At 55.3% G+C, this 55,774-nt stretch carries 58 protein-coding genes (1 of these 58 cut by a window edge); 26 read left to right on the top strand and 32 right to left on the bottom strand.

Annotation, left to right across the window (positions count from 1 at the left end):
- A protein-coding gene (locus FAP39_RS00280; RefSeq protein ID WP_138014673.1) for a polyprenyl synthetase family protein crosses the window boundary here: on the top strand, positions 1 to 515 show its 3' portion. The gene continues 487 nt to the left of window position 1, outside the view; the window shows 515 of its 1,002 coding nt (coding positions 488-1,002); its start codon lies off the left edge, out of view; it ends in the stop codon at positions 513 to 515.
- 36 nt (positions 516 to 551) lie between these two features.
- On the opposite strand, the gene FAP39_RS00275 is transcribed toward FAP39_RS00280, so the two are convergent.
- The 3 genes from FAP39_RS00275 to FAP39_RS00265 form a co-directional block, all read right to left on the bottom strand.
- Positions 552 to 1,376: a 4-(cytidine 5'-diphospho)-2-C-methyl-D-erythritol kinase gene (locus FAP39_RS00275; RefSeq protein WP_138014362.1), complete on the bottom strand. Its 825-nt coding sequence runs from the start codon at positions 1,374 to 1,376 to the stop codon at positions 552 to 554.
- Positions 1,366 to 3,075 carry a tetratricopeptide repeat protein gene (locus tag FAP39_RS00270; RefSeq protein WP_246058888.1) on the bottom strand — a complete coding sequence of 570 codons (1,710 nt, stop codon included), beginning with the start codon at positions 3,073 to 3,075 and terminating at the stop codon, positions 1,366 to 1,368. Before FAP39_RS00270 ends, FAP39_RS00275 begins: the two co-directional genes overlap by 11 nt.
- Before the next feature lie 113 nt (positions 3,076 to 3,188).
- Positions 3,189 to 4,838, bottom strand: coding sequence for an electron transfer flavoprotein-ubiquinone oxidoreductase (locus tag FAP39_RS00265; protein ID WP_138014361.1), 1,650 nt, complete (start codon positions 4,836 to 4,838; stop codon positions 3,189 to 3,191).
- Between the two features lie 252 nt (positions 4,839 to 5,090).
- Between FAP39_RS00265 and greA the strand changes: the two genes are divergently transcribed.
- Positions 5,091 to 5,561: a transcription elongation factor GreA gene (gene greA / locus FAP39_RS00260; protein ID WP_138014360.1), complete on the top strand. Its 471-nt coding sequence runs from the start codon at positions 5,091 to 5,093 to the stop codon at positions 5,559 to 5,561.
- 24 nt (positions 5,562 to 5,585) lie between these two features.
- Positions 5,586 to 6,599 (top strand): hypothetical protein, encoded by a 1,014-nt coding sequence (locus FAP39_RS00255; RefSeq protein ID WP_138014359.1) that lies wholly within the window; start codon positions 5,586 to 5,588, stop codon positions 6,597 to 6,599.
- 9 nt (positions 6,600 to 6,608) lie between these two features.
- On the opposite strand, the gene FAP39_RS00250 is transcribed toward FAP39_RS00255, so the two are convergent.
- Genes FAP39_RS00250 through FAP39_RS00235 form a run of 4 tightly spaced genes read right to left on the bottom strand, consistent with a single transcriptional unit; the run spans position 6,609 to position 9,930 of the window.
- On the bottom strand, positions 6,609 to 7,868 hold the full coding sequence (locus FAP39_RS00250) for a molybdenum cofactor synthesis domain-containing protein (protein WP_138014358.1): 1,260 nt from the start codon (positions 7,866 to 7,868) through the stop codon (positions 6,609 to 6,611).
- Complete coding sequence (gene mobB, locus FAP39_RS00245) at positions 7,865 to 8,356, bottom strand: molybdopterin-guanine dinucleotide biosynthesis protein B (RefSeq protein ID WP_138014357.1); 492 nt, start codon at positions 8,354 to 8,356, stop codon at positions 7,865 to 7,867. Before mobB ends, FAP39_RS00250 begins: the two co-directional genes overlap by 4 nt.
- Positions 8,353 to 8,976: a molybdenum cofactor guanylyltransferase MobA gene (gene mobA, locus FAP39_RS00240; RefSeq protein ID WP_138014356.1), complete on the bottom strand. Its 624-nt coding sequence runs from the start codon at positions 8,974 to 8,976 to the stop codon at positions 8,353 to 8,355. The genes mobB and mobA overlap by 4 nt, the downstream gene beginning before the upstream one ends.
- Positions 8,977 to 9,030: 54 nt before the next feature.
- Positions 9,031 to 9,930 carry a formate dehydrogenase accessory sulfurtransferase FdhD gene (locus FAP39_RS00235; protein ID WP_138014355.1) on the bottom strand — a complete coding sequence of 300 codons (900 nt, stop codon included), beginning with the start codon at positions 9,928 to 9,930 and terminating at the stop codon, positions 9,031 to 9,033.
- A gap of 55 nt (positions 9,931 to 9,985) precedes the next feature.
- Between FAP39_RS00235 and FAP39_RS00230 the strand changes: the two genes are divergently transcribed.
- Positions 9,986 to 10,699 (top strand): AzlC family ABC transporter permease, encoded by a 714-nt coding sequence (locus tag FAP39_RS00230; protein ID WP_138014354.1) that lies wholly within the window; start codon positions 9,986 to 9,988, stop codon positions 10,697 to 10,699.
- A complete protein-coding gene (locus FAP39_RS00225) occupies positions 10,696 to 11,022 on the top strand; it encodes an AzlD domain-containing protein (RefSeq protein WP_138014353.1) in 327 nt (108 codons plus the stop codon). The genes FAP39_RS00230 and FAP39_RS00225 overlap by 4 nt, the downstream gene beginning before the upstream one ends.
- A 4-nt stretch (positions 11,023 to 11,026) precedes the next feature.
- Here the strand turns inward: FAP39_RS00225 and FAP39_RS00220 are convergent, their stop codons facing one another.
- The 5 genes from FAP39_RS00220 to FAP39_RS00200 form a co-directional block, all read right to left on the bottom strand.
- Positions 11,027 to 11,680, bottom strand: coding sequence for a hypothetical protein (locus FAP39_RS00220; RefSeq protein ID WP_138014352.1), 654 nt, complete (start codon positions 11,678 to 11,680; stop codon positions 11,027 to 11,029).
- A gap of 28 nt (positions 11,681 to 11,708) precedes the next feature.
- Positions 11,709 to 11,843, bottom strand: a complete 135-nt coding sequence (locus tag FAP39_RS00215) for an aa3-type cytochrome c oxidase subunit IV (protein ID WP_138014351.1) — start codon at positions 11,841 to 11,843, stop codon at positions 11,709 to 11,711.
- Positions 11,844 to 11,942: 99 nt separating this feature from the next.
- A complete protein-coding gene (locus tag FAP39_RS00210; protein ID WP_138014670.1) occupies positions 11,943 to 12,401 on the bottom strand; it encodes a DUF6173 family protein in 459 nt (152 codons plus the stop codon).
- 8 nt (positions 12,402 to 12,409) lie between these two features.
- The gene (locus FAP39_RS00205) at positions 12,410 to 13,456 is read right to left on the bottom strand and encodes an MBL fold metallo-hydrolase (protein WP_138014350.1); all 1,047 of its coding nucleotides are present in this window, start codon (positions 13,454 to 13,456) and stop codon (positions 12,410 to 12,412) included.
- The gene (locus FAP39_RS00200) at positions 13,453 to 15,171 is read right to left on the bottom strand and encodes an acyl-CoA dehydrogenase (RefSeq protein WP_138014349.1); all 1,719 of its coding nucleotides are present in this window, start codon (positions 15,169 to 15,171) and stop codon (positions 13,453 to 13,455) included. Before FAP39_RS00200 ends, FAP39_RS00205 begins: the two co-directional genes overlap by 4 nt.
- Positions 15,172 to 15,257: 86 nt before the next feature.
- On the opposite strand from FAP39_RS00200, the gene FAP39_RS00195 reads away from it, so the two are divergent.
- Entirely contained in the window at positions 15,258 to 16,235 is a 978-nt protein-coding gene (locus FAP39_RS00195) for an L-threonylcarbamoyladenylate synthase (protein WP_138014348.1), read from the top strand.
- A gap of 10 nt (positions 16,236 to 16,245) precedes the next feature.
- Here the strand turns inward: FAP39_RS00195 and FAP39_RS00190 are convergent, their stop codons facing one another.
- Positions 16,246 to 16,812, bottom strand: coding sequence for a YqgE/AlgH family protein (locus FAP39_RS00190; RefSeq protein ID WP_138014669.1), 567 nt, complete (start codon positions 16,810 to 16,812; stop codon positions 16,246 to 16,248).
- Between the two features lie 163 nt (positions 16,813 to 16,975).
- Here FAP39_RS00190 and FAP39_RS00185 point away from each other — a divergent pair, with 163 nt between their 5' ends.
- Positions 16,976 to 17,812: a protein-disulfide reductase DsbD domain-containing protein gene (locus tag FAP39_RS00185; protein ID WP_246058887.1), complete on the top strand. Its 837-nt coding sequence runs from the start codon at positions 16,976 to 16,978 to the stop codon at positions 17,810 to 17,812.
- Between the two features lie 16 nt (positions 17,813 to 17,828).
- Here the strand turns inward: FAP39_RS00185 and FAP39_RS00180 are convergent, their stop codons facing one another.
- The 4 genes from FAP39_RS00180 to FAP39_RS00165 all read right to left on the bottom strand — a co-directional run bounded on the left by FAP39_RS00180 (position 17,829) and on the right by FAP39_RS00165 (position 24,091).
- The gene (locus FAP39_RS00180; protein WP_425471385.1) at positions 17,829 to 21,215 is read right to left on the bottom strand and encodes an efflux RND transporter permease subunit; all 3,387 of its coding nucleotides are present in this window, start codon (positions 21,213 to 21,215) and stop codon (positions 17,829 to 17,831) included.
- 6 nt (positions 21,216 to 21,221) lie between these two features.
- Positions 21,222 to 22,679 carry an efflux RND transporter periplasmic adaptor subunit gene (locus tag FAP39_RS00175; RefSeq protein WP_138014346.1) on the bottom strand — a complete coding sequence of 486 codons (1,458 nt, stop codon included), beginning with the start codon at positions 22,677 to 22,679 and terminating at the stop codon, positions 21,222 to 21,224.
- A gap of 89 nt (positions 22,680 to 22,768) precedes the next feature.
- A complete protein-coding gene (gene moaB / locus FAP39_RS00170) occupies positions 22,769 to 23,311 on the bottom strand; it encodes a molybdenum cofactor biosynthesis protein B (RefSeq protein WP_138014345.1) in 543 nt (180 codons plus the stop codon).
- Positions 23,312 to 24,091, bottom strand: a complete 780-nt coding sequence (locus FAP39_RS00165; protein ID WP_138014344.1) for a uracil-DNA glycosylase — start codon at positions 24,089 to 24,091, stop codon at positions 23,312 to 23,314.
- A gap of 195 nt (positions 24,092 to 24,286) precedes the next feature.
- On the opposite strand from FAP39_RS00165, the gene FAP39_RS00160 reads away from it, so the two are divergent.
- The 8 genes from FAP39_RS00160 to FAP39_RS00125 all read left to right on the top strand — a co-directional run bounded on the left by FAP39_RS00160 (position 24,287) and on the right by FAP39_RS00125 (position 31,309).
- Positions 24,287 to 25,234 (top strand): aspartate carbamoyltransferase catalytic subunit, encoded by a 948-nt coding sequence (locus FAP39_RS00160; protein ID WP_138014343.1) that lies wholly within the window; start codon positions 24,287 to 24,289, stop codon positions 25,232 to 25,234.
- Between the two features lie 102 nt (positions 25,235 to 25,336).
- Positions 25,337 to 25,900 carry a hypothetical protein gene (locus FAP39_RS00155; RefSeq protein ID WP_138014342.1) on the top strand — a complete coding sequence of 188 codons (564 nt, stop codon included), beginning with the start codon at positions 25,337 to 25,339 and terminating at the stop codon, positions 25,898 to 25,900.
- 64 nt (positions 25,901 to 25,964) lie between these two features.
- The gene (locus FAP39_RS00150) at positions 25,965 to 26,405 is read left to right on the top strand and encodes a hypothetical protein (protein WP_246058898.1); all 441 of its coding nucleotides are present in this window, start codon (positions 25,965 to 25,967) and stop codon (positions 26,403 to 26,405) included.
- Between the two features lie 64 nt (positions 26,406 to 26,469).
- Positions 26,470 to 27,747: a dihydroorotase gene (pyrC, locus tag FAP39_RS00145; RefSeq protein WP_138014341.1), complete on the top strand. Its 1,278-nt coding sequence runs from the start codon at positions 26,470 to 26,472 to the stop codon at positions 27,745 to 27,747.
- Positions 27,747 to 28,352: a glycerol-3-phosphate 1-O-acyltransferase PlsY gene (gene plsY, locus FAP39_RS00140; RefSeq protein WP_138014340.1), complete on the top strand. Its 606-nt coding sequence runs from the start codon at positions 27,747 to 27,749 to the stop codon at positions 28,350 to 28,352. The genes pyrC and plsY overlap by 1 nt, the downstream gene beginning before the upstream one ends.
- Before the next feature lie 5 nt (positions 28,353 to 28,357).
- Positions 28,358 to 29,233 carry a DUF6625 family protein gene (locus FAP39_RS00135; RefSeq protein ID WP_171006746.1) on the top strand — a complete coding sequence of 292 codons (876 nt, stop codon included), beginning with the start codon at positions 28,358 to 28,360 and terminating at the stop codon, positions 29,231 to 29,233.
- A 99-nt stretch (positions 29,234 to 29,332) separates the two neighbouring features.
- Positions 29,333 to 29,872 (top strand): DUF805 domain-containing protein, encoded by a 540-nt coding sequence (locus FAP39_RS00130; protein WP_212743394.1) that lies wholly within the window; start codon positions 29,333 to 29,335, stop codon positions 29,870 to 29,872.
- A 135-nt stretch (positions 29,873 to 30,007) separates the two neighbouring features.
- Entirely contained in the window at positions 30,008 to 31,309 is a 1,302-nt protein-coding gene (locus FAP39_RS00125) for a hypothetical protein (protein ID WP_138014337.1), read from the top strand.
- Positions 31,310 to 31,328: 19 nt separating this feature from the next.
- On the opposite strand, the gene FAP39_RS00120 is transcribed toward FAP39_RS00125, so the two are convergent.
- The 3 genes from FAP39_RS00120 to FAP39_RS00110 all read right to left on the bottom strand — a co-directional run bounded on the left by FAP39_RS00120 (position 31,329) and on the right by FAP39_RS00110 (position 34,096).
- Positions 31,329 to 32,699 carry a glutamate--cysteine ligase gene (locus FAP39_RS00120; protein ID WP_138014336.1) on the bottom strand — a complete coding sequence of 457 codons (1,371 nt, stop codon included), beginning with the start codon at positions 32,697 to 32,699 and terminating at the stop codon, positions 31,329 to 31,331.
- 66 nt (positions 32,700 to 32,765) lie between these two features.
- A complete protein-coding gene (locus FAP39_RS00115) occupies positions 32,766 to 33,275 on the bottom strand; it encodes a hypothetical protein (RefSeq protein ID WP_138014335.1) in 510 nt (169 codons plus the stop codon).
- 95 nt (positions 33,276 to 33,370) lie between these two features.
- On the bottom strand, positions 33,371 to 34,096 hold the full coding sequence (locus tag FAP39_RS00110; RefSeq protein WP_138014334.1) for a 16S rRNA (uracil(1498)-N(3))-methyltransferase: 726 nt from the start codon (positions 34,094 to 34,096) through the stop codon (positions 33,371 to 33,373).
- Positions 34,097 to 34,108: 12 nt separating this feature from the next.
- Between FAP39_RS00110 and ubiA the strand changes: the two genes are divergently transcribed.
- From ubiA to FAP39_RS00095, 3 genes are all read left to right on the top strand, one after another.
- Positions 34,109 to 35,074, top strand: a complete 966-nt coding sequence (gene ubiA / locus FAP39_RS00105) for a 4-hydroxybenzoate octaprenyltransferase (RefSeq protein ID WP_246058886.1) — start codon at positions 34,109 to 34,111, stop codon at positions 35,072 to 35,074.
- Between the two features lie 62 nt (positions 35,075 to 35,136).
- A complete protein-coding gene (locus FAP39_RS00100) occupies positions 35,137 to 37,209 on the top strand; it encodes an OmpA family protein (RefSeq protein WP_138014332.1) in 2,073 nt (690 codons plus the stop codon).
- The gene (locus FAP39_RS00095) at positions 37,196 to 37,519 is read left to right on the top strand and encodes a hypothetical protein (RefSeq protein ID WP_138014331.1); all 324 of its coding nucleotides are present in this window, start codon (positions 37,196 to 37,198) and stop codon (positions 37,517 to 37,519) included. Before FAP39_RS00100 ends, FAP39_RS00095 begins: the two co-directional genes overlap by 14 nt.
- Positions 37,520 to 37,616: 97 nt before the next feature.
- Here the strand turns inward: FAP39_RS00095 and FAP39_RS00090 are convergent, their stop codons facing one another.
- The 3 genes from FAP39_RS00090 to pgsA are packed head-to-tail and all read right to left on the bottom strand — an operon-like array spanning position 37,617 to position 38,975.
- A complete protein-coding gene (locus FAP39_RS00090) occupies positions 37,617 to 38,060 on the bottom strand; it encodes a molybdenum cofactor biosynthesis protein MoaE (RefSeq protein WP_138014330.1) in 444 nt (147 codons plus the stop codon).
- Between the two features lies 1 nt (position 38,061).
- Complete coding sequence (gene moaD, locus FAP39_RS00085) at positions 38,062 to 38,307, bottom strand: molybdopterin converting factor subunit 1 (protein WP_138014666.1); 246 nt, start codon at positions 38,305 to 38,307, stop codon at positions 38,062 to 38,064.
- Positions 38,308 to 38,315: 8 nt separating this feature from the next.
- Entirely contained in the window at positions 38,316 to 38,975 is a 660-nt protein-coding gene (gene pgsA / locus FAP39_RS00080) for a CDP-diacylglycerol--glycerol-3-phosphate 3-phosphatidyltransferase (protein ID WP_138014329.1), read from the bottom strand.
- A gap of 198 nt (positions 38,976 to 39,173) precedes the next feature.
- Between pgsA and FAP39_RS00075 the strand changes: the two genes are divergently transcribed.
- Positions 39,174 to 41,177: a DEAD/DEAH box helicase gene (locus tag FAP39_RS00075; protein WP_138014328.1), complete on the top strand. Its 2,004-nt coding sequence runs from the start codon at positions 39,174 to 39,176 to the stop codon at positions 41,175 to 41,177.
- 116 nt (positions 41,178 to 41,293) lie between these two features.
- On the opposite strand, the gene uvrC is transcribed toward FAP39_RS00075, so the two are convergent.
- From uvrC to FAP39_RS00045, 7 genes are all read right to left on the bottom strand, one after another.
- Positions 41,294 to 43,189 (bottom strand): excinuclease ABC subunit UvrC, encoded by a 1,896-nt coding sequence (uvrC, locus tag FAP39_RS00070; RefSeq protein ID WP_138014327.1) that lies wholly within the window; start codon positions 43,187 to 43,189, stop codon positions 41,294 to 41,296.
- Between the two features lie 282 nt (positions 43,190 to 43,471).
- A complete protein-coding gene (locus FAP39_RS00065) occupies positions 43,472 to 44,263 on the bottom strand; it encodes an SDR family oxidoreductase (RefSeq protein ID WP_138014326.1) in 792 nt (263 codons plus the stop codon).
- Positions 44,264 to 44,276: 13 nt separating this feature from the next.
- The gene (locus tag FAP39_RS00060) at positions 44,277 to 45,227 is read right to left on the bottom strand and encodes a calcium/sodium antiporter (RefSeq protein WP_138014325.1); all 951 of its coding nucleotides are present in this window, start codon (positions 45,225 to 45,227) and stop codon (positions 44,277 to 44,279) included.
- A 3-nt stretch (positions 45,228 to 45,230) separates the two neighbouring features.
- Positions 45,231 to 45,398: a hypothetical protein gene (locus FAP39_RS17445; RefSeq protein WP_171006745.1), complete on the bottom strand. Its 168-nt coding sequence runs from the start codon at positions 45,396 to 45,398 to the stop codon at positions 45,231 to 45,233.
- Position 45,399: 1 nt separating this feature from the next.
- On the bottom strand, positions 45,400 to 46,197 hold the full coding sequence (locus tag FAP39_RS00055) for a S49 family peptidase (RefSeq protein ID WP_138014324.1): 798 nt from the start codon (positions 46,195 to 46,197) through the stop codon (positions 45,400 to 45,402).
- Between the two features lie 163 nt (positions 46,198 to 46,360).
- Positions 46,361 to 47,122 (bottom strand): ABC transporter permease, encoded by a 762-nt coding sequence (locus FAP39_RS00050; RefSeq protein ID WP_138014323.1) that lies wholly within the window; start codon positions 47,120 to 47,122, stop codon positions 46,361 to 46,363.
- Positions 47,119 to 48,048 carry an ABC transporter ATP-binding protein gene (locus FAP39_RS00045; RefSeq protein WP_138014322.1) on the bottom strand — a complete coding sequence of 310 codons (930 nt, stop codon included), beginning with the start codon at positions 48,046 to 48,048 and terminating at the stop codon, positions 47,119 to 47,121. Before FAP39_RS00045 ends, FAP39_RS00050 begins: the two co-directional genes overlap by 4 nt.
- A 544-nt stretch (positions 48,049 to 48,592) precedes the next feature.
- Here FAP39_RS00045 and thiC point away from each other — a divergent pair.
- Genes thiC through thiD form a run of 7 tightly spaced genes read left to right on the top strand, consistent with a single transcriptional unit; the run spans position 48,593 to position 54,611 of the window.
- Positions 48,593 to 50,392 carry a phosphomethylpyrimidine synthase ThiC gene (thiC, locus tag FAP39_RS00040; protein ID WP_138014321.1) on the top strand — a complete coding sequence of 600 codons (1,800 nt, stop codon included), beginning with the start codon at positions 48,593 to 48,595 and terminating at the stop codon, positions 50,390 to 50,392.
- Positions 50,389 to 51,357, top strand: coding sequence for an FAD-dependent oxidoreductase (locus tag FAP39_RS00035; protein WP_138014320.1), 969 nt, complete (start codon positions 50,389 to 50,391; stop codon positions 51,355 to 51,357). The genes thiC and FAP39_RS00035 overlap by 4 nt, the downstream gene beginning before the upstream one ends.
- Entirely contained in the window at positions 51,326 to 51,523 is a 198-nt protein-coding gene (gene thiS / locus FAP39_RS00030; protein ID WP_138014319.1) for a sulfur carrier protein ThiS, read from the top strand. Before FAP39_RS00035 ends, thiS begins: the two co-directional genes overlap by 32 nt.
- A gap of 1 nt (position 51,524) precedes the next feature.
- Positions 51,525 to 52,292, top strand: a complete 768-nt coding sequence (locus tag FAP39_RS00025) for a thiazole synthase (protein WP_138014318.1) — start codon at positions 51,525 to 51,527, stop codon at positions 52,290 to 52,292.
- Entirely contained in the window at positions 52,292 to 52,882 is a 591-nt protein-coding gene (locus FAP39_RS00020; RefSeq protein WP_138014317.1) for a thiamine phosphate synthase, read from the top strand. The genes FAP39_RS00025 and FAP39_RS00020 overlap by 1 nt, the downstream gene beginning before the upstream one ends.
- Entirely contained in the window at positions 52,879 to 53,850 is a 972-nt protein-coding gene (locus FAP39_RS00015; protein WP_342777169.1) for a ThiF family adenylyltransferase, read from the top strand. The genes FAP39_RS00020 and FAP39_RS00015 overlap by 4 nt, the downstream gene beginning before the upstream one ends.
- Complete coding sequence (thiD, locus tag FAP39_RS00010) at positions 53,847 to 54,611, top strand: bifunctional hydroxymethylpyrimidine kinase/phosphomethylpyrimidine kinase (RefSeq protein ID WP_138014316.1); 765 nt, start codon at positions 53,847 to 53,849, stop codon at positions 54,609 to 54,611. Before FAP39_RS00015 ends, thiD begins: the two co-directional genes overlap by 4 nt.
- A gap of 37 nt (positions 54,612 to 54,648) precedes the next feature.
- Here the strand turns inward: thiD and FAP39_RS00005 are convergent, their stop codons facing one another.
- Positions 54,649 to 55,311: a hypothetical protein gene (locus FAP39_RS00005; RefSeq protein WP_138014315.1), complete on the bottom strand. Its 663-nt coding sequence runs from the start codon at positions 55,309 to 55,311 to the stop codon at positions 54,649 to 54,651.
- 122 nt (positions 55,312 to 55,433) lie between these two features.
- The coding region (locus FAP39_RS17440) for a hypothetical protein (RefSeq protein ID WP_212743393.1) at positions 55,434 to 55,774 on the bottom strand (341 nt) is incomplete at its 5' end.

Genomic DNA, 55,774 nt, shown 5'->3' with positions numbered 1-55,774 from the left:
AAGATTTGCGCACGGACGAGTCAATATATCTGCAGGTGGTTCGTGGAAAAACAGCGGCGTTGTTTTCCGCGGCGACGCAGGTTGGGGGCGTGATCGCTCAGGCAGACGAAGACTTCGTACAGGCGCTCTATGACTATGGCGATGCTCTTGGAATTGCATTCCAGATTGTGGACGACTTGTTGGATTACCAAGGCGATAGTGCCGTGACAGGCAAAAATATCGGCGATGATTTCCGCGAGCGCAAGCTGACGCTTCCTGTGATCAAGGCCGTCGCCAAGGCCGATGCTGAAGAGCGCGCATTTTGGGTTCGCACAATTGAGAAGGGCAAACAGGTCGAAGGCGATCTGGACCACGCCCTCAGCCTTTTGCATAAACATGACACGCTCTCGGCCACACGCCAAGATGCGATCGCTTGGGCGGACAAGGCAAAAGACGCCATCGCCCTCCTTCCGGATCATGACATTCGCAAAATGTTGGCTGATTTGGCTGACTATGTTGTGGCCCGCATAAGCTAACCTACAATTGCGTCATCGCAGGTTTACCCTAATCACCTATCGTAGGGTGGTCGGGGTCACCCACCACGCTGGATACGCCTCGGAAATCCGAGCCGCAGCTGATTTGGCCGCGCCAAGGTCGGGATATATCCCAAAGCACGTCGCCCCAGAGCCGGACATGCGCGCCAACAACGCGCCATCAAGCGCCTTTAACACATGACCAATTACCGGCTGAACATGCAATGCAGCGGCCTCAAGATCATTCCTTTGCGTTTCCAACCAAGCAGCGAGATCCTGCAACGCCGCACCTTCTGGCACCGTGTCCATTTTTGGGTTTGATTTGGATGTAAGCGTGCGGAAAACATCAGGCGTCGAGACGCTCACTCTTGGGTTCACCAGCACAGCAGGCAGCGGGGGCAAGCCATCCACAGCCGTCACACGTTCGCCAATGCCACACATCGTTGCAGCGCGCGCCAATAGGCACACCGGCACATCTGCGCCCAACGACAACCCGCGATCGCTCGGAATTCTTGCGCCAGACAAATCCGACAACAGTCGCATTGCCGCCGCCGCGTCAGAGGACCCACCGCCGATACCCGCTGCCGCAGGCAGGTGCTTGTCCAAGGTAAACCTAGCGGACGCATCCATGGTCTGTGCAGCTCGCAGGACAAGATTGCGCGCGTCTGTCGGCACACCCTCAGCCATCGGCCCCTGAACACGTAAGCAAGGTGTGTCTCGGTCTGTACCTAACTCAGCAAACAGTACATCGCCCACATCGGCAAACACCACCAGCGACTCAAGCAGATGATATCCGTCTGGTCTCTGTCCGGTCACATGAAGCGTCAAGTTGACCTTTGCCGGCGCAAAAGCCCTAGCCTTCATCGGCGACCTTCAACGGGTCAGATCCCTCTTCAGAGAGCACTTGGTCCAGTCCGACCTCAAGCTTTCGGCGAATACGGTCTGGTTTTGCCTCTTCCGCTGATTCATCATCGACAAAGGATAACGCACGCTTCCATTGGAACTGCGCCTCAAGGTGACGCCCGACGGCCCAGTATGCATCGCCGAGATGATCATTCACCACCGGATCAACAGCCATCAGTTCTGTTGCACGCTCAAGCTGGTCCACAGCTTCGTCATACCGACCTAAACGGTACAGAACCCATCCAAGGCTATCGACGATATACCCGCTGTCTGGGCGCGCCGCCACGGCACGTTCAATCATCGACAGCGCTTCATCCAGTTTCACCTGTTTTTCAACGAGCGAATAGCCCAAATAATTCAGCACCTGAGGTTGCTCGGGATTCAATTCAAGCGCTTTGCGAAAATCTGCTTCGGACTGTTCCCAATTCCCCAGACGCTCGTGAGAAATGCCGCGTGCATACAAGATAAACCATTGATTGTGATTGGGTTTTTCAAACAACGCAAACGCGCGATCATACGCTTGCACTGCCCCAGCAAAATCATTCTTCTGACGCAATAAATCACCCAGACTTGAATGAACCAAAGGTTGGTCACCATGCGTGCGTGCCAATTGTTCCAGCACTTCAATGGCAGAATCCAGTTTACCAGCTTGGCGCAATGCTTCTGCGCGCCCGAGTTCCGCCGCATGAAACGACGGATGGTCGGCTGGGACACGTTTATATGCAGCCGTCGCAAGATCAAATTGGCCAAGCTGTTCAAGCAATCCGGCACTCAGCAGCAGAGCCTCGAAATGGTCTGGTCGCAGATATTCAGCGACACGTGTGTACAGCAAGGTATAGTCGGGATTTGCTTCCCGCTCGAGAGCACCAGCCAGAGAGTAATAGACCTCTGCCATGCCGTCTTGAGCACCGCGCACATGGGTAAACGCGAGCGTCTCACCCGCCACCAGCTTGGTGTGAATAATTTTCAGATCGGGATCGAGATCCCCCTGAAATACATCATCCATCAACTTGAGCGCTTCGTCGTTTCGATCAAGCTGGCTTAGAATTTCAGCCAGAGCCATCACCGCCCGCCGAGTGAGCTGAATTGCACTGCCGCTTTTGTCAGAGTAGATCGCCTCGGCGCCTTCAAAATCCCCCACAGATGCAAGCGCAAGAGCACGGTGATAGCTCGCAAACCCTGCTAGGCCGGGTTGTTCTGAAACCGCATCAAAGGCCTTTAGCGCATTTGACATGTCTCCATTTCCAATGTGCGCCCACGCCGTCATCAGGCCATCAACAAGCTCGCTCACGCCCTGCCCGCTCTCGATGCTGTCCAACAGGGCTTCATACCGCCCATCTTTGATCAACCCAGCCGCCAGTACCATTCTGGCAAGTTGGCTTTCCAAGCCATCGGTTTCCATCTTGCGCGCAATCGGAATAGCCGTATCGATCTGCCCCAACGACAGATACGCCAAAACAGCGCTTTCCAAAATTTTCGGGTTCGACGGGTCGCGCGTCAAGGCTCGGGTAAAGTACTCTGCGGATGCAGTATAGTCGCTGTTCATACTGGCCTGCCGCGCGGCAAGATACGCACCAGACAGCCCTTCGGCTTGCGCCGGGAGTGTCAGAGTTGTCAGCACGACTGACAACGTCAACTTACGAAGAAAAGAAACGGCCACACGAGGCTCCTCAAAACAATCTCTTGTTCAGGAAGGTAGTGCGCAAAGGTCGGACACGCAATGGGGCGCCCCGAAGGCCGCCCCATAGTTTTAGACAATTTGCAGTGAGCTCATCACATATTTGGATAGTTCGGACCGTCGCCACCCTGTGGTGTCACCCAAGTGATGTTCTGGCTCGGGTCTTTGATGTCGCAGGTTTTGCAATGCACGCAGTTTTGGAAATTGACCACAAAACGCGGATCTTTGCCTTCTTCTTCGACCACCTCATAGACCCCAGCCGGGCAATAGCGCTGCGCAGGTTCTGCATATTTCGGCAGGTTCACATTCACCGGAATACTCGGGTCAGCCAATTGCAGGTGGCAAGGTTGGCTTTCTTCGTGGTTGGTCATTGCAAAGCTGACGTTGGTCAAGCGATCAAAAGACAGCTTGCCATCCGGCTTTGGATAATCGATCGGCTTGAATTTATCCGCCGGTTGCGTCGCATCCGCATCGTTCTTGCCGTGTTTGAGAGTTCCAAACAGCGAAAAGCCCAATGTGTTGCACCACATATCAAAGCCGCCCAATACAGTGGATGCCATCATGCCCCATTTGGACCACATCGGCTTGATGTTGCGCACCTTCTTAAGGTCTTTACCGATGGCGCCTGTGCGTACTTCGACCTCGTACTCAGGCAATTCATCGCCGGAACGCCCATCTTTGATCGCATCAAAGGCAGTTTCTGCCGCCGCGATACCCGACAACATCGCGTTGTGGTTGCCTTTGATTCGCGGAACGTTGACCATCCCAACCGAACACCCAAGCAGTGCTCCGCCCGGGAAGGTCATTTTTGGCATGGATTGATATCCGCCCTCGGAAATGGCACGCGCGCCGTAAGCAACACGTTTCCCACCCTCAAGCAGATCCGCAATCATCGGGTGATGCTTGAACCGTTGGAATTCCATATATGGGAACAGGTATGGGTTCTTATAGTTCAAGTGCACAACAAATCCGACGTACACCTGATTGTTGTCCAGATGGTACACAAACGACCCACCGCCAGCGTTGCTACCCAAAGGCCAGCCCATTGTGTGGGTCACAGTTCCCTCGCGGTGCTTGGCGGGGTCGATCTCCCAAATCTCTTTCATGCCAAGACCGAACTTTTGTGGTTCTTTGCCAGCTTGGAGATCGTATTTGGCGATAATTTCTTTCGCGAGGCTGCCGCGCACACCTTCCGAAATGAACACATATTTGCCGTGCAGCTCCATGCCCGGTTCATAGTTCGCGCCCATCGTACCGTCAGCTTCTTTGCCAAACTCGCCTGCCACGACGCCTTTGACTTCGCCGTTGTCGCCAAAGATCAATTCGGAACATGCCATGCCCGGGAAAATTTCGACGCCCAGTTCTTCAGCCTGTTCGCCCATCCAGCGACAGACGTTCGCCATCGACACGATATAGTTGCCGTGGTTGTTCATCAAAGGCGGCATAGGGAAGTTTGGAATACGGACTTCTCCGCCTTCACCTAGCATATAAAAATTGTCTTCCTTGACTGGCACGTTCAAAGGCGCGCCTTTGTCTTTCCAATCCGGGATCAGCTTGTCCAGACCAGATGGGTCCAGCACAGCGCCTGAAAGGATATGCGCCCCAACTTCGGACCCTTTTTCAAGAACAACGACTTCCAGATCAGCATCAAGTTGCTTCAGTCGAATCGCAGCGGACAATCCAGCAGGACCTGCACCTACGATAACTACGTCATACTCCATGGCTTCGCGTTCGATCTCGGACATCCGGCTTCCTTCCTAAAGTGGCTGGGAAATAAAGTTTCGCAGTTGCTAGCCTAGGTTAAAACAAAACGTCAATCGTAACACGACGGCAAATTGACCAAAAACGTAAGTTCAGCCTGATTTTTGCGGATTAGCGCTTGCATTATGCCTGACCACTTGCTTTTGGAAGGGCGCTCGGGGCACTCTGAGACAAAGATGAAAACAATGACAGACCGCACCCTTTCCGGCGCGGTCTTGGACGATCGGGACAGACCCATGGAAAAGATACCAATGACACGCGCCGGCTTTACGGCGCTCGAAGTAGAATTGAAGCAGCTCAAAACTGTTGAACGTCCGGCCATCATCAGTGCCATCGCCGAAGCGCGTGAGCACGGCGATCTTTCTGAGAATGCGGAATACCATTCAGCTCGGGAAAAGCATTCCTTTATCGAGGGCCGCGTCAAAGAATTGGAAGGCGTGATCTCACTGGCCGAAGTCATTGATCCAACCTCGTTGTCGGGCACCATCAAGTTCGGAGCCACCGTCACATTGGTCGACGAAGACACAGACGAAGAAAAGACCTGGCAGATCGTTGGCGAACACGAAGCAAGCGTGGAACACGGGCTTTTGAACATCAAATCTCCGATTGCCCGTGCCCTGATCGGCAAAGAAGAAGGCGATAGCGTCGAAGTGCGTACGCCCGGCGGGCAAAAGAGCTATGAGGTACTAACCATCGCCTACGTCTAGGGCGCAGATGGAGCAGGACAAGTTATGACCGAGGACAGCGACAGCCGGCCCACCCCACTTGGCATCTACGAGAAACCCGACCGCCCTCAGGTGACCGGGATCGAAATCGTGGCCCTTACGGTCAGCGTCATCTGGCTGGCCGGAACTGCGATGTTCTTTATCGTCTTGGGTCCTGAGACTGGCGAGGTCGACTCGCTCCGCTTTGTCATGACAATGCTTGCGATTTTCTTGCCGGTTGCGATGATCTGGGTCGCCGCGACTGCTGCTCGGTCCTCTCGCGTTATGCGCGAAGAGAGCCAACGACTTCAGGCCGCGATTGATGCCATGCGCCGAACCTATGTGGCCCAGACCCAAGGTCAGCAACCCAAAGGCGCAGAACCTTCTGTGTCCAGAAAACTTGACGAGATCGCAGCGGCCCAGCGCAAGACGGAAACCGCGCTGGCAACTTTTTCGACGTCGCGCGACACAGGCGGTATCCGTAAGGCACCCGTGGTTGAGCCCATCGCCGAAGACGCCGAAGATCAGGGGCTCTTGGCGCTTGGCACCCCAGCCGAGGACTTAACGCCACCGCTGGCGCGTAAAGATTTTATCAGTGCGCTGAATTTCCCAGAAAACGCCGAGGACAAGGCTGGCTTTGCTGCTCTGCGCAAAGCGTTGAAAGATCGACAGGCATCTCAACTGATTCAAGCCGCACAGGATGTGCTGACGCTATTGTCCCAAGACGGCATCTATATGGATGACTTGCGCCCAGATCTGGCGCGTCCTGAAATTTGGCGCGGCTTTGCCAACGGCGAACGTGGTCGCGTGATTGCACAGCTTGGCGGCATTCGGGATCGCTCGTCTTTGGCACTGGCAGCAGGCCGGATGAAGCAAGACCCGATTTTTCGGGATGCCGCGCATCATTTCTTGCGCAGGTTTGACAAGACGTTTGTGGAATTTGAACAAACGGCATCAGACGCTGATATCGCAGATCTCTCTGATACACGCACGGCCCGCGCCTTTATGCTGCTTGGCCGCGTGGCCGGTATTTTTGACTAGGCGCGCAATCTAAATGCCAAAGCTTGCGTAAGGATAATACCTGACCAAGTCCCCATGCGTGACCTCAAGTGCGTGATCGGGTAACTCGACCAGACCCTCGGCCCATGACAGGCCACTAATCCGGCCCGATCCTTCCGACGCGAAAATCTCCACCATGCCATTGCTAATACGGGCCCTCAGATATTCGCGCCGCCCGGCCTTTTTGGTTTTTACAAAGTTCGCCGGAACGTCAAAGCCCTGAGGGTGTTGCCATCCCTGCCCCGCCAAAACCCCCATCGCAGGGCACGCGAACACCAATGTACACACCAAAGCCGCAACAGGATTCCCCGGAAGGCCAAACACAGCGGTATCATTCCACACCCCAAGCGCCAACGGACGCCCCGGTTTGATTGCCAACCGCCAAAGCGACATCGCGTTACGCTCGTTTAACAGGGCAGACAGATGGTCCTCGTCGCCTGCAGAGGCCCCACCAGATGTCAAAATCACATCAGCCTGCCCCGCCGCTTGATCGAGAAACGCCGCAAGCTTGGTGCGATCATCCGGTGCGCGGCCCAAATCGACGGCGTCAAACCCCAAACGCGCGATCAGCGACAACAGCATAGGCCGGTTTGCGTCATATATTTGATCAGCACGCACATCCTGCCCCGGTGAAGCCAGTTCGTCCCCCGTTGACAGGACGGCAACCCGCAATGTTTTGTACACAGCAACATGCGCTATTCCCGTTGCCACACAAAGCGCAACATCGGTCGGGGACAACTTGCGCCCTTTCCGCAAAATGACGTCAGATTTCTTGACGTCTTCACCGGCTTTGCGCGTGTTGGCACCGACCTTTAGCGGCCCATGAAATGCAATCGCCGTGCCATCGCTGGTGACATCTTCTTGCAAAATGACGGTATCCACACCAGCCGGAAGCGTCGCGCCGGTCAACACCCTCACAGCATGTCCTTGCTCAAGCACGCCGTCAAAGGGTGCCCCGGCAGCAGATCTTCCGTTCATCAAAGGCACGACCTGTGGTCCGTCCACAATATCGACAGAGCGCAATCCATACCCATCCACTGCGGTATTTGGCTGTGGCGGGTTGGACCTTTGGGCAACAACATCACTGGCCAAAATCCGATACGCGGCTTGGTCAATCGCCACATTTTCGACGTCACACACCGGATACAGACGCGCACGTAACATCTCGTGTGCATCTTTGACCGAGGTCCAATGCGTTCCTGCAGGCAACGCAAAACAATCATCTTGCAGGGGTGGTGGCGTCAACGTCATAAGCCGACCTCGTTGAGGATAAAATTGGCGATCTGAATTGTGTCATCCAGATCAAACACAGGCCGATCAATATCGATCGGGCAATCGGATGCGATCGCAACAATCGTTTTATCGCCCTCTGCAATCAGAGGATTGTTTGCAACAGCCCGAAAGGCTTCGATCTTGGGGTGTGGTTCACGCTTATAGCCTTCGATCAACACCAGATCGACGGGTGATAGTTTCTGCAGCAACTCTTCGAGCGCAGGTTCCGGTGCTCCACGTTGTTCGCTCATCAGGGCCCACCTGTGCTCTGATACCAACAGAACCTGCGACGCGCCCGCCTCGCGGTGGCGATAGCTATCCCGTCCGGGATGATCGACATCAAAGGAATGGTGCGCGTGCTTAAGCGTCGATACCCGCAAACCACGCGATGTGATCTCAGACACAAGCCGCTCCATCAGGCCGGTTTTGCCTGCATTCTTCCATCCGGTAACACCAAAGATTTTCATCCCGCACCCTTTGCAAATGCACGCGCCTGTTCCAATTCGACCGGCGTGTTCACATTGAAAAACGGATCCAGTCCGAAATTTGGGAACACCGCTGTCGCCGCATTATAGGAATCGGTCCACAGAACCACTTTGCGCAGCCCACCTATTAGGGCCGCGCGCAGGTCGTCGCGCAGTGCAACCGGCCACAACCCAAATGTCGGCTGACGCCAGAGTTTCCCCGTGTCAGGGTCGCGGCTTGCGGCCAAGGCAATGGCTGGATCACGGTCTTGTGCGGCCAGAACAAGCTGTGGCACCAGATCACATGGGAAAAACGGGGTATCTGCCGCTGCCGTCACAATGTGCGCAGCCCCTTGCGATGCGGCCCAATCCAATCCAGCCAACACCCCGGCCAAAGGACCAGGGTAATCGGAAATCGTATCGGGCAAGACAGGCAAGTTCGTATCGGAAAATCGTCCGGCGTCGCCGTTTGCATTGATCGCCACGCTTGCAACTTGCGGCTCTAACCGGTCAATAACATGCCGCAAAATCGATTGGCCATTCAGATCAAGAAGCCCTTTATCTCCGCCACCCATTCGAGACGAGAGACCTCCTGCAAGGATCACTCCAACTGGCTGCTGCATGGATTTGGCTTTCCTAATTGTATCCCCAGACAATAAAAGTCCGGGTCATATTTATTATGCGTCATCGACCGAAGCAGATTTTCGTCTGTGCTTTTTGTCGTCCTCTGGAACGCTGGAAGGATCAACATCACGGGTCACTCTATCATTCCCCGAAAGACACACAAACCTTTGACCGCGCATCCGCCCGATCAGCGTCAAACCAACCTGCTGTGCAATCTCGACACCCCACGCCGTAAAGCCGGATCGCGACGCCAAAACAGGTATACCCATCAGGGCCGTTTTGATCACCATCTCAGACGTCAACCGGCCTGTGGTATACAAAATCTTATCTGAGGCCTCTGTCTTTGTGTCGAACAGCCAGCCGGAAATTTTATCAACGGCATTGTGACGCCCCACGTCCTCCATATACACCAACGGTCGATTTCCCTGACACAGCACCGTTCCGTGAATGGCGCCTGTTTCAAGATACAGCGACGGCGTGCGGTTTATCTTATGCGCCAAGGCATACAAATCAGATGTCAGAACAGGCGTATTGGGCAACGTCACCGCCTCGAGCCCCTCCATCATGTCGCCAAATACCGTCCCCACAGCACACCCTGAGGTGCGCGTTTTCTTTTTCAGTTTTTCTTCGTGGCTGGTTTCCTGGGCGGTGCGCACAACAACCGTATCCAGTTCGTCATCAAAATCGATGCGGGTCACAACATCAGTATCCAGCAGCATCCCTTGATTGCGCAAGAACCCAAGCGCCAGATACTTGGGGTAATCCCCAATGGTCATCGCGGTCACAATTTCTTGCGAATTCAAATAGATCGTAAGCGGTCGTTCTTCGATAACTGATAGGCGCACGGTTTGACCGGTATGATCCACACCGTCGACCACGCGGGCCAAATCAGGCTGGGTTGGATTGGGGGCAATCAGGTAATCCGTGAAATCGGTCGAACTGGACAATTGCATCTCCAAAGATTGAACGCTAGGCCAAGGGTATATTCCAGTAATCTACGGACAAGCCATGGCACCCTCCAGCACTAAATCCGCCTATTGGAAGGGCGTTCGCGACGGCACCCCGTTTATTTTGGTCGTAAGCCCGTTTGCATTGCTGTTTGGTGTTGTCGCAACCGAGGCAGGCCTAAATGTGTTTGAAACCATGGCCTTCACCATCGTTGTCATCGCCGGGGCCGCTCAGTTCACCGCCCTACAATTGATGAGTGAAAACGCTCCGACCATTGTCGTGCTGGCGTCCGCCTTGGCTGTAAACCTGCGAATGGCGATGTATTCGGCGTCTCTGACGCCATACATCGGTGCTGCGCCAATGTGGCAACGCGCCATCGCCGCATATTTCACGGTCGACCAAGCTTATGCGTTGTCGATTATCGAATATGAAAACAAACCGACCCTGACCGTGCCCGAACGCATGGCGTATTTCTTTGGTGTGATCACCCCTGTCTGCCCGAACTGGTATTTCTTTACCTTGGTTGGGGCAATGGTGGGACAATCCATCCCCCCCGCATTTGCACTCGACTTTGCAGTTCCAATCACCTTTCTGGCGATGATCGGCCCAATGCTGCGAACACCGGCGCATATGGCCGCTGCAGCGGTGTCGGTCACCTTTGCAATTGGCTTTGCATGGGTGCCCTATAACCTCGGGCTGATGATTGCAGGCATCGGCGGCATGATCACAGGCGCACAAATTGAGCTGTGGACCGAACGGAGAGCGCAGCGATGATTGACCGTGTCGAATTGTGGATTGTGATCATTGGTCTTGGACTTGGCAGCTTTGGTCTGCGGTTTGTCTTTACCGGTATTATTGGCGACAAGAACCTGCCGCCGTGGGTATTGCGCCACCTGCGATACACTGCGGTTGCGGTGTTGCCCGGATTGGTCGCGCCTTTGATCGTGTGGCCTGCGGCGACGGGCGGCCACATGGATCCGGCACGCACAAGTGCCGCCATTGTGACGCTGGTGCTTGGGTATTTCTTTAAGAATGTGCTGTTGGCGATTTTTGGCGGGGCCGCAACGCTTTACCTCGGCCTATACTTGATCGGCTAGCGACCTAGTTGGCCTTCTTTTTCTCAAGGTTTTTTGCACGCTGCTCGGCCACGAGCTCCTCGTTATACTCCGCAAGAACCTTGGATTTATCGTCTGCGTCATATTCGAACAATTCTTGGCGGGTTGGGCCATATTCCGCGAACGCTTCATAGAGTTTGAGCGGATAAAATGTCGTCGAGATATCTTCAAAACCCGGCAAGCTACCTAGCAAATCTGATGTGCTGCGTGCGCAGTGGGCTTGAGGCACTGCCCCGAACCCGACAGCGCGCTGAAGTGCCAGCTCGGCCACTTCGGGGCTAACGTCCAGCTTTTGAATGATCACGTGATACGTTTGGCGCGCATGGAACCGCGTATAGTAGTCCACCATTTTGGGGGTCATGCCATAAATCACGTCGTCACGTGCGACAATGCCTTCGGCCCGAAAGCTCCCGGCTGGATCCCACGCTACGCGCTGGGACGCATTGATCAGCAAAGACGTGTGGGCACCCTGCCCCGTGTCATTGCTGACCATGGTATAAAGTGTCAGGCTGGGCGTACTTTTGCTTGAATACGCCACACGCCGAATGTCTTCATCAGACGCGTAATCCTTGTTCACCGAACACGCTGCCAAGGCAACCGCAACCATCAGGGCCGCACTCAGGCGCACTGCTCGAATCATTGGAATACCCTCTAACTGGGATGTCGGCTTAGCCGTTTACAATCGCCATAAAGATCAGAATGGCGATTGAGCCACCTGCAACCCATGTCGATGCCTTGATAAAGCCAGCAAAGGTTTTTTCCTGAACATCAATGTCCATTGACCCATGTTTATAATCAGCCATGTCGCGTTTCCTTCGAGTATCGTTTTTTCGCTGAATAAAGGATTTGTGCCAGCCTGTCACCACGTCAATCGCGCACAGGATGGCCAAATTTCCCGAATTTTATGTCGAACTGCCCCCAAGATCAGCCGCAAGGCGGAACCCGATCCGGTTTGGAGCCTCTTGTTCAACCTCCTTAGGCAACGCTCGCAGCATAACATTTAGTTGGCTGACGTGCTGAACCAGCTGTGTTTTGGCCCCGCCCGCGTCTGACCCATAAAAGGTCACAATATCTGGATCAAAGAACCCCATCCCTTCGATACGCAAAACCCCGGCATCGCCACCGGTAAAGCCCATCGCAACTTCGTGTTCGTTGTCCAACTGCTCTTCGAAATTCTGAATATAAAGAATCAGTCTTTCATAGGCCCATTCTGCCGGGCTTTTCTGGCCCACCGGCTTTTTTGCCACGGATGCCGGAATATCATTGCAGGGCTCGACATTCGGGTCTGAATGCACCTCGTGGCGTCGTGGCAAGGCAGCAGCTTCTGCGGCCTCTGCTGACGTTTCGATTGTGTCGCCCATCATCGTTGTCATTCTTTGTTCTGCCAAAGCCATGCCCCATCTTTACGTTTGGTCCGTGTTACAGACCCAACATGATACAGATGGTTCAAGTGAGCAATCGCTTCGACCAAAGCAAGCCCATATGCCGACCCTTCAATTTTACGTTTGAACAGCGGCGGAAAACAATCGCCTGCTGTCTGCGGTGTCGCGAGGTGGTCAACAAGCCGATCCAGAGCACCGTGATGGTTGTCAATCAATTGGCGCATACGGGTTTTCAGCCCCGTAAACGGCAGCTTATGCCCGCCAAGCACCAGATGATCGGGTTTTGCGTATTGGGACAATCGCTCGCAAGCCTCAAGCCAGTCCCCAACCGGATCAGCCTCGGGCTCGGTCGCATACACACCAATATTTGAGCTGATCGAGGGCAATATCTGGTCGCCCGAAATCACGAGATTGTCATCCCGAGACCAAAACGTGGCGTGCTCTGGTGCGTGACCGTTACCAATATGTACATCCCAATCGCGACCACCGATTCGTACGACATCGCCCTCTTTGATGCGGCGAAACCCCAGCGGCAGCGGGTCAACCACATCCGAAAAGTTAAAGGGGCGCTCACTGGCACGCTGGTTAAACACATCTTCATCCATACCTGCAGAACGGTAGAAATTCAGCGTTTCTTGTGTCGGGATGGCTTGCTCGTCGAGCTGAAGCATCCGCCCAAACAGCCAAGCCGTGCGGGTGGTCCAGAGCTCGGCGCCATGCTCGGATTGAAACCACCCTGCCAGTCCGATGTGATCGGGGTGATGGTGCGTGACGATCACACGACTGACGGGTTTTCCGGCCAGCGGCCCAGCAAGCAACGTCGCCCAAACAGCCTTGCTTCGTTTGGACGAGAACCCGGTATCAATGATGGTCCAGCTGTCACCTTCGTCCAATGCGTACACATTCACATGGTCCAACATCATGGGCAAAGGCAGACGCATCCAAAGCACGCCTTTCGCGACCTCAATGGCTTCACCTTCGGCTGGCGGCGTCTCCCAAGGATAGCGAATGCCTTCTGGAACGGGGCTGCTCATACACTCAAATCCTCTTCGCTCAGGGCATAAAGGTCCGCCGCTCCGCGCACCGCATGCGCCAATAGCCCGACATGCTCAGGCAGCATTCTGGTGATATAGAACCGCGCCAGCTTGGTCCGCGGGCCATACATGCCTTCTCCCATGGCGGCGCGCAGGTGGAAATGCGCGCCAAGGACTCGGGCAAACCCTTTCAAGAAAGGCACGGCCCCAGCAAAACGTTCGTTCAAATCCTTTTGGGCAACCAGCCACTCGGTGGTCTCACGCAAGGTTTCTGTGGCTTCCCACACGGGTTCGGCAAGTTCTGGCATCGTGGATCGCGCGATTTCTGCGTTTTCTTCAATTTCATCCAAAAGCCGATATGCAGCTTCACCGCCATCCATCAATTTTCGGGCCACTAAATCCATGGCCTGAATGCCATTTGTACCTTCATAGATCGCGGTCACACGCACATCGCGGGAATACTGCGCAGCGCCGGTTTCTTCGATGAAACCCATACCCCCATGGACTTGCACACCCATTTCGCTCACGGCGATGCCGGTATCCGTTCCAAACGCCTTGGCGATTGGCGTCAGATAGGCCGCACGCGCCTTGGCTTCGGTATCATCTGTCGCAGTGCTCATATCGATTGCAACTGCACAAGACAGGGCAATCGCGCGCGCAGCAAAAATTTCGGCCTTCATTGTGGCCAACATCCGACGCACATCTGCATGGTCGACAATAGAACCGGTGCCATCGCCCACGGGCGTACGCCCCTGTTTGCGATCTTGGGCATAGGCCAGCGCATACTGATACGCGCCTTCTGCAGCGCCAATGCCCTGACATCCGACCCCAAGACGCGCATTGTTCATCATGGTGAACATGGCCCGCATCCCGTCATGAGGTTCTCCGATAAGCCATCCTTTGGCGCCGTCAAATTCCATCACAGCGGTCGGGCTGCCATGCAGGCCCATTTTGTGCTCAAGGCTCACCACCCGAAGGCTGTTCGCCACGCCGGGGTTGCCTGCGTCATCCGGGATATGACGCGGCACGATAAACAGACTGATGCCTTTGGTGCCAGGTTTACCATCTGGCAAACGTGCCAGAACCAAATGGCACACGTTGTCGGTAAAGTCGTTGTCCCCCCAGCTGATGAAAATCTTCTGGCCGGTGACTGCATATGACCCGTCATCATTGGCTTCAGCCTTGGATCTCAAGGCCCCCACATCTGATCCTGCAGCAGGCTCTGTCAGGTTCATCGTGCCCGACCATTCGCCGGAAATCAGCTTGGGAAGGTACACCGATTTGATGTCGTCCGAGGCATGGTGCTCAAGCGCTTCGATCTGGCCTTGCGTCATCAGCGGATTCAGCTGCAGCGACAGGCAAGCCGCGCTCATCATTTCGTTGACCGCCGTTGTAATGGTATGCGGCAGCCCCATACCCCCAAATTCGGGGTCCGCACCGACACCGATCCAGCCCCCTTCGGCGATTTTTTGGTAGGCGTCGGCAAATCCAGGCGATGTGCGCACCACCCCATTTTCCAAGACGGCCGGATGCAAATCGCCATTCCGTTGCACAGGTGCCATGATGTCTTCGCACATCCGGCCGGCCTCGGTCAGGATCGCGTCTGTGACGTCGTTGTCAGCCTCGGCAAATCTTTCGGTTCGCGTGACTTGGGCAAGGTCGACCACGTGTTCAAACAAAAACTGATAGTCGGAAACGGGCGCACGAAATGGCATGTCACTCTCCTGATGTTGCGGCTTGGCATTAAGTTCACGTGCTTGTATGCAGCTTTATAGGCCAGCGTAAGTGTACGTTTGGTCCCATGCAAAGAAGAACGCAGCGTCACCAGAAGATCACCGTGGAAACCGCCAGACTCAAATCAGATCAAACCGGTTACGACCGTGCCAGCACGATACTGGCAGACGGCGGGCTGGTCGCGTTCCCGACAGAAACCGTATACGGCTTGGGCGCCGATGCGCGCAACGACGTGGCCGTGGCACGCATTTTCGAGGCCAAAGGCCGGCCACGATTTAACCCGCTCATAGTGCATGTGGCCTCGATTGCACAGGCCAAGACCTATGTCGACTGGTCAGAAGAAGCAGATCGCCTTGCGGCGGCATTCTGGCCGGGGCCTTTGACCTTGGTATTGCCGATCAAACCCAATAGCGGTCTCTCGCCGTTGGTGACCGCAGATTTGCCATCTTTGGCCATTCGCATGCCGGCGCATCCTGTGGCACGCGCCCTGTTGTCAACATTCGGCGGTCCCGTGGCCGCCCCGTCGGCCAATCCATCCGGAAAAATCAGCCCCACAACCGCTGCACATGTGGCCCAAGGGCTTGACGGGCGGATCGAGGCCATCGTCGATGGTGGCAGCTGTGATGTGGGGGTGGAATCCACAATTGTCGGCCTGTTGGGAGAACCTATGTTGCTACGCCCGGGTGGTCTGCCAAATGAAATCATCGAGGCTGCTCTTGGGGGTGCTGTGCCCCACCATCAGGATGCGGACCCCTTGATTGCCCCCGGTCAAATGACGTCGCACTATGCCCCAAGTGCGCAAATACGCCTGAATGCGACGGACCTGCACTCTGGCGAGATCCTGTTGGGCTTTGGAAACGTCGATGCCACGTTGAACCTGTCAGCGGCTGGCGATCTTGTCGAAGCCGCGTCCAATTTGTTTCAGATGCTGCATTTGATGGACAAAATGGACACAAAATCAATCGCTATCAGCCCGATACCAGATCATGGGCTTGGGCGCGCCATCAACGACCGCTTGCGCAGAGCAGCCGCCCCGCGCCCCTAACCTGCTGAGATCATGCGCGGCCTGCCGTTGCCGACAATGTCAGAGGGTCCACGCCAATCGTTTTGAGCGCGGCTTGCCATTTCTCATCATCGGACGCCGCGAAAACCAACTGTGGTCTAGCTTCGCAGATCAACCACCCGTTTTGGGCGATCTCGTTTTCAAGTTGTCCCGGCCCCCAGCCGCTATACCCCAATGCCACGATCGCGGCCTGAGGTCCGGTCCCCGCGGCAATGTCTTCCAGAATATCAAGTGTCGCAGTCATCGAAAATGACGCATTCACCTTCATCGACGACAAATCAGAGCAATACTCTGGGGTGTGCAACACAAATCCACGGCCATGTTCAACTGGCCCCCCAAAGTAGAGCGACGTGTCATCCAATGACGCAGAGACCTTAATGGACAGCTGCGCCATCAGGTCTTTGATCGGAACCTCTTGGATCGGTTTATTCACAATCAACCCCATCGCCCCATCTTCGGAATATGCACACATAAAGATAACAGCATTTGCAAACCTAGGGTCTGCCATCCCCGGCATCGCAATCAGCATTTTGCCCGTCAGTTCAAGCGGTGCGTCCATGTCGTGGCTCAAGAGAGACTCCTTGGCTAGCTGAATTGGGTCGTTCCCCCAAAGATGTGCCCGACAGCCACATCGCGCAAGCCCTGATCGCAGTCAAATCATGCAGTGTGTTACAAGAGGTCACAGTTTTCTCGCCTGAAAGTGAATTGGCAAGTCCGCGCAAATGCCCCAAACATGGCCCATGATGACACGTATTCTGATCCTTCTGGCGTTCTGCGCAACCTTTGTCGCTGGGCAAAACGCACCTGCAAGCGCGCAATCTTATGATTTGGTTGTGCAAGCGGATGTGCTGGAGGGGTGGCGTGCCGAAAATGGACAGCACACAGCCGCGATCCGCATTTCTCTAAATCCAGGATGGAAAACATATTGGCGCGCTCCCGGCGACGCTGGCATTCCCCCGACTTTCGTTTGGCGCGGATCTAAAAATATCCGCGACATCCAGATCGCTTGGCCCACACCCGATGTCATGGATCAAAACGGCATGCGCTCAATCGGGTATCACGACGAAGTCATCCTCCCGGTCACCATTACCCCGAACGACCCCAGCAAACCTATCAGGCTTAAGTCGCGTATGGATATCGGAGTTTGCCGCGACATCTGTGTGCCGCAGCGGCTGACAGTGACGGGAGATCTAGGGGCTGAACAGACCAAACGTGACGGGCGCATCGCTGCGGCGCTGGCCGACCGTCCGTATTCCGAGAAAGAGGCCAAGGTCAAACAGGTGACTTGCCGCATTTCGCCAGCCAAAGACGGGCTGGATGTCTTGGTCAAAGTCAAAATGCCCAGCGCGGGTGGCGAAGAGGTTGCTGTTATTGAAACCAACGACCCGCGCGTCTGGGTCGCCGAAGCCGCGACGTCTCGCAACGGCGGCACCCTGACCGCTCGGACGCAAATGGTGCATGTGGATGGCAAGGGGTTCATGCTGGATCGCTCGGCGATGCGTATCACGGTCTTGGGGACCTCACACGCTGTCGACATTCACGGATGCGAAGCCGGTTAACTACTTGTTGTTTGGCCTAATTTTCGGCGCGACGTGCCCACATAATTCGTACCGCACCAAAGATATATGCCACCACGCTGATACATATCCCGCCGAGAGCAAATACAATCAGCACCATGAACAGACCCGCACCGTCCAAGACAGGTAATACGGGCACAAGGATTGGATGCGCCGCGCCCGTCACAACCGCCCACCCCAGCGTCAGCCCCAACCAAACCGCCAAAAGACCTGAACTTGCCCAGACAAGCCCACGCACGGCACGAATGCGCAGCGCGTTTTTCAGCGCAGTGATCTGGCGCGCCACGTCGGATTGAACCGCAATCAGAGTGGGCACCACAAGCAAGACAAGCACCAAGCCAAAACCAAGACCATAGACCAAGGTTATGACTGTCGGCTTTAAAAACTGAGCTTGCCGCGAGGGTTCGTTCAATAATGGCGCAAGACCCAGCACAGTTGTTGCCGTCGTCAAAAAGACGGGCCGTAAACGATCTGCGGCACCATCGATGATGGATGGAATCAGCCCGCGATCTGCCGCGTACTCGTCAATCGTCGACACCAACACAATGGAATCATTGATAATAATTCCCGTCAGGCCAAGCAACCCAACAACTGTAAACATGGACAGGGGCACACCATAGGCATTGTGGCCGTAAATTGTTCCGACCAACCCAAAAGGGATAATCGCCATCACAACCAATGGCCGGGTCCAGCTTGAGAACACCCATGCCAACACCAGATAGATGCCCGTCAGGGTCAAGATCATGCCGATACGGGCATCTGCCAGAAACTCATCTGAATCCTCTGACAACCCGGCCATCTCCCATTCAACCTGCTTTTCGCTCGCAATATCGGGCAAAATTTCACGTTCTAACGCATTCGAAATTTCTTCGGCACGCGCGGGATCGTCTTCGTTGATGTCCCCCGTGACGTTGATCAATCGCAGGCCGTTTTCGCGGCGTACCGTGGAAAATCCTGTGCGACGTTTGACACTGACAATATCCGCAAGCGTCACATAGGCACCGTCAGGCGTGCGCATCCGGCTCGCCTCAAGAAAGTCAGCATTTAGCTCACCTACAGGCAATTGCACCCGTATCGAGGCACTGCGCGGCCCATCCGGAAATGTTGCTGCTTCTAGCCCATTCAGCCGATGGCGCAACACGCGCCCCAACTCGTCAATGGAGAACCCAAGTGCACGCCCTTGCGGGGTTAACTCAAGAATGAGTTCTTCTTTGTCATAAGACAAACTGTCTTCGACGGCAGAGACTTCTGGATAGACCATCAGAGCCGTCTTAAGCGCTTCTGCAGCCAGCTTGAGCGTTTCCGCTTCTGCCCCATAAAAACGCACATCCAAGGCATCGCCACCCGGGCCTGATCGCCCTCCGCGAAAACTGACCGTTTCAGTCAACGGGTGCTGGCGCACCGCATCTTGCAAGTCTGCGACAAAGGCAAATGTCGAGTAGGGCCGTAAATCAGCATCAATCAACTCGATGGAAATCCCGCCAAGCTGATCTGGATCTTTGGTGTCCCCACCTATCATCCCATAGCCTGCGTTGCCGCCGATTTGGGCGATCACATACTCAAGCGGGTGCGTGCCGTGTTTTTGCGTGTACTCGGCGGCCACTTCTTCGGTGGCCCGCTGAACTTCGCGCATCATTGCCAAGGTGTCTGCACGCGAAGCGCTCGGCAGCATCGCAAAATTACCCGTGATCGAAGATCGCTCTGGCCCATTGAAAAACCGCCACTTGATATCCCCACTCACGAATAACGCCGCTTGGCTCGCAAAGGTCAGTAGTGCAAGCGCCAAGACGGGATAGCGTGCCCAAATGATCAGGCGCATAAACGGGCGAAAGGCCTGATCGCGAAACCTGCGAAACCCGCGATTGACGATGCGACTGGGCCAATCATACCAGTGGTCCTTGGCGGAATGTGCCAAGGCATGCGCCATATGGTTGGGCAGGATCAAGAAGCATTCGACCAAGGATGCCAACAGCACCATGATAACTGTAAACGGAATATCCGAAATCAAATCACCGAACCGGCCGCTAATTGCAGTCAGGCCGAAAAAGGCGATCACTGTGGTCAACGTCGCAGAAAACACCGGCATCGCCATGCGACGCGCCGCATTCTCGGCCGCCACCAGTGGGGCTTCGCCCAAGCGCCTTACCCGAAAATCAGCATGTTCCCCCACCACGATGGCATCATCCACGACAATGCCCAGCGTAATGATCAACGCAAACAATGAAATCATATTGATCGTGATTCCAAAGGCGAACATCAGCGCAATTGTGGCCAACATCGCCACGGGAATACCGGCAGCCACCCACAAGGCCGTACGCGCATTCAAAAACAGGAACAACAACGTCACAACAAGGAACAATCCCACAAGCCCGTTATCCAACAGCAAATTCAATCGGCTTGTGATGGCAGCGGCCCGCGTGCGGATCAATTCAACGGTAATACCTTGCGGCAAGGTTGGCTGTATTTGGGCGACAACATCTTCTACTTGATGCTGAATTTCGATGGCATCCCCTTTTTCGGTGCGATCAACACGGATCGACATTGCCGGATTTTGCCCCACAAAATACGACCAATTGCGATCTACGCCATCAATCCGGATATCCGCCACATCCCCAACAGTTAGCTTTGAGCCATCCGCGTTTGAACGCAACACCACGCCCGCAATTTGGTCCGGCGCCCGTTTTTCAACCCCCGTGCGCACCCTTGTGTTGGCACCGTCGACGTCCCCGGCGGGGTCTGCGTCCACCTCTTGGGCAATGGCTTCAGCAATTTGTGCGATACTGATGTCGTGCGTCATCAGATCAACAACAGAAACCTCGACAACCGTTTCCGGCGCAGCAAGACCTCTGATTGTCGTCCGCGTGACGCCCTCGGCAAACAGGCGCACGATCAACTCGTCAGCATAACGGCCAAGCTGAGCACTTTCGACAGGACCTGTGATAATGATGTCCGTCACCCGGTCCCGCCAGACGCCGCGGCGCACGGTAGGGTCTTCGGCATCGTCAGGCAGCGACGTAATCGTATCCACAGCGCTCTGCACGTCATCTGCTGCACGCGCCATATCCCACCCCGGATCAAAGTCCATCGTGATACTGGCGCGCCCTTCTGTGGACCGGGATTCCGTGCTTTCGACACCTTCCACCACCAAAAGAACCGGTTCCAACACCTGAACAATGGCCGCATCCACATCGGCAGCGCCCGCGCCTTCCCACACGACCGAAACCGTGACGTTATCAACAACTACATCTGGAAAAAATTGCGCCCGCATGCGTGGACCAGCGATAAGTCCGGCCACGACAAGGATCACTAGCAGCAGGTTGGCGGCTGTGGCATGGCGCGTGAAATACGACAGAACGCCCCCGGCCTTTTGCGACACATCCCGCATCACGGCCTAGCCCCCCATCCGGCTTTGCAAACGATCCACAAGTTTCGCCGGTACCTGTTCTTGGCCCAGTTTCTCCAAGATGTTCTGCTTGATCTCTTCTGGCAGGCCCGACCTGCTATTCACAAAGGCAATCAGTTCTGCCCGCCGCTCAGCGCTCAGCGCCACCAGATCGTTTTCAGGCAGCACCGTTTCTCCTGAGGCCTCTAGGGGCTTGACTTGAATCCCAGCCCCCAAGAGCGGGGTACGGCGGGTCACCACCTTGCGCCCGACGAGCCCAGCACCCCGCACCAGAACCATATCATCTTGACGCCTCAGCAAATCGACCGTCAGGCTTTCCAGCCGATCATCCTCGGTCACCAGTAAAACACGGTTCGTGGCATCCAGTGCCGACGCGGGTAAGCGTACGACGTTCTCAAGCGATTTTTCCTGAACACGCACCGTCACAAAATCACCGGGTTTAAGACCTCGGGTCTGGTCCAAGCGTGCGAAGATGCGGCGCCCTGTCTGACCTTCGCCCACCGCGGCGCCGTCGCGGGTAATCACGCCGGTTGAACTCAGATCTAACCCAAGCACCTCAAGTGTGGCACGCACCTCTGACGACATCAAACCGCCCTGTTCATCTAGCAACCGCGCATACTGCGACGTGGACACCCGAAACACCACTTCCAGAGCATCGCCGTCAATCAAGGTCGCCAAGCGTTCATTGAGCGACACCAACCCGCCTTGGACCACCGCGACATCTGACAAAGTGCCCGAAAAGGTCGCATGCAATGTCGTATCTGCGAGATTTCGTTTCGCCTCGTCCTGTGCGATCCGCGCACGTTCAATGCGCGTTGCAGCTTGTTCAATGCGCGCTTGTGCCTGCGTCAAGGATTGACGGCGCGAGAGCTCCGCCTGCTGGGCCGCTGCCACGGCCAATTCTGCGACTTCGACAGCCGCAGTGGTGCCAACCTCGCGTTTCTGAAGATCAAGCTGTCGGGCAAGGGCCTTTTGACGCAAGGCCACCTGATCGCTCGCGGCTTTGAGTTCGTCATGCGCCAATTCCAGCGTCCGGGTGGCATCCCGAGATTCAGCCTGCGCATCCTGAATGTCATTTGACACCCGTTCCAAAGCATATTCGGCGCGTGCGGGGTCGACTTGCAACAGGACTTGCCCAGCGGTGACATTGCCCCCATCAAGAAAGTTTTCCGCCAAATGCACGACGCTGCCGCTCGCTTTGGCACGCACCTCGAGACTTCTGCGGCTTTGGATTTGACCAAAAGCAATCAGCTCGGGCGCAATCGTTTCCGACACAGCCTGTATCACGTTCACTGCAAACACCCGTTCACGGCTTGTCGGACGACCATTTTCATTGGCCAAACGCTGTTCAATCGCACCGCGGATCATATTGGCTGCAAACAGCAGCAGGCCAACGGTGATTGCCGTCAAAAACAGCCCGGTCAGGCTTTGTCGCAAAAATCGCATTCTTAAACGGCCTCCTGCTCGCGTGCCCCAAAACAGATAGAGAGGGGCACTGCTTGCTTAGAATATATACGTCCCAACGTAGGAATAGATCACTTCCGTCGCAAATGTTCGTCAAGTCTGGGAAAGATTTCGACAAAGTTGCAAGGCTGATGTCGATAATCCAATTGGTATTGCAAAATATCGTCCCATGCGTCTTTGCACGCGCCGGTACTTCCCGGCAGCGCAAAAAGATACGTGCCTTGTGCCACGCCACCTGTCGCGCGGCTTTGCACGGCGGATGTCCCGATTTTCTGAAACGAGATCATCGTAAAGACCGTCGCAAAGGCCTCGATTTCCTTTTCATAAACATCGCGGTGGGCCTCGACGGTCACATCCCGCCCAGTCAAGCCGGTTCCACCGGTGGAAATAATCACATCAATGTCGGGGTTTGCACACCATGCGCGCAATTGATCCGCGATTTCCGTGCGTTCGTCGCGCAAGATCATCCGATCGGCCAGCACATGCCCCCCATCTTGAATGCGCGCCACCAAGGTATCGCCGGATTTATCCTGATCCAGCCCCCGCGTATCTGACACCGTCAACACAGCGATGCGCACTGGGATAAAGTCTTTGCTCTCGTCGATACGGGCCATTTAAATCTCTCTCAATTTCGCTTGAAGGCTCAACAAATCGGCCCAAGCATCGCGCTTGGCGTGGGATTGCCGCAGCAAATAGGCAGGATGACACATCGGCAAGACCGGCTTGCCAAAGGCTTGGTCCCACTGCCCCCGCAAACGGGTAATAGACCGTTTGCCCAGAACCGCCTCGCAGGCGATATTTCCCATCACGACAATAACCTCGGGGGCGACGATCTCCACATGCCGCTGCAGAAACGGCACCATCATCGCAATCTCATGCGCCTTTGGATCGCGATTTTGCGGCGGCCGCCACGGCAACACATTGGTGATATAGATAGATTTGGCTGACAAAGACGCAGCGCGCCCCATATCAATGCCGGCAAACATCCGATCCAAAAGATGGCCCGCACGCCCCACAAACGGCTTGCCTGCGCGATCTTCGTCCCGACCTGGGGCTTCTCCGATGATCATGACGCGCGCTGCTGGGTTTCCGTCGGAAAACACAAGGCTACGCGCCCCACGTTTCAGATCGCACATTTCAAAGGATTGCATAGCCTGTTGCAAGCTGTCCAAATCGTTGGCACGTGCTGCTAAATCCCGTGCGGCCTGAACTGGGTCAACCTTGGGGGGAGGCGGCGCAACAGCTTCAGCCGCCACAGCCGGTTTAGCACGTGCTGGTTTGTCAGGCACATCATAGCGGTTCACGGGGGCATCAAGCATCGCCTCGGTCGCACCAAGTTCTATCTGCCACTCCAGCAGAGCCCGTGCCGTATGATAATCCAGTGCCGATTCCATGCTCGCAGCCTATCCTGTCTGAATAGAAGGGAAAACCGCCAATGCCACCGACCACCCTGTTTGACCAATACCACCCGAACCCAACCTGCGGCGAATTCTCCGCCCACCTTTTTCCCAAGGTCCAACACCCCGCAGAGCTTGCCGACCACGGGTCCCCTTTCTATAAGCAAGACGACCACGACAGGAGAGCGCACCATGGGGTTTAGTCACAAGCACCTTTTGGGCATCGAGAGCCTAAGACCAGACGAGATCACCACATTGCTGGATCTGGCGGATCAATATGTCGATCTGAACCGCCGCGATGTCAAACATTCGGATGCCTTGGCGGGCCTGACACAGATCAATATGTTTTTCGAAAACTCGACCCGCACACAGGCCAGCTTCGAGTTGGCAGGAAAACGCCTTGGTGCGGATGTGATGAATATGGCCATGCAAGCCAGTTCCATCAAAAAGGGCGAAACCCTGATTGACACCGCCATGACATTGAATGCGATGCATCCGGATTTGCTTGTTGTGCGCCACCCACATTCCGGGGCGGTGGACCTGTTGGCACAAAAGGTCAACTGCGCAGTCCTGAATGCGGGGGACGGGCGTCACGAACACCCGACACAGGCGCTGCTTGATGCGCTCACAATTCGCCGCGCCAAGGGTCGCCTGCATCGCCTGAACATCGCCATCTGTGGGGATATCGCCCACAGCCGCGTCGCACGGTCCAATATCATCCTGCTTGGGAAAATGGAAAATCGCATTCGTTTGATTGGTCCCCCGACCCTGATGCCGTCTGAAATCAGCGCCTTTGGCGTCGAAGTGTACGAAGACATGGAACAGGGCCTTAAAGACGTGGATGTGGTCATGATGCTGAGATTGCAAAAAGAACGCATGGACGGCGGATTTATCCCATCCGAGCGCGAATATTACCATCGGTATGGGCTGGATGCGGATAAATTGGCACACGCCAAAGATGACGCCATCGTCATGCACCCCGGCCCGATGAATCGCGGCGTCGAAATCGACGGCGAAATCGCCGATGACATCAACCGATCGGTGATTCAGGAACAGGTCGAAATGGGTGTGGCCGTGCGTATGGCTGCCATGGATTTGCTGGCACAGAATTTGCGCGCCAACCCCACAGTAGAGGTCTAAGGCAATGGAAGATCCAAAAGATCCGCGCAAAAGCGGCATGGTCGCGATGGTGGCATTGATTGTGATGTTTGCGATGGTCGGCCTTGTGATCTGGGTCGCAGGATGACCCAAACGAATGCACTTCGGGTGGCCGCGGCCGAACGGGGCTGCATACGTGTTTTCACCTTGGAACTGCCCCCTTCAGACGTGACCAGCCTGCAAGACCCCAAAGGCGATGCCCCTTCGACAGGCGCCGCCGTTGCGCATCTCTTGGGCTTGGACTGGTTAGACGAAGACTTTATCGAAATCTTTGACATCGATGATTTGGAAACCTTGGGGTTGGCGGGATATCTGGTGCAAGGCAACGGCGTGTCCAAAGACGATATTGCCCCCGATGTGTCTCGGCTCTCGGCCCTGACCGGGCCTGTATTGATTGTCTACTCCGGGGCCTTTGGCGATGAACCTGCGGTGCTGAAACCTGCTCGCGCGCTAGAGTATGTAGGTCTCTATCAGGAAGAACGCAGCAAGGTGGCATTTACGCCCCTGCCCAGTAAAGCCGCGAAAGAGATGATATCGCCCCCTGTTCCAAACTCTTCGAACCCGCATTTAACGTTGCTTTGGGCACTTCTTGCGCTACCTGTGCTCGCGATCTTGCTTGGCATTCTTGTATTTGGGGTGCTCAAATGACCTTGGACCATCCCAGACCCAACTTTGGCCCCAAACGACACACATCAAAGGAACTGACGTGACGATGACCACTCAGATGATCCCCAACACGCCCCTTGCCGAGGGTGAAACCGTTTTGGTTAGCTTTCGCGCCGATCGCGCGACCTATGTGCGCAGCAATACATGGATGGCCGTTCTGGCGATGGCTGGCGGCATGTTGATCCTGTATGCGCTTGGAAACGCCTTTGTCTGGACTGGTGCAATTGGCGGCCTTGCCGCAGTGGCCGTCCGCGGGTTCTATATGATGTCCGAAGAGCTGTCGGTGCGATGGGACCTGACAAATCAACGCTTGTTGGGCCCGATGGATCGCGTGATCCGGTTGGGAGAAATAAAAAAACTGAATACGTTGGGGACAATGGTTCAGGTCGTGACGTCGACAGGTGACAAGCACCTGATTAAATATCAAGTCGACAAAGACGAAACTATTCGCCAAATCACGGCGGCGCAATTGGGCGGTCAGGTGTGACTGGCAGACAGAGCCCAAGAGATCAGACATCACCGCAGACGCAAGACGGTAAGGACCAGACAAGATGAGCATATTTTTCACAAACGCGCGTTTGATTGATCCCGAAACCGGCACGGACAGCCTTGGGGGTGTTCTGGTAGAAGACGGCAAAATCATCGCCGTCGGACCGGATATCACAGTGCACGATGATGTCACGGTGATCGAATGCGCAGGTAAATGTCTGGCTCCTGGTATCGTTGATATCGGTGTGAAAGTCTGTGAACCCGGCGAGCGTCACAAAGAAAGCTATAAAAGTGCCGGTCAAGCAGCGGCCGCAGGCGGTGTCACGACGATGGTCACGCGCCCAGACACGACACCCACAATTGACAACCCAGAAACACTCGAGTTTGTAACGCGCCGCGCCAACGAGGCGGCCCCGGTCAACGTGGTCTCGATGGCCGCTCTGACCAAAGGGCGCGCGGGTCGTGAAATGACCGAGATCGGCTTCTTGATGGATGCGGGTGCCATTGCCTTTACCGATTGCGATCATGTAATTGCCGACACCAAGGTGTTTTCACGCGCGTTGACCTATGCCCGCTCCTTGGGGGCGCTGGTCATTGCACACCCGCAAGAACCCACGCTGTCCAAAGGTGCGGCTGTCACAAGCGGAAAATTTGCATCGCTGCGTGGGCTGCCTGCGGTATCGCCTATGGCCGAACGTATGGGTCTGGATCGTGATATCGCGCTGGTGGAAATGACGGGCGTCAAATATCACGCAGATCAAATCACCACGGCACGCGCCTTGCCTGCATTGGAGCGCGCCAAAAAGAACGGTTTTGACATCACGGCAGGCACATCCATTCACCATCTGACACTGAATGAGCTTGATGTTGCAGACTATAGAACGTTCTTCAAGATCAAGCCGCCGCTCAGATCAGAAGAGGACCGCATGGCCATCATCGACGCTGTGAAGTCCGGACTGATTGACACCATCAGCTCGATGCACACCCCTCAGGACGAGGAAAGCAAACGCTTGCCCTTTGAAGAGGCCGCAAGCGGCGCAGTCGCGCTTGAAACCCTGCTACCCGCAGCGTTGCGACTGTATCACAATGAATATCTGACCTTGCCAGAGCTGTTTCGCGCCATGGCCCTGAACCCAGCCAAGCGGCTTGGGCTTGAAAGTGGCCGCCTGTCGGTCGGAGCACCGGCCGATCTGATTTTGTTTGATGCAGACGCCCCATTTGTCATGGATCGCTTTAAGCTGCGCAGCAAATCCAAAAACACGCCATTTGACGGACAGCGCATGCAAGGTAAGGTGCTGGCAACTTTTGTGGCTGGCGAAGCCGTATACCGGAGACCCTGATGCCTGTAATTGAACATTCCTTTCTGGGTCTGCTGATCTGGGCCGTATTGGGCTATGGATTGGGGTCTATCCCGTTTGGCATGGTCATCACCAAGCTGATGGGCCTTGGTAACCTGCGTGAAATCGGATCGGGCAATATCGGCGCGACCAATGTTTTGCGCACCGGCAACAAATTTGCCGCGGCCGCAACCCTGATCCTGGATGGCGGGAAAGGCGCGATAGCGGTGTTGATTGCGCGGGCGTTCGCTGGCGAGGATGTGGCACAAGTTGCTGGGCTTATGGCCTTTGTGGGTCATTGTTACCCCGTTTGGCTTGGGTTCAAAGGTGGGAAAGGCGTTGCCACCTTTTTGGGCCTGTTGCTGGCCTTGGCTTGGCCGGTTGGCGTGGCATGTTGCCTGACATGGCTCGTGACCGCGTTGATTTCTCGAATTTCCTCTCTCTCGGCACTGGTTGCCGCGTCAAGCTCAACCTTTTGGATGATCGTCCTCGACCAAGGCACCAGCTTTGTATTGGGTGTTTTGATCACCTTGTTGGTCTTTTGGAGACACCGGGAAAACATCTCTAGATTGCGCGCTGGTACCGAACCAAAAATCGGCAAGAAGTAGGCTGCATGATGGCCCATTCGGTTGTATTATTTTCGCCGTGGTTTGGACCGTGGCCGGAATGGATCAACCTGCATATGGAAAGTATCCGGTATAATCCGGGCATCACGTGGATATTTCCCACAGATCAACCTCCGCCAGAAAATGCGCCACCCAATTGTCAGTTTCTGTCGATGTCGCTTCAGGATTTTGTGGATCGCGCGGCAGAGGTGTCGGGGTTAGACCTTACCGCGAACTCAGCCTATAAAATTTGCGATTACCGCCCGATGATCGGAGAGATGTTCGAACCCACCCTCACCTCTTGCACACATTTTGGCTATACGGATCTTGATGTGATCTATGGTGATCTATCGGTCGAGCTGTCATCTGAGCGCCTCGCGAGCTACGACGTTATCTCAAGCCATGCCGCGCTTCAGTCCGGTCACATGTCGCTGTTTAAAAACACAAAAAAACTTAGGCGCGCCTTTCGCACAGTGCCCGGATGGCGCAAGGACATTGCCTCGCCGGACCACACAGGATTTGACGAACGCCGCTTCGGGCGGTGGATTCCAAACAAGTGGTGGCGCCTATTTCCGCGATATCGGGTCCTCTGGAGCGAATGGTACAGCACGCCCGAAGGTCACTATAACTGGATTGATGATGTCCCCCAACACCCGTCTGAATGGGTCTGGAAGGATGGCGTGTTGCGCAACACCGCTGATGGGGATCGGCAATTTGCATATCTCCATTTTATGAACTGGCGATCCGGTCAGTACCGCAGGGATGGTGCCGCAGCACCGTGGCAAAATCTGGATCACATCCTGCACACAGATTGGCAAACGGCCTGTGCCAACGGGTTCACAATCTCGCCGTTGGGAATCCATGCTTTGTCGGCCAGAATCTGATCATCCGCCGCTGATTTCATATGATCGCACAGTTTCGGACATGTTCCCGCCAAGATTGCATGGGACAGTGCGTGTGTATTCAGTATGAGGAGTTTTCCCATGATGGGTCCTATTGCAGCGATCGAATCCGTCATTTTCAAATATTTCAAGTTTACCGGACGTGCCCCGCGTTCCGAATATTGGTGGTGGATGCTGGCGCAGCAATTGGTGCTATTGGCAAGTATCTGGGCCGACGTCCGCATGTTAATGCATACCGACGCCCCCCCGTTGAACCCGTTAGAATATACGTCATTCTTGGTCAGCCTTGTGACGTTCATCCCATCACTCATGGTGACGATCCGCCGTCTGCATGACACTGGGCGTTCGGGGTTTTGGTGGTTTATCGTGCTTATCCCATTCGTTGGCCCCCTTATTCTGTTGGTGTTCATGATCCTGCCGTCCATGCCTGACGACAACATTCACGGCACCCCGTATCGCAAGGCAGGTCAATGGTCTGGCAAAGCGAACGGGAAAAGGGACCCGATGCAGGCCTATGCAATTCTGGATCATTTGCATGATGAACCAGACGCAGGTACCGTTGAAGCCCGCAAAGCCGAGATCAAGGAATACTATAAAACGCGTGTTCTGTCTGCCCAGTAGGTGCACAACCAGCAAGGGGTCCCGCACGTTAGGAAAAGCAGCCCTGGTGGCTGCTTTTTGCACCGGATGATTTGCAACACGTTCCCATATCTGGGGTTCCCTGCTAGGGTCCGGAAACTCTGAAAGGTGCCATTGATGATGGGCAAGCAGATCTGGACGTCCTGTACTTTATGGGTGATGGCCCTCGTCGGGGCCGTATGTGTTGCGAGCCCAGCATATGCTGCGAAAATCTGGGCCGAACGCTCGGGGGACATGCAGTGCACACATATGCTGTCGGGTCCCATCCAAGACGGCGACTTTGATATCTTTCTGGGCTTGCTGCAGCAACCACAAGACGATGCATTGCCATATTGGCCACCGCGTCTGTGTCTGGACAGCATCGAAGGATCATTTGTCGAGGCCCTGCGGTTTGCCCGAAGTCCGATCGACTTTGGCACAGCCCTACAACCGGACACAGCCTGCCTCTCGGCCTGCGGCATCGCCTTTTTGTCAGGGCACCGCTTTATCGAAGGGGGCATTGGCCGCGTTCCCGATCGCCATATGCACGCCACGGCCCGCCTTGGTTTTCATGCGCCCGATCTGGCCCCGCAAGAGGCTCTCTCGTCACAAGACGGATTGCAAGCCGCGTATTCCAAATCTGTTCTTGAGATCGCAGAGTTGGTGTCGGTTTCCACAACCTTGGCCATGTCTCAGGAAAACCTCAGCACTTTGCTTCGTACAGATCCAGACACACTATACCTGATTGACACAGTACAACGCGCGGTGGACTGGACGATCAGAGTACACGGCATCCAAGAGCCCACGACCTTTACCAAATTTCACATCGCGAATGCATGTCATGTTGTGACGGGTGGCATGCAATACGGCACGAATGCGCGCGCCGTGGTCACCGAAGAAAATGGCACCATTCAAGGAAGTGTAAGCTTTTCTTTTGACGATGCTGGCATGACAACCTGCGATATTTCCTATCGTAGAGCGCGCGACCTGTTTGACTTGGTCGATTATGACCACATAGAGGACAGCGTCCTGTTTCCCGCGATGTTCTATCTGCCCGACACCAAACTGGCACAGCTTGCCACATCGCTCAACTCGGTTGCCATGACCTTTGAACCTCAGCGGTATGAACGTACAGCCATCTGCGCACTCTTCGCGGATCAGAAGCTTGTCACACGCGAACCGTGTCGAGTGACCGAGCGCGTCAACATCAACAACGACTTACGTCGGCAAATCATTTCAACATATGTCTGGCCGTCCAGTACCGAAACCGTGGTGGTCGCGAACCCTGATTTTGAATTTCAAAGATGCTGCGGAGAGAGCTATCATCTTGATGGGCATCAGGCAGACGCCCTAGGTTCATTTGCCGACCGCATCGGAGCGACCCAATGTCTGCGCAGCACCGTCACACAGACCGTATTTTGCACCGAGCCCATGAATTAGGCTCGGTGCAAAGGTCATATCAATAGCTGAAATCGTCGTAAATCCGATCCAGATTTCCACCCCAATCACCGTGATAATGATCCAGCAATTCATCCGCAGGAACTTTGCCGGTCTCAATGCTTTCGTGCAGCGCATTCAGAAAATGGGTTTCATCGGGCACAAGCCCCCCTGCCCCCGGTTTTGCCCGCGCCTTGAGACCCGCATGCGACAGGGCGACAACTTCTTTGGCCAAATCATGCAATTTCACAGATCCGGCCTGTGCCTGAAGCCCCTCAACACTGGCAGAGACACGCAGCATTTCGCGGGTTTCTGAATCCCATCCTTTGACAAGATCCCAAGCGGCATCCAAAGAGTTTTGGTCATACATCAACCCGACCCAAAATGCTGGCAGGGCGCACAGGCGTCGCCAAGGGCCGCCATCAGCGCCGCGCATTTCCATATACTTTTTGATCCGTGCTTCTGGAAAGGCTGTTGTCAGATGATCAGCCCAATCGCTCAGCGTGGGTGTTTCCCCTGGCAATGCCGGCAGCTCACCCTTGAGAAAATCACGGAAAGACATGCCAAGCGCATCGATATAGGCCCCATCGCGATAGACAAAATACATCGGCACATCGAGTGCGTATTCGACCCAGCGCTCAAAGCCAAAGCCGTCTTCGAACACAAATGGCAACATTCCGGTGCGCGACGCATCCAGATCACGCCACACGCGCGAGCGCCACGACTTGTGACCATTGGCCTGCCCGTCAAAGAACGGCGAGTTCGCAAAAAGAGCTGTCGCAACGGGCTGAAGCGCCAAAGCAACACGCAGCTTTTTGACCATATCCGCCTCGGTTTCGAAATCGAGATTCACCTGAACCGTACAGGTGCGGCGCATCATGGATTGTCCCATGGTGCCGACTTTTTGCATATAGCTGTCCATCAGCTTGTAGCGGCCTTTGGGCATGAGAGGCATGTCGTCATGGCTCCAGATCGGAGCGGCCCCCAACCCGATGAAACCAACGCCAATCTTGTCCGCAATATCTTTGACGTCTTTCAGATGGGCGTTCACTTCGTCACATGTTTCGTGAATCGATTCCAGTGGCGCGCCCGACAACTCAAGCTGTCCACCCGGTTCAAGCGACACATTTGCCCCGTTTTTCTCAAGGCCGATCAGCTTGCCGGCTTCTTCGACGGGGGACCAGCCGTGGCCGTCTCTGAGCCCTTGGAGCACCGCCAAAATCGAACGCTCGCCCTCAAAGGGCAATGGTTTATGGGTGTCTTTGCAATACCCGAACTTTTCGTGTTCGGTTCCGATGCGCCAATCCGCACGCGGCTTACAGCCAGACGACAAATACTCTGTCAGCTGAGAATAATGTTCGATCGGCCCGCCGCCGGATTGAGGAATAGACATCGCAAAGGTCTCCGATCGTTCTGGATGTTCTTGTGAACTCAGTGGTGCTCGCAAATGCGCATGGTGTCAATGCAACCGAGCGGCAGCTTTGCCCCAAATCACGACAGGGTGATCTGGTTTGGCTTTTAGCTGTGCCAGCATGTGCTCGGTCCGAATGCCCTCAAGGGAAGCAAATGCATCAAACAATGCGTCCGCCCCTTCGGCATTCACCGGGATTTGCAAGTCCGGTTGCCCCGGTTGGCGCAAGACCCACACAGGTGGCACGCTTCCGGCGTCCAATGACAACCCTGTCATCTCGTCCACCGCCACGGCCCCGCCGTTCAAAGGTCCGAAATATGTAATTTGCCGCTCGTCAACCTGCACCACGCCTGGTCCGCCTTGACCTGCACGGAAACGTGCGCGCTGAAGCCCCATGATTATCAGCAAAATCGCCACCGGAATCGTGGCAAAGCCAAGCCATTTAAGAATGCCAAAACCGCTTGACCAATACAGTCCAAGCACCATCACCAGACCGCCCAATAGCGTTTCCCGCCACTGCATCAACATGGCTTGGGCTTCGGGGCGAATGAATTTCATAGGACGATCTCCTGTCGCGATTGGGATCAATATGGGGGCACCGATATCACAATGCCAGTGGCACGATACGGGCCGTGCCAAAAACCAGTCTCGGCTTAGGCCCAGTCCCCCAACATCTGCTGCCAAACCGTCATTGCGGCCACAGCCGCAGTATCTGCGCGCAGGATACGCGGCCCCAAAGCCACCACATGCGCTTGCGGGTGGGCATGTAAACGGGTGCGCTCCTTGGGGCTAAAGCCGCCCTCGGGACCAATCAAGATGGCCCACTTGTCGCCGGTTGCGGCCCCCAAACGCTTGGCGCTGCCGACTTCGGCCTCGTCGCAAAACATCAATTGGCGATCTTGTGGCCAGTCAGACAGCAGCCGATCCAGTTTCTGCAAATTATGAACGACGGGCACATAGGTGCCGCCGCATTGTTCTGCGGCCTCAAGCGCATGCGCCTGAAGCCGATCCTGTCGAATACGATCCGAGTTCGTAAACTCTGTCTGCACCGGCATTATCTGCGCGGCGCCCATTTCAGCAGCTTTTTCGACGATAAAATCCGTGCGCGCCTTTTTGATCGGCGCGAAAATCAGCCACAGGTCGGGCGGCATCTGCAAGGGTTTGGTCTGCTCTTGGCAGAGAAGCTCTCCGCCGCGTTTTCCGGCATGCGCCACGGTACAAAGCCATTCGCCGTCCTGCCCGTTAAACAACAACAACGGATCCCCCGCGCCCATGCGCATCACCCCAAAAAGGTAATGTGCCTGATCCCGATTCAGAGGAACCGTTTGCCCTGCCCCCAATGGGTGCTCTACATACAATCTGACTTTAGCCTGTTTCATGGAATCCTTCTTATGGCCGACACGCCCACAACACCAGAGCCCCAAGATCAGGTTTCCGATGCCGTGCAGGGAAATTGGGTCGATCATCTGGCTCCGGTCAAGACGCGCCCCTATCTACGCCTAAGCCGTGCCGATCGCCCGATCGGAACGTGGCTTCTATTGTTGCCTTGCTGGATGGGCCTGTTGCTAGCAATGCTCTATGACGGTCAGGCCAGTTGGTTCGATGCATGGATCGCTGTGGGATGTGCGGCGGGGGCGTGGCTTATGCGCGGTGCCGGATGTACGTGGAATGACATCACAGATCGCGATTTTGACGCACAAGTTGAACGCACCCGATCACGTCCAATTCCATCGGGACAGGTCAGCGCAAAACAAGCCGCAGTCTGGATGGGCCTGCAAGCTCTGATCGCCTCTGGGGTGTTGCTGACGTTCAATCAGAATGCAATTTTGCTGGGCATTCTGTCACTGTTGCCCGTGGCCGTATATCCTTTTGCCAAACGTTTTACTTGGTGGCCTCAGGTGTTTCTTGGGCTGGCCTTTAACTGGGGGGCCCTTTTGGCATGGACGGCCCATACAGGCGCCCTGCATTGGCCTGCTGTGATTCTCTATGGGGCGGGGATTTCGTGGACATTATTTTACGATACGATCTATGCCCATCAAGACACCGAAGACGACGCGTTGATTGGTGTGAAATCGACAGCGCGCCTGTTTGCTGACAAAACCGCGCAATGGCTTCAGGCGTTTCTGGTCGTCACAGTGGCATTGATGGGGGTCGCTGTCATATTGGCTTGTGTGGATCGCAGCCCTCTTTCGTTAGGCGTAGCGCTCTTGGCTCCTTGGATGATGGGCTGGCATATGCAGTGGCAATTGAGACAGTTGAACACCGATGACAATGACGTGCTGCTCAAACTTTTCCGGTCAAGCCGCGATACAGGTTTGCTTCCCTTGCTGTTTTTTGCCGCTGCGCTGTTCCTGTGATTGAAGTCTGTGACCCCGCGTCGTATCAACCTCGAAATCAAATAGTATAAGACCGCCCCTGAATGCGCCTGTCCTCTCTGTTGACCATCACTGCGACCTACGCCTCGGCAGCTGCTCTCAGCCTTGTCGCAGCCAGTTTTTCTGCCGACCTCATCGAAGACAACTCCGAGCGCGAAGTGCTTCGGCAACTGACCGAAAAAGGCATGACATGGGCAAATGTCCATGCCGAGGGGCTTCAGGTATTTATTACAGGCGTCGCCCCAAGCGAAGCGACACGCTTTAACGCGATTTCAGCAGCTGGCGCGGTTGTGGATGCCGCGCGCGTAATTGATAACATGCAGGTTGCTGCGACCGCAGACATTGCCCCGCCAAGATTTTCTGTCGAAATTCTGCGCAACGATTCTGGTATTTCTCTGATCGGCTTGATCCCGCGCGGGTCTGATCGGGACGAGATCGTGGAAGATCTGCATGACTTGGCAGGGGCTGCGAACGTCACAGACCTTTTGGAAACGGCAGCCTATGACGTTCCTGACGGCTGGGCCGAGGCCTTGACCTATGCGCTTTGGGCATTGGACTTCTTGCCGCGTTCCAAAATCTCGGTTGAATCCGGCCAAGTTCAAATCACCGCAATGAGCGACAGCCAAGAAGCTCGTGACAAAATTCAATCCAAGCTGACACGCAAAGCACCAACCGGTGTGGTTCTGACCATGGATATCTCGGCGCCGCGCCCCGTGATCACGCCATTTACGCTGCGCTTTTTGATTGATGAAAGTGGCGCACGGTTTGACGCGTGCTCTGCTGATACCCAAGACGCTCAGGGCGCAATTTTAAAGGCTGCGGCACTGGCCGGTATGGAACGTGCTGCCACCTGTACCATCGGGTTGGGTGTGCCATCACCAAGCTGGCAAGATGCGGTCACGACCGCCATTCAAGGGCTGGCTGAACTTGGTGCAGGATCGGTGACATTTTCCGATGCCGACATCACCTTGGTGGCCCAGATCGGCACAGATCAAGCGACGTTTGACAAGGTGATTGGCGAAATGGAAGCCGCCTTGCCTGATGTGTTTGCTTTGCATGCAACGTTACCCGTCGCGCTTGAAGCCGACGACACCGGCATTCCGGAATTCACTGCCACGCTCAGCCCCGAAGGATTGCTGCAAATGCGCGGGCGCTTGCGAGATGACTTGAGCCGCTCCACAACAGAGAGCTATGCCCACGCGCGTTTTGGAACGTCTGATGTCTATATGGCGGCGCGACTGGACACAGCTCTTCCGGCGTCTTGGTCAATTCGTGTGATGGCCGGTCTGGATGCCCTGTCAAAGCTACACAATGGGGTGCTGATGGTCACACCAGATAGTCTTGGCGTGCGCGGCACAACAGGAAGTCAGGAAACCAATGCTGTCATCGCACAATTGCTGGCCGACAAGCTGTCGCAATCGGATCATTTTACCATTGATGTGACATATTCGGAAAAGCTGGATCCAGTCGCACAACTGCCGTCTCCGGACGAGTGCGAACTTGCCATCAAGAACATCCTGACAGACCAACAGATCAAGTTTAAACCGGGATCGGGCACTCTGGATGAAAATGCCGGACCGATTTTGGATCAAATCGCAGAGGTCTTGAAAGACTGCGCCGACGTGCGTCTAGAGATTCAGGGGCACACTGACAGTCAGGGCCGCGAAGAAATGAATCAGGCGCTCAGCCAGACGCGCGCGCAATCTGTTTTGACAGCCCTGCAAGAGCGGCGCATTCTCACGTCCAGCTATTCCGCAAAAGGCTATGGCGAAAGTCAGCCAATTGCGGACAACGATACCGAAGCCGGACGCGAGGCCAACCGGCGGATCGAATTCGTTCTCTTCCGCCCCGCGCCTGTTGCCGAAGAGCAGACAACGTTGGAAGCTTCTGAAAAAGCCCCGGATGCTGATCCTGCTGATCCTGCTGATCCTGCTGAGGCAGTGTCGACACCAGACACCGCGACGCAACCCACTGCGGCAAGCGATGGAAACTCAGCCTCAGAACCACAAGACACAGGCAGCGCAGACGTGACGCCCGAAACAGACACAACACCCACCAATACTCAGCCGGATGCCGGCGCACAAAACGCTCAGGAGAAAACCGATGACACGAACTGAGTTCATCCTCACCACGGCTATCATCCTGTTTGTTGCGTTCTGTATGGGTTGGTTTGCCAACTGGCTCATCCATCGGTTTACGCGGGTGTCGCAATCAGACGTCGATCAACTCGAGCGCATGGGCCAAGAGCTTCACGAAGCGGAAGAAACACGCGACCAAGCCATCACCTATTTGCAGCAACGTGAGGCCGAGCTGACCAATCAGCTTGCCCAGACCGAAGCCGAGTTGACGGCCGCTATGGACGGGCTGCGTGATGCGCGGCACGAAGCCGAAGAGCTACGCAATCATATCGAGCGCACACACTCCTAGAGCATTGTTATCCCTCAAAGGGTGCAGGTATCCGCCGAGCGAAGCGAGGCTGGGCCCAACGGGAGAAGATGCTATGCATCGCCGACCGGCGGGAGCCCTACCAACGGGTTAATGCGTCTTCGTCATCTTGTTTTGCGGCGACCCATTTTGCACCATCAGACGTGAATTCCTGCTTCCAGAACGGTGCGCGGGATTTGAGGTAGTCCATCAAATACTCTGCGGCTTCGAACGCATCCTTGCGATGGGGGGCGGCTGTGGCCACCATCATAATCATATCCCCGGGGGCAAGATCACCGGTTCGGTGAATCACCAATACGTCTCCAAGGTTCCAGCGTTCCATCGCTTGTTCGGAAATCTTGTTCAGCGCCTTTTGCGTCATGCCCGGATAGTGCTCGATCACCATCCTGTCTAAACTGCCATCAGCCAAATCACGTACAATGCCAGTAAAGGTGACGATCGCGCCCATGGTATGGTGGCCCGATGCAAAATCCTGGGCTTCCTTGCCAAAGTCAAAGGGCTCTGACTGGACCAACACACGCATATCAGCCCCCCGTCATAGGTGGGAAAAACGCCACTTCTCTGACGCCACTCAGCGAGGCTTCAAAATCCGTCAACTCCTGATCGACTGCAACACGAAGCGCAGAGATGTCTGCAAACGCAGCTGCATAGCGCTCTTCACGGGCCTCAAGCTCGCGCACCAGATCCATCACTGTGGTGGCCTCTGTGTCGATCTGTTCTTTTGCCAACCCGATGCGCTCACGCACCCACGCAAAATACAGCACATCCAGTTTCATCGTCAGTCCTTTAGATACGGGGCCGCTTTACGGAAATAGTCAAGCCCAGTCACAGCTGTCAGGATCGCGGCAATCCATAGCAAGGCCATACCGCTCCAACCTGCCCAGACCATACCATCGTATTTCCAACCAAGCCCCTGTGTATCCTCAACCTGCCCCAACATGATTTGGTCAACAAGCCCTTGATCCATCCCCATAGACGACATCCCAAGGTAATGCTCAAAAACGCTGTGTCCAAACAGAAACGAAATCGCGACCATCTGTGTGGCGGTCTTCCATTTTGCCAGTTTGGTGACCTTGAGCGTGCCAGACACATCACCAAGGTATTCCCGCAACCCCGAGACAAAGACCTCGCGAAACAAAATGACCGTGGCAGGCAAGACCAACCAGGGCGACATCGAGGAATACCCCACAATCACCATCAACGCGATGACAACCATGGCTTTGTCGGCAATGGGATCAATCATCGCCCCAAGTTTGGTCTCCTGCCCCCAAGCGCGCGCCAGATAGCCATCAAACCAATCCGTGATTGACGCCAGAATAAACAGCATCAACGCAAACCAATCCGCATATGGACGGGTGAAGTACAGAAACATCACTGCCAGCATAGGAGCGGCAAGCAAGCGAAGCACCGAAAGGATATTTGGTATATTCCAAGTCATGCGCTCTTCCTAACGTGTCTGCGCCGTGGTGGGAAGCATGGTTGTCGCAAGAACCCGCGCCTTTCGCGACTTGGGCTATACATTCTTCTACAAACAGTCTAGATGCCCCCACTTGCCCCTTGAGATGCATGCACGCCCACGGCGTTCCGGCCAGAAGTGGCTGAACGACCCTGAATGATTCAAGTGAAAGAGCCCCTTGTGAAACAAGCCCTAGCCGATGCGTTGGCGCATCGTGGATATGAAACCCTGACACCAGTCCAAGAGGCCGTGAGCGACCCCGCTCTGGCTGGACGCGATCTTTTGGTCTCGGCGCAAACCGGATCGGGAAAAACCGTCGGGTTTGGTCTGGCCATAGCCCCGACCGTTCTTGGTGACGATGAACAGCTCGAGCGCGCAGGTGCGCCTTTGGCTTTGATCATCGCGCCAACCCGTGAACTGGCGTTGCAGGTAAAACGCGAATTTGCATGGCTTTATGCCAAGGCAGGCTCTGTGGTGGCATCTTGTGTCGGCGGCATGGACATGCGCGACGAACGCCGTGCTCTGGAACGCGGTGCACATTTCGTAGTGGCCACGCCCGGCCGTTTGCGCGACCACATCATGCGCGGATCCATCGACCTAAGCAGCTTGCGAGCTGTTGTTCTGGACGAAGCCGACGAAATGCTTGATCTCGGCTTTCGCGAAGATCTGGAATATATTTTGGGTCAAGCACCCGAAAATCGTCAGACATTGTTGTTCTCGGCAACCGTTCCACGTGACATTGCGACTTTGGCCAAGAGCTATCAAAAAGACGCCGAGCGCATTCAAACGACGTCTACAACGACTCAGCACGCGGATATTTCCTATCGTGCAATGCAGGTGTCCCCGCGCGATTCCGAAAACGCGATCATCAACGTCTTGCGCTATTACGAAGCGCCAAACGCGATTGTCTTTGCCAACACACGCGCCATGGTCAACCGCTTGACCACCCGTTTGTCCAACCGCGGATTTCCTGTTGTGGCTTTGTCAGGTGAATTGTCCCAAGCAGAACGGACACATGCGCTTCAGGCGATGCGCGATGGACGTGCACGCGTCTGTGTGGCCACAGATGTGGCAGCGCGCGGCATCGACTTGCCAAACCTTGATCTGGTGGTGCACGCAGAACTTCCGAACAACCATGAAACCATGTTGCACCGGTCTGGCCGTACCGGGCGTGCCGGACGCAAAGGCGTCAGTGCTCTGATCGTGCCGCCAAAGGTACGCCGCAAAGCCGAACGCCTTTTGAATAGTGCAAAAGTCACACCCGAGTGGTGCGAGGCGCCGTCTGCTGACGCCGTCAACGCACGTGACGAAGAGCGGATGCTCTCTGATAGCAGCTGGCTTGAAGCCGTCACCGAAAGCGAGGCGCCCTCGGTCGCAAAACTGCTCGACACCTTTAACGCTGAGCAAATTGCCGCCGCGTTCCTGCGGATGCACAAAGCGCGCCATTCTGCACCGGAAGAACTGTCTGCCCATACCGGCGAGCGTGACAAACCCCGCCCAAGAACAGAGTTCGGCGAAAGTGTCTGGTTCTCTGTTGAAGGCGGGCGTGCTGCGGGTGCAGAACCACGTCGCTTGTTGCCAATGCTGTGTAAAGCAGGCGATCTGAACAAGGATGATATCGGCGCAATCCGCATCCAGCAGGATAAGTCTTACGTTCAGATTCTCAAATCCAGCGTGGACAAGTTTTTGTCCAAGGTTGGGTCCGACATGACCGTAGAACATGGTGCAAAGCTTGAGAAACTAAACAAGGCCCCAGAATTCTCTCACTCTGAACGCCCCTCTTTTGACGGTCCGTCAAAGCCGCGGAAATCTTATGGCGACAAGCCCCACCGCAAAAGTGGCAAAGGCGGCGACTGGAAAGACAAGCCAGAGCGCGGTGATAAACCAGCGTACAAGCCTCGTGCTCCAAAACCAGAGCACAGCCGCCCCGAAGGCGTTGTCACATCGTCCAAACCACGCCGCAAGTCCAATGATGGCGATAAACCTGCGTACAAATCTGACGGCAAACCCTCTGCCAAGTTCAGCAAACCCGCAGGAAAACCCTATGGCAAAGACAGCAGAAATGCCGGTGATGGACCAAAAGGCCCCCCACCCCCAAAGGGCAAGCCAAACAGCAAGAAAAACAAGGCCCGCGCTGCCGCGAACAAAACCAAAGGCGGCACTGCCTCACCAAAGCGGCGCTAAATTCTCGGGATGGGCGCCGCGCATTTGCGCGGCGCCATGCCCAACTGGCCCAAGGCGGCCCTTGGCCGATTGAAGACAGGCGGGAGTATTCGCGCCAACAGGCCCAAGACCGCGGTCTATTTATCCTGAAAATAGTTATAGATCGTTTCGGCCAGTGCATCAGAGATGCCGTCTACGGCCTTCAAATCCACCAAATTGGCCCGTCCGACAGCTTTTGCACTTCCGAAATGCGCCAACAACGCCCGTTTACGCGTCGCGCCAACCCCTGGCACATCATCAAGCGGGGTTGCGCCAATGGCCTTGGACCGCTTGGCGCGGTGGGTACCAATGGCAAACCGGTGCGCCTCGTCACGCATCCGTTGGATAAAATACAACACGGGATCGTTGCGCTGCAGCGCCATAGGCCGTTGCCCCATGCGGTGAAACTCTTCTTTTCCGTGGTCACGGTCCACACCTTTGGCCACGCCAACCATTGGAATGTCCTGAACACCAAATTCTTGCATGATACTGGCAACAGCGCTGACCTGTCCCGCACCGCCATCAATCAGCAACAGATCCGGCCACATGCCTTGCACGCGGTTCGGGTCTTCCTTCAAAAGCCTTTTAAAGCGGCGGGTAAGAACCTCTTTCATCATACCAAAGTCATCACCCGGCGTCAGGTCCTCTCCTTTGATATTAAACTTGCGATAGCTGTTTTTCATAAACCCGTCGGGGCCAGCCACAATCATTCCACCCACAGCGTTTGTGCCTTGAATATGCGAGTTGTCATAGACCTCGATCCGATTTGGAGGTCCCTCAAGCCCAAAGGCATCGGCGACACCTTGCAACAGCTTCTTTTGGGTCGCTGTCTCTGACATTTTCCGCGCAAGGCTTTCTTTGGCATTGCGCGCAGCGCCACTGACCAGTTCGGCTTTTTCGCCGCGTTTGGGGACAACCAACTCGACCTTGCGACCGGCCTTGTCGCTGAGAGCCTGCATCATCAAATCCATATTCTCGATTTCATGAGATAGGATCACCTGACGCGGCGGTGCTTTGCTATCATAAAACTGGCCCAGAAAAGCCTCGAGCGCCTCTGCGGTTTCGACATCACTGCCGACACGCGGGTAATATGCATGATTTCCCCAGTTTTGATTGGCGCGGATGAAAAACACCTGAACACAGGCCTGTCCGCTTTCAAGATGCAACGCGACAATATCGGCCTCGGGCACGCTCCGCGGGTTGATCCCTTGCGAGGTTTGCACGTGCGTCAGAGCACGAATACGGTCGCGCAAGGTTGCCGCTTGCTCGAACTCCATTGCATCTGAGGCTTTCGCCATCTGCTTGGCCAATGTTTCTTGAATTTGGGTCGACTTGCCTGAAAGGAACCGCTTTGCATCCTGCACGGTCTCTGCATACTCTTCTTGCGAGATTTTCCCCACACATGGACCGGAACAGCGTTTGATCTGATACTGCAGACAAGGGCGGGTGCGGCTCTCGTACATTGAATCCGAACAGTTGCGTAAAAGAAATACCTTTTGCAATTGACTGAGCGTACGGCTGACCGCGCTCGCACTGGCAAAGGGGCCATAGTATGACCCTTTTTCCTTACGCGCCCCACGATGTTTTTTGATCTGAGGAAACGCGTGCCCATCCCGAACCAGGATGTTGGAAAAACTCTTATCGTCTCTCAACAACACATTGTACCGCGGCTTAAGCTGCTTGATCAGGTTCTGCTCAAGCAACAATGCCTCGGTTTCGGTCTTGGTCGTGATGAACATCATCGACACTGTTTCCGAGATCATGCGCGCAATGCGCCCTGTATGACCCGTAGGTCGCGCGTAACTCGACACGCGCGCACGCAGGTTCCGTGCCTTTCCGACGTAGAGCACACGCGCCTGCTCATCCAACATCCGATACACGCCCGGAGAGCCATCCAGAGTCTTGAGATAGCTCTGGATTAACGCATGCCCTGTCAGGCTCTCGTCATGAGACCTTACCGGAGCTTGCTGAAGAGGTGTGTCATTCTTTTCCATTGTCACCTGAAATATGATTCTTTGGCTGCCGCTGCAATCTTAAGAGGCTCGGAGCAAGAGAAAACATGTCCACTTTTTCTGTGGATAAGTCTGGAGATATCTTTTGTTGAATGCCAATTTATCGTTGTTTTTTGCCTATTTCCGATAGGTGCCTAAAAATTAGGCATAATTTTAACTTATTGTTATTAAACGAAAAATTTTTACCCACAGGCCAAACGATTGAAAACATTAATAAATTTGTAACGCTTTTGTAACTCGTTCGTGATGCGTGCAAAACTTCCGTCAGGTCACCCCATTCATTGGCGAAATGATATCGGGCGTCTGCCATCCCAGATGCTGCCCACCATCCGTGCAAAGCAGCTGGCCGGTGACGCCTGAAGCCTCTAGGAAGTACCCCAAAGCCGCGACGATATCCGACGTATTTGAGCCGCGTTTAAGGATCGTATTCTCCCTCTGGGCGGCAAAGTGTTCTTCTGTTTGGCGCGCCCCAATCAAGGTAGGACCCGGACCGATGGCATTCACACGGATATGCGGCGCGAGCCCCTGCGCCGCAGTTTGGGTCAACGCCCACAGTCCCATCTTGGCCAACGTGTATGTCGAGAATTCTGGCGTCAGCTTGCGCACCCGTTGATCCAGCATATTTATGATCAGACCGGCCGCTTCTTGTTCACCCTGCGCATCTGTGCGGGCCTTCAGCCCTTGGGCTGCCATATTCTGGATCAGCACAAACGGGGCGCGCATATTGCTTTCGATATGCCGGTCCCAGCTTTCGCGTGTGGCCGTTTGAATGCGGTCATATTCAAATATGGATGCATTATTTATCAGACAAGTGATGTCCCCGCCCAGTGCCGTTGCAGCCGCAGGGAGCAACGCTTGGGTTTGTTGTTCGTCCAGCAGATCAGCTTGCAACGCCACAGCCTTGCGACCAAGCGTCTGAATCTCACCAACAACAGCATGCGCCTCGGGCGCAGAGCTGGAGAAATGTACCGCAACATCATATCCGCGTCGGGCAAGGCACAGCGCCATTGCGCGACCAAGCCTTTTACCAGCTCCTGTGACCAATGCTCGGGTCATGCGCGGGCCTCTCTTACCAGATGAACACACCGACAACATAGACCACATACAGCAGGCTCAGGGCTACCCCCCAAACACGGGTTATATCGCGCTTGAAAAACACAAATGGAACCAACAACAAAGACGCCCCAAGCATCACCCACAAGTCTACCTGTAAAAATGCGCTTTCGACCGGGATCGGACCCACGAATGTTGCAATACCGATGATGGCCAACAGGTTAAACATGTTCGAACCGATCACGTTCCCAAGCGCAACGTCCGCTTGACGGCGCAAGGCCGCCATCGTCGTCGTGGCCAATTCAGGCAATGACGTACCCAGTGCAACCAACGTCAAACCGATAGCTGTTTCGCTGACCCCAAATTCTCGCGCGATGACCTCTGCGCTGTCGATCAACAAATCCGCGCCCAACGGCAGACCAATAAGCCCCAGCATCAAAAAGCATATAATCTTCCACCACGGCATATTCGGGTCGGCACCTTCGGGTTCTTCTTCGTCTTCACATTTGCCGTTTGCACGTCGATGGGCACGTGCATCCCGCAGCGCATCCATCAAAATCAGCGCCAATATCGACAGCAGGATCAACCCAGAACCAAATCCGAAAACCCCACGATGGGCCAGAATGATAAACACCACCGTCGCCAACATCATTTGAATATAGCTTTTGCGCGATTCACACCCTGACGTGTGCATCACCGCCAGCATGGCCGGGAACCCCAACACCAAAAGGATGTTGGCCGTATTCGACCCGACCACATTGCCCAGCGCCAATCCCGGAACCCCCTTGAGGATTGCCTGAATAGAAATCAGCAGTTCGGGCGCAGAGGTCCCAAAAGCGACAATCGTCAGGCTGACGATCAGCGCCGGAATCCCCAGACGCAGTGCCAAATTCACAGCGCCGCGCACCAGCGCATCACCCGCAAGCAGTAGGATAACCAACCCCAGAGAGGCCCAAAGCCATTCCATCGTCTATCCCTTGTGTTTCTGGCAGGCGCAGGGGCCCTTGCCGATCTTATAGCGCCCGCATTTGGGGCATTTGGCAGACTGCAACCGCGCCTTACCGGGGTAATTCAGCTTGCCAAACATCGCAAGCACGCCCATCCCGACAAGGAACAGTATGACAATCTTGAAAATCATCTCACAGCCCGAAACGTGCAAAGTCTGCACGCTCTTCTAGACCGGCAATGGCGTCTTGGGCCACACTGGCCCCAAACCGCTGCCAGACAGGACGTTTGGCATCATAGCGACGCACCTTGACGTCCTTGCCAAATTTTTCCTTTAGCACCGGCGCCAAATGCCCGATGCCATCAATCAAGCCAATCTCTTGCGCCTCGCGTCCGATCCAGACTTCGCCTGTGAACATCTCTGGTATATTCTGAAGCTTTGGACCACGACGGGTTTTGACGTGATTGATAAAATTGGCATGAATTTGCTCGAGCATTCCGCGCAACCGTTTAACGTCAGCGGGATTTTCAGGCCGGAACGGATCCATCATAGATTTGGATTTACCGGCGGTATGCACGCGACGTTCAATCCCTTGGCGTGTCAGAAAGACATGTGCGCCAAATCCGGCCGAAATCACACCGATTGATCCAACAATCGAACTCTCGTCCGCATATATTTCGTCGGCAGAAGCCGCCAACCAGTATCCGCCAGACGCGGCGATGTCTTCGACAAAGGCCAACACGGGAACATCATGCTCTTCTGCAAGGCGGCGAATGCGTGCCCCAATCAATGACGATTGAACCGGACTTCCGCCCGGCGAATTGATCTGAAGTGCAACGGCTGCGGGTTTGCCTTTCTTAAAGGCTTTTTCCAGCAATGGCGCCAGTGTTTGATCATTCAGGGCGGCACGGTTGCCTCCTCCGATGGCACCAGACAGGCGCAATACGGCTACGGTCGGAGGGGTTTTTATAAATGGGATCCAGCGTTTCATGTATTGGCATTTAAAAGCGTGCGTACAGACAAACAAGATAGGAGCCGCAGGAAAGCGGCCCCTTGTCAAAGATTTACATCATTTTGCAACGCTAGCGCGAGTTTCGTTACGTAAAAGTCGAGTTCCCAGACGTGGCGCGCAGCACTTTCAACAAACGCGCGGTCTAGTTGCGAATACGCCATCCGGTTCGAAAGATCATCCAAACGGCCCCCAAACACAGGACGGTAAACCCTGAAATCGCCAACAAGCTCAGACCGACCGGCACATCGGCAATCCCGAAAAAGGCCCACCTGAATCCAGAAATGAGGTATACGACCGGATTAAACATGGTGATGGTCTGCCACACAGGCGGCAACATCGAGATCGAGTAAAATGACCCGCCTAAAAATACCAAAGGCGTCACCACCAACAGCGGTATCAGCTGAAGCTGTTCGAAATTTTGCGCCCAAATCCCGATGATAAACCCAAACAGCGCAAAGCTTGTGCAGGTCAGCACAAGAAAGGCCATCATTGCGAACGGATGCAAGATTTGCAGATCCACAAACAAGGCGGCCGTGCCCAGGATCACAACCCCGATAAACAGCGCCTTGGTGGCGGCAGCCCCGACAAATCCAAGTACGATCTCGAGAAAATTCACTGGCGCAGAAAGAAGCTCGTAAATCGTGCCAATGAATTTTGGAAAATAGATGCCAAAGGACGCGTTCGAGATCGCTTGGGTCATCACCGAAAGCATCACAAGGCCGGGCACGATAAACGCACCATATGCGACGCCCTCGACCTGATCAATTCGGCTGCCGATCGCGGCGCCAAACACCACAAAATACAATGACGTAGAGATCACCGGAGACAGAAAGCTCTGCGCCAGCGTTCGAAAGAATCGTGCCATTTCAGACACGTAAATTGCTTTTACCGCGGCAAGATTCATGCTGCATTCTCCTTCACCAGAGTGACAAAGATATCTTCAAGACTGCTTTCTTGGGTTTGAATATCACGCAACACCAAACCAGCAGCGGCAATATCAGTCAGCAAGCCGGTGATGCCCGTGCGTTCTTTGCGCGTATCGTAAGTATATCGCAAAATATGCCCCTCTGGATCCAGCTCCAGATCATGAGCGTTCAAGCTCTCTGGGATTTCGGGCAAGGTGTCTTGCAATTCGATCTGCAGATGTTTTTGCCCCATACGGCGCATCAAATCGGCCTTGGGTTCCACCAGCAATAGCTCGCCACCATTGATGACACCGACACGATCGGCAATCGCTTCTGCCTCTTCAATATAATGGGTGGTCAGAATGATGGTCACGCCACCAGCTTTCAGCTCGGCGACAACATCCCACATTTCTTTGCGAAGCTCGACGTCGACACCTGCTGTCGGTTCGTCCAGAAACAAAATACGTGGCTCATGTGACAGCGCTTTGGCAATCATCACGCGGCGCTTCATGCCGCCCGACAGCTCCATCGTGCGCGCAGATCGCTTGTCCCACAAAGACAACTGGCGCAAGATTTTTTCCAAATAGGCGTCATCGCGCGGCTTGCCAAACAAGCCACGTGAAAACCGCACGGTGTCGATGACGGTCGTAAACGGTTCCAAATTAATTTCTTGGGGCACCAATCCAATCATTTGGCGCGCCTGACGATAGGACCGCACAACATCATGCCCATCGACCGCAACGGTGCCCCGGCTCGGATTGGTAATGCCGCAAATTGTCGAAATCAGCGTTGTTTTCCCCGCACCGTTTGGTCCGAGTAACGCAAGAATTTCACCTGCATCGATATCTAACGTCACACCTTTCAGGGCCTGAAAGCCACCTGCATAGGTTTTTTGCAGATCACGAATTTCAATAATCGGTGACATCTCAGCTCCTGCTCCTCTTACTCGCGCCCGCACAGTAGCAGCGCGATCCAAGGATCATAGTGCTATTTCGAGAGGGACAACTGTGCAAACATGCAGACCGCATCCAAATCAACACTAACATATTGATTTTAAATCATATATCCATGAAATCCACACATCAATAACGATCACGTCCCCAAGTTGACTTCAGCATTTTAAGGGTACCGTGAATCAAATCACCTCCTTCTGCACCGAACTGGCCATTCTGCGTTGTCAGGTGCACCGCCCGACAGGCCATGCCTCAAAAACTGAACTTGCCGACCGGAATATCCTTACCTATACAAGACCCACGCGGGGGAGTCCCACCTAGGGGACTGAGAGGCTGACAGGGCAATTGCCCGGCGACGCGACCCTTTGAACCTGACCCAGTTGATACTGGCGTAGGAAGCTAAGGTCGCACCGGGAATCCCTCGTTTTTGCGACCTGAAAAGAGGCACAGTGTGCTTCGCATCCTCCCCACGCTCATCTGGTGTTTTTTTAAAGCTTACGCTTAAGGAGCGCCAAAATGACTGTCCCCAATCCAAAGATCACCACAGATGCATTCCCTGCATCTCGCAAAATTTATGTGGATGGCACCATGTACCCTGATGTCCGTGTGCCGATGCGAGAAGTTTCCACGCACCCCACTGCAGGCGAAGCGCCGCTTCCGGTGTATGACAGTTCCGGCCCGTACACAGACCCAGCAATCCTAACAGACATTAAGCGGGGTCTTGCACCATTACGGCGCAAATGGATCAATGCGCGTGATGACGTCCAAGAATATGACGGTCGAAAGATCACCACCGCTGACAACGGCTTTGTCGAGGGTGACAGGCTGGTTCCGGAGTTTCCAGTCAAACCACGTCCATTGCGCAGCATTGGTGGCAAGGCCGTGACCCAATTGGCCTATGCCCGCGCCGGAATTGTGACACCAGAGATGGAGTTCATCGCAATTCGCGAAAACCAATTGCGTGAATTGGCCCCGTGTCATCGCGATGGAACCGACTGGGGCGCCAGCATTCCTGACTATGTGACACCCGAATTTGTCCGCAAAGAGGTCGCCGCTGGCCGCGCCATCATCCCCGCCAACATCAACCACCCCGAAAGCGAGCCGATGATCATCGGGCGCAATTTCCTTGTTAAAATCAACGCCAATATGGGTACATCTGCGGTCACCTCTAGCATGGAGGAAGAAGTCGACAAGATGGTGTGGGCCACACGTTGGGGGGCCGACACGGTGATGGATCTTTCCACCGGCCGGAACATACACAACACGCGCGAATGGATCATTCGCAACAGCCCCGTACCGATTGGTACTGTCCCGATGTATCAGGCGCTGGAAAAAGTGAATGGCATTGCCGAAGATCTCACGTGGGAGGTGTTCCGCGATACGTTGATTGAACAGGCCGAACAGGGTGTTGACTATTTCACGATCCATGCAGGCGTGCGCCTGCACATGGTGCCGATGACCGTGAACCGGGTGACCGGCATTGTCAGCCGTGGCGGCTCGATCATGGCCAAATGGTGTCTGCATCACCACCGCGAAAGCTTTCTCTATGAGCACTTCGAAGACATTTGCGACATCTGCCGCCAATACGACGTCAGCTTCTCTCTGGGGGATGGGTTGCGTCCCGGCTCTCTTGCAGATGCCAATGACGAGGCACAGTTTGCCGAACTCGAAACGCTGGGTGAACTCACCAAAATCGCTTGGGCCAAAGATTGTCAGGTCATGATCGAGGGACCCGGCCATGTGGCTATGCACAAGATCAAGGAGAACATGGACAAGCAATTGGAATGTTGCCACGAGGCGCCATTCTATACGCTTGGTCCGCTCACCACGGATATCGCGCCGGGATATGACCACATCACAAGCGGCATCGGAGCTGCCATGATCGGATGGTTCGGGTGCGCGATGTTGTGTTATGTGACGCCCAAGGAACATCTGGGCCTGCCTGATCGGGATGACGTCAAAACGGGCGTTATCACCTATAAAATTGCCGCTCATGCCGCCGATCTGGCCAAGGGGCTTCCTGGGGCGCAGCGGCGCGATGATGCGTTAAGTCGGGCGCGATTTGAATTCCGCTGGGAAGACCAATTCAACCTGTCCCTCGATCCTGACACAGCCCGAGACTTCCACGACCAGACCTTGCCGAAACAAGCACATAAAGTCGCCCATTTCTGTTCGATGTGCGGCCCCAAGTTCTGCTCGATGCGGATTTCCCACGACATCCGGGCCGAAGCCCAGAAAGAAGGTATGGAAGCCATGGCTGCAAAATACCGTGAAGCTGGGGATATATATCTGCCTGTCGCGGACACCGGCGAATGATCACCATCGCCGGGGCGGGCCTTGCCGGTCTGACCTCGGCTCTGGAACTCGCGCGGCGCGGTGCGTCCGTGCGGGTTTATGACATCGGATCATACGTCGGAGAAAACAGCGTGGCCCGCTTTGCGGGCGGCATGCTTGCCCCATGGTGCGAACGCGAAAGCGCCGAAGAAGACGTTATCACTCTTGGTGCACAGGCCGCTGAGTGGTGGGCGGACATTACCCCCGTTTTTCGCCGTGGTACTTTGGTGGTTGCGCCACCTCGCGATCGCGCCGACCTGATCCGGTTTGCACGGCGCACACGTGGGTATTGTGAGTTGAGCAGCCCAGAAATCGCGGAACTGGAGCCCGCGCTATCGGGCAGGTTTTCGCGCGGTCTGTTCTTTCATCAAGAAGCACATCTGGATCCGCGCCGAGCATTGCGCGACTTGGCCTCTGCCGTGCAAGACATCGGTGTTGAGCTTTGCTTGAATACCCCAGCCCCCGCACATGTCGATCTGGATTGCACCGGGATCGCGGCGACGGTGCCGCACCTGCGCCCTGTACGCGGCGAAATGGCGATCTTACACAGCGACGAGGTCGACATTACCCGCACTGTGCGGCTTCTGCATCCGCGGATGCCCCTGTATCTGGTGCCGCGCCAAGGTGGGGTCTATATGATCGGCGGCACAATGATCGAGAGCTCGTCCACACGCGCGCCAACGGTCCGATCGTTGTCAGAACTACTTGGGGCCGCCTTTGCGCTGCATCCGGCCTTTGCCGAAGCCTCTGTCATCGAAACTGGTGCAGGGGTGCGCCCCGCTTTTCCCGACAACCTGCCACGTCTTGAACGGCACGGCCGGACGCTCTTTCTCAACGGCCTCTATCGTCACGGCTTTTTACTTGCGCCCGCCATGGCGGCACAGGTCGTCCAACATCTTATTCCAGAGGGATCACATGAAAATTTTCGTGAACGCACAACAGCATGACATCATGGGCCAAACGCTAGCCGTCGCCCTGACCGAGCTTGGCTTGGACAGCCCCGCCATCGCCACAGCCCTGAACGGCAGCTTTGTTCCCAGACAAAACCGCGAGACCACATCTCTCGCGGCAGGGGATCGCCTCGAGGTTCTGGCCCCGATGCAAGGAGGATAGGATGAAACTCTATGACACCGAAATTGCGTCCCGCCTGCTATTAGGGACAGCGCAATATCCATCCCCCGACATCCTGAGCGCCGCAATCCGCGCCAGCGGCACCGAGATCATCACCGTGTCTCTGCGTCGCGAAACGGCCCATGGGTCAGGAGGCATCTTCTGGGATCGGTTGAGGCAAACCGGTGCGCGCATTTTGCCCAACACGGCAGGCTGCCATTCGGTCCAAGAAGCCATCACAACCGCACAGATGGCACGCGAGGTATTTGACACGAACTGGATCAAGCTTGAGGTGATCGGCCACGCCGACACCTTGCAACCGGATGTGTTTGCTTTGGTCGAGGCGGCGCGCATCCTATCCGCCGACGGATTTCAGGTCTTTCCGTACACAACAGACGATCTGGTGGTTGGTGAACACCTGATTGCCGCTGGGTGCGAGGTATTGATGCCATGGGGGGCACCTATTGGGTCGGGTCAGGGGCTGCGCAATCCGGATGCATTGCGCTCAATGCGCGCCCATTTTCCAAATACCCCCATGATTGTGGATGCCGGAATCGGAACACCGTCAGATGCTGCGAAAGCCATGGAATTGGGCATGGATGCCGTGTTGCTCAATACCGCCGTCGCCAAGGCAGGCGATCCGGTCGGCATGGCACAGGCCATGGCTGGGGCCATTATAGCAGGGCGTACCGGATTTTTGTCTGATCCTATGGGCCCACGCGACATGGCCGTCCCGTCGACACCATACTTGGGTTTGGCGGAGTTGGGCTGATGGAACGATTTTATCTTATTACCGGCCATGTCTCGCGGATCGAATTGCTGGTGCCGCTTGGTGTAAAGTTGGTGCAACTCCGCATCAAAGACCAAACCGAAGCCGAAGTGCGCCGCCAGATTGCCCGAGCGCGGGATTTCTGCGCGGTCGAAGGGGCCCAACTGGTTGTGAACGATTATTGGAAGCACGCGCTGGATCTAAATTGTTCCTTTGTCCACCTTGGCCAAGAAGACATGGATCAGGCCGACTTTGCCGCGCTGCGCCGGGCGGGGGTGCGCGTTGGCCTGTCCACCCACGACGAGGCCGAGCTGGACCGCGCCCTGTCACATGATCCGGCTTATGTCGCCCTTGGACCTGTGTACCCGACCCTGCTGAAAAAGATGAAATGGGGACCACAGGGGTTGGATCGCGTGACGCGTTGGAAAAACATGGCAGGTGACACACCTTTGGTCGCAATTGGTGGCCTCACGCCAGAGCGGGTTGCGGGCGTATTCGCCGCCGGCGCCGACAGCGCAGCAGTGGTCACTGATATTCAGCAAGCACAGGACCCAGAGGCACGGACGCGACACTGGATCAAGGCCTGCGCATGATGAACCGGTATGCACGTCAAATGATGCTCCCCGAGGTCGGCCCCAGAGGTCAGAACCATCTTGCCAAAGCGCGCGTTCTGGTCGTCGGGGCTGGCGGGTTGGGCTGTCCGGTTTTGCAATATCTCACTGGGTCGGGGGTAGGACAGATCACCCTAATCGACCCGGATCATGTCGCAAACCATAATCTCCACCGGCAACCACTTTATCGGATGTCCGACATCGGCCGCCCCAAAGTCGAAGCGGCACACGATGCGATGCTGGCTCTGAACCCAGACATCGACATCCAAATCCACATCACAGATTTGGGCCCGAAAAATGCGGCACACTTCATTGAAACCGCAGATCTCGTCATTGATTCTGCCGACAGCTTCGCAGTGTCCTACATTTTATCAGACGCGTGCTTATCGTCGAAAACCCCATTCATAACCGCAAGTATATTGGGCCAGTCTGGGTACATAGGTGGATTTTGCGGCCCTGCCCCCTCTCTGCGGGCCGTTTTTCCGGACCCGCCCCATTCTGACGCAACATGTGCCAGTTCGGGCGTGTTGGGACCGGCCGTGGGCGTATTGGGGGCGCTGCAGGCTCAACTCGCGCTGCGAGTGCTTCTTGACTGCGCACCCTCCCCGCTTGGTCAGATGCTGTCAGTCGATCTGGCCACCCTTCATTTTGGTGGGTTCAATTTTACAGACAGCCCTGAACCGGACTATGCCTTTCCGTATTTGTCAAAATGCATGGTTCAAACAGGGGATCTCGTCATTGAGTTACGCGACACATCCGAGGCACCCCAGATGCTCATCCCAATCGCGACACGGATGTCCATAGAAAACGCATCCACCCTTCCGACACATGAACACCAACGCGTTGTATTATGTTGCAGTTCCGGATTGCGCGCTTGGCGCGTGGCGACAAACTTGCATGCACGCGGGCACCGGAACATCGCGCTGATCGCGGCACGGGCCTGCCAATGACAAAGATCATGATCATCGCGGGAACCGACAGCAGTGGCGGTGCTGGCCTCACCCGTGACACCGTCACCGCCAGCATGCTGGGATTTGAAATTTTACCTGTCGTCACGGCGGTGACAGCTCAAACAAATGCGGCGGTGGTTCACACCACTCTGCTATCCCCCGAAGCTGTGGTCCAGCAAATCAAGGCCGCGCTTATCACGGCCCCTCCGCTCGCCATAAAAATCGGTATGCTGGGATCAAAGGACATCGCGACTGCAGTGGCGCACGCCCTTACAGATTGCCCGGTTCCCATCGTGCTTGACCCTGTGATCAAATCCAGCTCTGGCGCGCGTTTATTGTCAGGGCCATTCCCGAACAGCTTATTGCAGAATATCGACGTTATCACACCCAACCTGCCTGAGGCCGCCATACTGACACGTCGGAAGGTTGCACAGAGCGTATGTGACATCACCGCTCAGGCGCGCGCAGTTCTGGCAACCGGACCAAGAGCCGTGTTGATAAAGGGCGGCCATGGTCAGGGCGCAGACGCAACAGACCATTATATCGACGGCTCTGTGCATCTCAGGTTCAACGCCCCGAGACTGGCGTCCGGAAAACGCGGAACAGGATGCACTCTGGCCACTGCGATTGCGTGCAATTTGGCGCGCGGGCATCGACCTGCACAGGCCTGTGAACAGGCAAAAATCTTCACCAATGCATGGCTAAGAAATGACGTTAACCCTAACTCGGCGGGGGCGGTTGCGCCGTATCAAAATCCATAGGCGGCCGATGCTATCTGCAATCCGTTCTCCCGGAACTCTAGGTCTTGCCATCCCAACCAAGATACCTGCGCACAAGCTTACGGATACCAAGTCGGGCCGGAAGAACGCCGGACTCTGTATGCCGCCCAGATTGGGAGTACTCATTATTGAGATCAAACAGTATCTGATCTCCGCGCGCATGGATGCAGGACCTTCGGGCAAGAACCATGCGCCAATAGGCCTTGGGCGACATTTCCTGCAACTCTGGCATGCGCGCAGAGGGGGCGGTGTCTTTGGGCAATGCACCCGTCCCCACAAGGCGCAAACGCGCACCTTGTGGGTTTCTCATTTTTGCAACCAAAGCGTTGCGGCCCTTTAGAACAGATGGGGTACAATCCAAGATAAATCCAAGGGCTTGTGCCGTCGTCACAGTTTCCAAAATATGCGGCTTAGCCACAGCCAGTTCAATCTGGTCAACATTTGGAGGCTGATCCTTGGGCGACATCAGCCACTCTCGGGTTTCACCGATCGCCACAGGTGCCAGAGTCTTTATGTCCGGCTGCGCAAGCAGTGCCTCAAGGCTGTTTAACGTCGCGTATGATCTAAGTCGGTGTTGCCGTGCGATGTTTTGGAACACACCTGAAATCGGCAAATCGGCAAGCTGTTCAGCAAAACGGATCTGCGCCAAATTGATAAGTTTGTGCGCAGGATATCCAATCATTTCTGGATCCATATCCTGTGCCCAGCGCCTTATTCCCTTGCTTGCAATCCTGTGATTTGGATGAAGCGCCGCGAGATAGGCATCAGCCGGCGCCAAAAGCCGATGCGGAAACAAATAGGCTTTCATTTCGACTGGAGTCTTTTTCTTTCCAGCGCCCTTATCGCAGCTTTGAGAAAATCTGCCTTTTGGTTTTCATCAGCTTTGAACGACAAGCTTTCGCTGTGGATACGCCTGCGCGCCAGCGGTTCATCAAGCAGAAGAAACTTGAGGCCAACCGATTTTGCGCGCGCGAACCAATCGACCATTTCGCCATATCCATTGCCCATGTCTTCAATCTCTCCGACCTTGTCGTAAGACTTGCGGAACAACACAAGCGTCGACCGCGCCCAACCCGAAGTCTGAAGTGGTCCGGCAAATTCGGACAGCGTGCTAAGATGTATCCAACCCGATTGAATGGATACAA

Source organism: Shimia litoralis, from assembly GCF_005518135.1.
Taxonomy (GTDB): Bacteria; Pseudomonadota; Alphaproteobacteria; order Rhodobacterales; family Rhodobacteraceae; genus Shimia_E; species Shimia_E litoralis.
The sequence above is the reverse complement of the archived record's forward strand: the minus strand, read 5'-3'. Positions and strand labels throughout refer to the sequence as shown.

What these genes read in the sequence shown, in the direction of transcription:
- FAP39_RS00275 (WP_138014362.1), bottom strand. Translation starts at nt 1,376, where the DNA reads ATGAAGGCTAGGGCTTTTGCGCCGGCAAAGGTCAACTTGACGCTTCAT.
- FAP39_RS00265 (WP_138014361.1), bottom strand. Translation starts at nt 4,838, where the DNA reads ATGTCCGAGATCGAACGCGAAGCCATGGAGTATGACGTAGTTATCGTA.
- greA (WP_138014360.1), top strand. Translation starts at nt 5,091, where the DNA reads ATGGAAAAGATACCAATGACACGCGCCGGCTTTACGGCGCTCGAAGTA.
- FAP39_RS00255 (WP_138014359.1), top strand. Translation starts at nt 5,586, where the DNA reads ATGACCGAGGACAGCGACAGCCGGCCCACCCCACTTGGCATCTACGAG.
- FAP39_RS00250 (WP_138014358.1), bottom strand. Translation starts at nt 7,868, where the DNA reads ATGACGTTGACGCCACCACCCCTGCAAGATGATTGTTTTGCGTTGCCT.
- mobB (WP_138014357.1), bottom strand. Translation starts at nt 8,356, where the DNA reads ATGAAAATCTTTGGTGTTACCGGATGGAAGAATGCAGGCAAAACCGGC.
- mobA (WP_138014356.1), bottom strand. Translation starts at nt 8,976, where the DNA reads ATGCAGCAGCCAGTTGGAGTGATCCTTGCAGGAGGTCTCTCGTCTCGA.
- FAP39_RS00235 (WP_138014355.1), bottom strand. Translation starts at nt 9,930, where the DNA reads ATGCAATTGTCCAGTTCGACCGATTTCACGGATTACCTGATTGCCCCC.
- FAP39_RS00230 (WP_138014354.1), top strand. Translation starts at nt 9,986, where the DNA reads ATGGCACCCTCCAGCACTAAATCCGCCTATTGGAAGGGCGTTCGCGAC.
- FAP39_RS00225 (WP_138014353.1), top strand. Translation starts at nt 10,696, where the DNA reads ATGATTGACCGTGTCGAATTGTGGATTGTGATCATTGGTCTTGGACTT.
- FAP39_RS00220 (WP_138014352.1), bottom strand. Translation starts at nt 11,680, where the DNA reads ATGATTCGAGCAGTGCGCCTGAGTGCGGCCCTGATGGTTGCGGTTGCC.
- FAP39_RS00215 (WP_138014351.1), bottom strand. Translation starts at nt 11,843, where the DNA reads ATGGCTGATTATAAACATGGGTCAATGGACATTGATGTTCAGGAAAAA.
- FAP39_RS00210 (WP_138014670.1), bottom strand. Translation starts at nt 12,401, where the DNA reads ATGGGCGACACAATCGAAACGTCAGCAGAGGCCGCAGAAGCTGCTGCC.
- FAP39_RS00205 (WP_138014350.1), bottom strand. Translation starts at nt 13,456, where the DNA reads ATGAGCAGCCCCGTTCCAGAAGGCATTCGCTATCCTTGGGAGACGCCG.
- FAP39_RS00200 (WP_138014349.1), bottom strand. Translation starts at nt 15,171, where the DNA reads ATGCCATTTCGTGCGCCCGTTTCCGACTATCAGTTTTTGTTTGAACAC.
- FAP39_RS00195 (WP_138014348.1), top strand. Translation starts at nt 15,258, where the DNA reads ATGCAAAGAAGAACGCAGCGTCACCAGAAGATCACCGTGGAAACCGCC.
- FAP39_RS00190 (WP_138014669.1), bottom strand. Translation starts at nt 16,812, where the DNA reads ATGGACGCACCGCTTGAACTGACGGGCAAAATGCTGATTGCGATGCCG.
- FAP39_RS00185 (WP_246058887.1), top strand. Translation starts at nt 16,976, where the DNA reads ATGCCCCAAACATGGCCCATGATGACACGTATTCTGATCCTTCTGGCG.
- FAP39_RS00180 (WP_425471385.1), bottom strand. Translation starts at nt 21,215, where the DNA reads ATGCGGGATGTGTCGCAAAAGGCCGGGGGCGTTCTGTCGTATTTCACG.
- FAP39_RS00175 (WP_138014346.1), bottom strand. Translation starts at nt 22,679, where the DNA reads ATGCGATTTTTGCGACAAAGCCTGACCGGGCTGTTTTTGACGGCAATC.
- moaB (WP_138014345.1), bottom strand. Translation starts at nt 23,311, where the DNA reads ATGGCCCGTATCGACGAGAGCAAAGACTTTATCCCAGTGCGCATCGCT.
- FAP39_RS00165 (WP_138014344.1), bottom strand. Translation starts at nt 24,091, where the DNA reads ATGGAATCGGCACTGGATTATCATACGGCACGGGCTCTGCTGGAGTGG.
- FAP39_RS00160 (WP_138014343.1), top strand. Translation starts at nt 24,287, where the DNA reads ATGGGGTTTAGTCACAAGCACCTTTTGGGCATCGAGAGCCTAAGACCA.
- FAP39_RS00155 (WP_138014342.1), top strand. Translation starts at nt 25,337, where the DNA reads ATGACCCAAACGAATGCACTTCGGGTGGCCGCGGCCGAACGGGGCTGC.
- FAP39_RS00150 (WP_246058898.1), top strand. Translation starts at nt 25,965, where the DNA reads ATGACCACTCAGATGATCCCCAACACGCCCCTTGCCGAGGGTGAAACC.
- pyrC (WP_138014341.1), top strand. Translation starts at nt 26,470, where the DNA reads ATGAGCATATTTTTCACAAACGCGCGTTTGATTGATCCCGAAACCGGC.
- plsY (WP_138014340.1), top strand. Translation starts at nt 27,747, where the DNA reads ATGCCTGTAATTGAACATTCCTTTCTGGGTCTGCTGATCTGGGCCGTA.
- FAP39_RS00135 (WP_171006746.1), top strand. Translation starts at nt 28,358, where the DNA reads ATGATGGCCCATTCGGTTGTATTATTTTCGCCGTGGTTTGGACCGTGG.
- FAP39_RS00130 (WP_212743394.1), top strand. Translation starts at nt 29,333, where the DNA reads ATGATGGGTCCTATTGCAGCGATCGAATCCGTCATTTTCAAATATTTC.
- FAP39_RS00125 (WP_138014337.1), top strand. Translation starts at nt 30,008, where the DNA reads ATGATGGGCAAGCAGATCTGGACGTCCTGTACTTTATGGGTGATGGCC.
- FAP39_RS00120 (WP_138014336.1), bottom strand. Translation starts at nt 32,699, where the DNA reads ATGTCTATTCCTCAATCCGGCGGCGGGCCGATCGAACATTATTCTCAG.
- FAP39_RS00115 (WP_138014335.1), bottom strand. Translation starts at nt 33,275, where the DNA reads ATGAAATTCATTCGCCCCGAAGCCCAAGCCATGTTGATGCAGTGGCGG.
- FAP39_RS00110 (WP_138014334.1), bottom strand. Translation starts at nt 34,096, where the DNA reads ATGAAACAGGCTAAAGTCAGATTGTATGTAGAGCACCCATTGGGGGCA.
- ubiA (WP_246058886.1), top strand. Translation starts at nt 34,109, where the DNA reads ATGGCCGACACGCCCACAACACCAGAGCCCCAAGATCAGGTTTCCGAT.
- FAP39_RS00100 (WP_138014332.1), top strand. Translation starts at nt 35,137, where the DNA reads ATGCGCCTGTCCTCTCTGTTGACCATCACTGCGACCTACGCCTCGGCA.
- FAP39_RS00095 (WP_138014331.1), top strand. Translation starts at nt 37,196, where the DNA reads ATGACACGAACTGAGTTCATCCTCACCACGGCTATCATCCTGTTTGTT.
- FAP39_RS00090 (WP_138014330.1), bottom strand. Translation starts at nt 38,060, where the DNA reads ATGCGTGTGTTGGTCCAGTCAGAGCCCTTTGACTTTGGCAAGGAAGCC.
- pgsA (WP_138014329.1), bottom strand. Translation starts at nt 38,975, where the DNA reads ATGACTTGGAATATACCAAATATCCTTTCGGTGCTTCGCTTGCTTGCC.
- uvrC (WP_138014327.1), bottom strand. Translation starts at nt 43,189, where the DNA reads ATGGAAAAGAATGACACACCTCTTCAGCAAGCTCCGGTAAGGTCTCAT.
- FAP39_RS00065 (WP_138014326.1), bottom strand. Translation starts at nt 44,263, where the DNA reads ATGACCCGAGCATTGGTCACAGGAGCTGGTAAAAGGCTTGGTCGCGCA.
- FAP39_RS00060 (WP_138014325.1), bottom strand. Translation starts at nt 45,227, where the DNA reads ATGGAATGGCTTTGGGCCTCTCTGGGGTTGGTTATCCTACTGCTTGCG.
- FAP39_RS17445 (WP_171006745.1), bottom strand. Translation starts at nt 45,398, where the DNA reads ATGATTTTCAAGATTGTCATACTGTTCCTTGTCGGGATGGGCGTGCTT.
- FAP39_RS00055 (WP_138014324.1), bottom strand. Translation starts at nt 46,197, where the DNA reads ATGAAACGCTGGATCCCATTTATAAAAACCCCTCCGACCGTAGCCGTA.
- FAP39_RS00050 (WP_138014323.1), bottom strand. Translation starts at nt 47,122, where the DNA reads ATGAATCTTGCCGCGGTAAAAGCAATTTACGTGTCTGAAATGGCACGA.
- FAP39_RS00045 (WP_138014322.1), bottom strand. Translation starts at nt 48,048, where the DNA reads ATGTCACCGATTATTGAAATTCGTGATCTGCAAAAAACCTATGCAGGT.
- thiC (WP_138014321.1), top strand. Translation starts at nt 48,593, where the DNA reads ATGACTGTCCCCAATCCAAAGATCACCACAGATGCATTCCCTGCATCT.
- FAP39_RS00035 (WP_138014320.1), top strand. Translation starts at nt 50,389, where the DNA reads ATGATCACCATCGCCGGGGCGGGCCTTGCCGGTCTGACCTCGGCTCTG.
- thiS (WP_138014319.1), top strand. Translation starts at nt 51,326, where the DNA reads ATGAAAATTTTCGTGAACGCACAACAGCATGACATCATGGGCCAAACG.
- FAP39_RS00025 (WP_138014318.1), top strand. Translation starts at nt 51,525, where the DNA reads ATGAAACTCTATGACACCGAAATTGCGTCCCGCCTGCTATTAGGGACA.
- FAP39_RS00020 (WP_138014317.1), top strand. Translation starts at nt 52,292, where the DNA reads ATGGAACGATTTTATCTTATTACCGGCCATGTCTCGCGGATCGAATTG.
- FAP39_RS00015 (WP_342777169.1), top strand. Translation starts at nt 52,879, where the DNA reads ATGATGAACCGGTATGCACGTCAAATGATGCTCCCCGAGGTCGGCCCC.
- thiD (WP_138014316.1), top strand. Translation starts at nt 53,847, where the DNA reads ATGACAAAGATCATGATCATCGCGGGAACCGACAGCAGTGGCGGTGCT.
- FAP39_RS00005 (WP_138014315.1), bottom strand. Translation starts at nt 55,311, where the DNA reads ATGATTGGATATCCTGCGCACAAACTTATCAATTTGGCGCAGATCCGT.